Genomic DNA, 54,729 nt, shown 5'->3' on the forward strand with positions numbered 1-54,729 from the left:
GGTGCCGCGTTCGGTCGTCAGCGCGCCATACAACAGGCCGAGCGCGAGTACGGCGAGCAGCACCAGCATGATCACCGTGCCCGCGATCGTCTTCAGCAGCAGCCGACCCCAGCGCCGCTTCGGCGGCGGCGTGTCGGGCGGCTGCTGCCCGTCCGGCGGTCCTGGCGGCGTGGCGCCGGGCGGCTGCGCGGGGGGCGGGTCGGTGACGTCGGTGGTCATGCGTGAATACGATGGCAAATAAGGTGGCGGGTTGTCGTCAAACGTCAGAACGCGATGCCGAGCGTGATATACGGCCGCACCCGGTTGTCGCGGATTCCGTAAGCGACATCGAGATTGACCGGGCCGACCGGGCTGCGCCAGCGCGCGCCGACGCCGGCGCCCGGATAGAAAATTTTCTCGCCCCAGGTGTCGGTGGCGGTGCCGATGTCGAAGAACACGGCCGCGCCCCAGTTGCGCGAGAACCAGTGCTGGTATTCGGCCGCGCTCGTCACCAGGTATTTGGTCGGCAGGACCGAGCCGGCGACGTTGTTACCGATGCTCTGGAAGCCGTAGCCGCGCACCGAGTTCGAACCGCCCGCGCGGAACAGCAGCGACGCCGGAATGCCGCTCGAGCTGCCGCTCGTGAAGACGCCGCCGAGTTCGGCGCGGATCAGCACGATGTCGTTGTCGCCAATCGGGAAATACTGCTGGCCGCGCGCGTAGCCGCGGATGAACGACTGGTCGGCGAGCACTCCCTTGACCGCGAAGCCCGCCTCGACGTGGATCAGGTTGCCACGGCGCGGGAACAGCGGGTCATCGGTGTCGCGCCGCGTCCACGACCACCCCGGCACCAGCGCGTGCGCGCGGGTCGGCGGCGCGGCGTTCTGGTCGAGCTTATCGTCGTAGAACAGCAGCGAATAGCTGTAGTCGAGGAACTGCGACGTGCGCGAGCGCTGCACGCCGCCGCGGATGCTGTAGATGCGCGTGTCGGAGACGTCGGTGGTCGTGTACGACGCGAGCACGCTATTGGTCCAGCCGTGCAGGCCCGGCGGCATCGATAGCTGGACCTGGCCGTACTGCTGCGTCTGGTCGGCGCGGCCCTCGACGGCGAACGGCCACGCCGCGCCGAACGTGTTCAGGTATGTGTAGCCGCCCTGCACGAGCGGACCGTTGTCGGTCGAATAGCCTACGCCGCCGCGGAAGCTGTGATACGGAAACTCCGACACCTTCACGTGCACCGGCGTGTCGAGCGGCTTGCTGGGGTCGTTGTCGAGATCGATCGCCACGCTCGCGAAGTACGGGGTGTTCTGCAGTTGCCGCTGCAGCTCGGCGACGGTGCGCGTGTCGTAGATGTCGCCCGGCGAGATCGGATTGACGTTATGGACGATGCGTTCCGGATAGCGCCTGGTGCCCTGCACGTCGAGCTGGCCCATCGTGAAGGTCGGCCCGCTGTCGTAGATCACCGACAGCTTCGCGGTGTGCGTGCGCGGATCGATCAGCGCCTCGGAGTGGTAGATCTTCGCGGCGAGGTAGCGGCGCGATTGCAGCTCGCGCAGCGACGCGTTCTTCGCGTCGTCCCAGTCGCCCTGCGAGAACGGCTGGCCCTCGTGCAGCGAGAACGCGAAGCGCGTCGCGTTTTCGCGCGACGGGTCTTCGGTCAGCACCGCGCCGCGAAACGACAGATCGACCGACGTGACTTTGGTCTGTGGGCCCGGCTCGACGCGCACGGTGACCTGGCGCATGTTGTCGACTGTGCGCACGTCGGTGCTGACGAGCGGGGAGAAATAGCCCTGCGTCGCGGCGAGATCGCGCACCTGCTGCGGCGTCGCGGTGATCAGGAACGAGAACTGGTCGTCGGTGACGTCGGGGCGCTTCGCGAAACGCGAGATATCGAGGTTCTGTTCGAGCAGCCGGCGCAGCGCGCGCGGCTCGGCGACCACCTCGACCTTGTAGCTCGGCGCCTTGCTCGCCGCGCAGGCCTCGCCCCCGGCGAGCAGCATCATCAGGAGGCCGAAGGCGAGCGACACGCGCAGCCAGCACCGCGCGAGCGACTCGCGCTCACGCGCGCGCCCTCGCGTCTGACCGGTTGCGCCGCGCCACACACGCGGCTTGTCGATCGTACCTCCCGCCAAACAGGACCTCCGGCCTCAATGAGTGAATTCTCGTGTCCCGGCCGCGCTGCGCGATCGAGGCATGCTATTTGACCACAATGCGACCCCAATCGGCCCCTATCGTGCCCCAGGCGGCGCCCCGCGCTTCACCTCGAAAATAGACGGCTTGCGGCGATTTTCGACCGCGCGCGGCGCATGCGGTAAAATCGCTGACGACGGCGCCCCCTCGCGGCACCGCGCAGCGGCCAGCCCGAGAGCCGCCACCTTACCCACCACGGACGTCGAGCCATGTATCAATCGGACATCACCCAGTTCCTGAACCAGCTCAAGCAACAGAAGCCCAATCTGGAGGCCGAGCAACGCAAAGGCCGCGCACTGCTGTGGGACAAACAGCCGATCGATCTGGAAGAGCGCGCCGAGCAGAAAGCTTCGCGCGTGCAGCAGACGCCCTACTCGTACTACCAGAACTTCTAAGCGCTCCAGTCACGCCGACGATGAGTCACGCTGACGAGGTGCATGGTCCGCTTCACGGCCCGGTTCGCGGCCCAGCGCCGGCACCGTCCGACACCGCGCTTGCCACGCCCGCTACCGATTCGACGCCCGACACGGTCGACGGCGTCGCTTTCGCGCGTCTGTACGGCGAGCCGCTGTTCAAGCTGCCGAACGACCTGTACATCCCGCCGGACGCGCTCGAGGTGTTCCTCGAGACCTTCGAGGGGCCGCTCGACCTGTTGCTGTACCTGATCCGCAAGCAGAACTTCAACGTGCTCGACATCCCGATGGCGGATGTCACCGAGCAATATCTCGGCTACGTCGAGCAACTGCGCAAGACCAATCTCGAACTCGCGTCCGAGTATCTGCTGATGGCCGCGATGCTGATCGAGATCAAGTCGCGCATGCTGCTGCCGGTCAAGAAGGCCGACACCGGCGAGGAAGCCGAAGACCCGCGCGCCGAACTGGTGCGCCGCCTGCTCGAATACGAGCAGATCAAGCTCGCCGCGCAACGCATCGACCAATTGCCGCAGCTCGGGCGCGACTTTCTGCGCGCCGAGGTCTATATCGAGCAGAGCGTCACGCCGCGTTTTCCAGACGTGAACAGCGACGACCTGCGCGCCGCGTGGGCCGACGTGATCAAGCGTGCGAAGCTGGTCCAGCATCACAAGATTTCGCGTGAGGAACTGTCGGTGCGCGAGCACATGAGCCTGATCCTGCGGCAATTGCAGAACGCGCGCTTCATCGAGTTTTCCGATCTGTTCGACACGAGCCGCGGCGTGCCGGTGGTCGTCGTGAACTTCATCGCCGTGCTCGAGCTGTGCCGTGAATCGCTCGTCGAAATCACCCAAGCGGAGCCGTTCGCGCCGATTTACGTGCGACTGGCGTATCTGCCGGCCTGATTGCGGAAAGACAGCCGCTTAACGGCCGGATCGCGGCCGCAACCGCGGGAAAATCGCTACGAACCGTCGTAGCGAAGCCTGGCGGGCCTCAGCGGGAACTGCGCGGCAAGCGCGCGGCGCGCCGCTCGGAAGTGCCGCCGCGATTCGGTGCGCCCGCTGCCCAAATCCACTACAATCCGCGCTCCGAACCCGTCATTTGCCGGCGAGGCGATGACCCGCGCGATTCCGCCAGGCGTCGCGCCAACCGGATCGCGCGCCGCGCGAGCCTATCCCTGTCCGATCATGAAAGTCATCAGCTCGATCCATGAATTGCGCGACCAGTTGCGCGGCCAGAATCGCACGGCCTTTGTGCCGACGATGGGCAACCTCCACGAGGGCCATCTGTCGCTGATGCGCCTCGCGCGCCAGCACGGCGACCCGGTCGTGGCGAGCATTTTCGTCAATCGCCTGCAATTCGGCCCGAACGAGGATTTCGACAAATATCCGCGCACGCTCGAAGCCGACATCGAAAAGCTGCAGAAGGAAGGCGTCTACGTGCTGTTCGCGCCGACCGAAAAGGACATGTATCCGGAGCCGCAGGAGTATCGCGTCCATCCGCCGCACGATCTCGGCGACATCCTCGAGGGTGAATTCCGCCCCGGCTTCTTCCACGGCGTCTGTACCGTGGTGATGAAGCTGATGTCGTGCGTACAGCCGCGCGTCGCGGTGTTCGGCAAGAAGGATTATCAGCAGCTGATGATCGTGCGCCAGATGTGCCACCAATTCGCGCTGCCGACCGACATCGTCGCCGCCGAAACCGTGCGCGACACCGACGGCCTCGCGCTCAGCTCGCGCAACCGCTACCTTTCGGCCGCCGAGCGCGCCGAGGCGCCGATGCTGGCCGCCGAACTCAATCGGGTGCGCAACGCGGTGCTCGCGGGCGAGCGCGACTTCGCGAAGCTCGAGGAGTCGGCCAAAGCGACGCTCGCGGCGCGCGGCTGGAATCCCGATTACATCGCGATCCGCAAGCGCTCGAACCTGATCGCGCCCGGCGCGCAGGACGCCAACGCACCGCTCGTCGTGCTGGCCGCCGCGAAACTCGGCGCGACCCGGCTCATCGACAACCTCGAAATCTGACGCCGCACCCGCCCGCGCAAACACAGTTACACTGCGCTGTCACACAGGATTGGATTGATCATGCAACGCAATATGCTGAAGTCGAAGATTCACCGCGTCGCGGTCACGCACTGCGAGCTCCACTACGAGGGCTCGTGCGCGATCGACGAAGACCTGCTGGAAGCGGCGAACATCGTCGAAAACGAGCGCATCGACATCTGGAACATCAACAACGGCGAGCGCTTCTCGACCTACGCAATCAAGGGTGAGCGCGGCAGCGGCATGATTTCGCTGAACGGCTCGGCCGCGCGTCGCGCGCAGCTCGGCGATCTGGTCATCATCGCGGCGTTCGCGGTGGTCGACGAGGCGGAGCTGAAGGCGGGCTGGAAGCCTGACCTCGTGTTCGTCGATGAAAACAACAAGATCAAGGGCAGCCGCGACCACGTGCCCACGCAGGCCTGGAGCTGAGCGAGGCATCAGCTCGATGCTTCACTGATGGCGGGCAGCCCCCCCGCCTCAGCCCTTCTTTCCCGCGCCGTTCGTCCACTCGACGATCGGCTGCCACTGCTCGAGATCCTTCTCCACGCGACTTTTCGCGACATCCCACAGCGTCAGGCCGTGCGCCGCGAGCTGCACGTAGTTCTGCGTGTCGCGCAGAAAGCCGAGCACCGGCAGCTTCAATCCCTCGACGAAGCGATGCAGCTGCTCGGCCGAGCGCGTGCGTGCATCGACGCGCATGCCGACCACGCCGATCTCGATCGCGCCCTTCCTGACCGCCTTTTCCTTCGCGAGCCGCTCAAGAAATTCCTGGGTCGCGAGAATATCGAACAGCGACGGCTGGAGCGGCACGATCACCTTGTCGGCGAGATCGAGCGCAATGTTCATGCGATTGCCATGCAGGCCGGCCGGCGTGTCGACGACCGCGTGCTCGAGGCCTTTCGGCGGCTTGGCCGGCGTGTCGGGATTGACCTCCCAGGTTTCGATGGTCGGCAGCGTGGAGGGCCGCAATTCGAGCCACGCATGCGCGGAGTGCTGCTTGTCGAGGTCGGCCAGCGCGACCCATTCGCCCTCCGCGGCGAAATAGCCGGCCAGATTGGTCGATAGCGTGCTCTTGCCCACGCCGCCCTTCGGATTCGCCACCACGATCACCGACATGAAATCTCCCGGAAAGAAGGCTGGACCGCTGCCAGCCGGTTTGCCGCGCTATTGCTCCGTACCCGCCGATCCGCTGTGACCGGCGCCGGCGGGCTCCATGAACGCTGCCGTTCGAAGTTCGGCTTCCAGGTACGCCCACCGGTTCAGCCGTTGATAATATCGACAAATCCCGCGCGGCCGAAACCCCCGCATCGCGAATCGGCCGCCGCAAACCGCCGTTTTTATCGACAAGGACCTGAAATCTCATGAGCAAACTGCGCCCGGAATACACCGTCGAACGCCTGCAGGAGCGCCAGAAGGGCACGCTGCCGGACCTGCTGGGCCTGCGCGTGCTGACCGTGGACCAAGGCACGCTGATCGCCGAACTGACCGTGCGCGAAGAGCTGCTCGCGCCGAACGGCTTCCTGCACGCGGCCACCGTGATCGGCCTCGCCGACACCGCCTGCGGCTATGCGTGCATCGCGCATCTGCCCGAAAATTCGCGCAATTTCACGACGGTCGAGCTGAAGAGCAACTTCCTCGGCACCGCCACGCAGGGCACGATCCGCGCGGTCGCGAAGGGTGTGCACCTTGGGCGCAGCACGCAGGTCTGGGACGCGACGGTCACTGGTCCCGATGGTAAGACCATCGCACTGTTTCGTTGCACGCAGATGGTGTTGTACTAAGCGACCCGCCCGCGCAGCAATGGCTTTCGATCCGATCGAAAAGGTCGGTGCAAAGCGTCACCCCAGCGCCGCAAACAGCCCGCGCATATCGACGTGCTCGGCGAGCGTGTCGGCCAGTCGCTCCAGCGACGCCTCGCGCAACGCCGGATAGTCCACCGCTTCGGCATCGCTCAACCCCGCCCACGCGAGCAGCGCCGCGCACGCGGTGGGCGTGTCGAACAGGCCATGCACATAGGTCGCGAGAATCTGGCCGTCGGAGGACAACGCGCCATCGGGACGCCCGAAGTCGGCGCCGCCCTCGCGCGGACCGGCGCGGTCGAGTCGCAGCGCCGGCGTATCCAATGCCGGCCCGCGCGTCTCGCCCATATGAATCTCGTAGCCGGCGACGTCCGGTGCGCCGGGCAGCGCGAGGCGCCCGCTCACGTTCTTCAGCGTCTTGTCGCGCGTGAGCACTGTCGCATAGTCGAGCCAGCCGAAGCCCGCAAAGGTGCCGGGCGCGCCTTCGACGCCATGCGGATCGGCGATCTCGCGGCCCAGCATCTGCATGCCGCCGCAAATGCCGATCACCCGGCCGCCATAGCGCAGGTGCCGCGCGAGCACCTCGCCCCAGCCCTGCGCGCGGAGAAACGCGAGGTCGTCCGGCACGTTCTTCGAGCCCGGCAGGATGATCAGATCGGCGGCCGGCGGCGGCGTACCCGCGCGCACATAGTGAAAATCGACCTGCGGATGCGCGCGCAACGCGTCGAAGTCGGTGTGGTTGCTGATGTGCGGCAGCACCGGCACGACCACGCGCAGCAGCCGGCGCGATCCCTCGCTCGCCGCCGCGTGCAGCTCGGGCGGCAGCATGTCCTCGGCGTCGAGCGTCAGGCCATGCAGATACGGCACGACCCCGAGCACCGGCTTGCCGGTCTTCGCTTCCAGCCAGTCGAGCCCGGGCTTCAGCAAACCGATGTCGCCGCGAAAGCGGTTGATGATGAAACCGCGCACCCGCGCCTGCTCGCTGTCGGACAGACAGGCGAGCGTGCCGGTCAGGTGCGCGAATACGCCGCCGCGGTCGATGTCGGCGACCAGCACGACCGGGCAATCGACCGCCTCCGCGAAACCCATGTTCGCGATGTCGCGCTCGCGCAGATTGATCTCGGCCGGACTGCCCGCGCCTTCGACGAAAATCGTGTCGTACGCCGCGCGCAGGCGCGCATACGACTCCAGCACCGCCTCGAACGCGACCGGCTTGTAGTCGTGATAGGCGCGCGCGTCGAGATTGATGCGCGCCTTGCCGTGAATGATCACCTGCGCGCCGCGATCGCTGGTCGGCTTCAGCAGCACCGGGTTCAGATCGGTGTGCGCGTCGATGCCCGCGGCGAGCGCCTGCAATGCCTGTGCGCGGCCGATCTCGCCGCCGTCGACGGTGACCGCGCTGTTCAGCGCCATGTTCTGCGGCTTGAACGGCGCGACCCGCGCGCCCGCGCGCCGCGCGAGGCGGCACAGTCCCGCGACCAGCGTGCTCTTGCCCGCGTCGGACGTGGTGCCCTGGATCATCAGCGTGCCGCGAGGCACGGGCAGGGTGTCGGGGGAAATGGGCATTCGGATCACGGCGGTGCAGGTGGAGGGTGGACAGTGGCGTTGCAATGGAATCGAGCGGCATTATCCCATCGCGCCGGTACAATCAGGGCATGACTCCCCGCGACCTCACCTTCGTCCTCGGCGGCGCCCGCTCGGGCAAGAGCGCGCATGCCGAGCGGCTCGCCGGCGACAGCGCCCTCCCCGTCACCTACATCGCCACCGCCCGCGTCACCGACGACGCCGAATTCAACGCGCGCATCGCGCATCATCGCGCGCGGCGGCCCGCCCAATGGGGGCTCGTCGAAGCGGACGACGATCTCGCGGGCGCGCTCGCGCAACACGACGCGCCGGGCCGGTGTCTGCTGATCGATTGCCTGACGCTGTGGCTCGCCAACCTGCTGTGTCCCGCCGACGGCGCCGCGCCGCCGCTGTCGCACTACTACGAGCAGGCCTCCGCGTTCGAAGCGGCGCTCGCCGGCGCGCGGGGCAAGATCATCGTCGTCAGCAACGAGATCGGGCTCGGCGTCGTGCCGCTTGGCGAAGCCACCCGCCTTTACGTCGACGAACTCGGCCGCCTCAATCAGCGCATCGCCGCACTGAGCAGCGCGGCCACGCTGATGGTCGCGGGACTGCCGCTCGCGCTGAAAAGCGCGAGCCGCTCGTAATGCCGCCGCTGACGATGCCGCTGATCGCGACGCTCGCGGTCGCGGGCGTCGCCGTCGATCGCTGGTTCGGCGAGCCGAGCCGCCGGCATCCGCTGGTCGGCTTCGGTAACTGGGCCGCGCGCATCGAGGCGCGCTTCAATCACGACCGGCGCCTGCGGCTCAAGGGGCTGCTCGCGTGGGCGCTCGCGGTGCTGCCGCCGGTACTGATCGCGTGGTGGCTGGTCGCCGTGCTGCCGTTGTTCGCGGCCTGCGCGCTGCATGTCGCGCTGCTGTGGTTCGCGCTCGGCGCGCGCAGCCTGCGCGATCACATCGCGCCGATCTCGCGGGCGCTCGGCCAGCACGATCTCGCCACCGCACGTGAGCTGACCGCGCGGATCGTGTCGCGCGACACCAGTCAGTCCGACGAAGCCGCGCTCGCGCGCGCCGCGGTCGAATCGGCGCTCGAAAACGGCAACGACGCGATCTTCGGCGCGCTGTTCTGGTTCGCGCTCGCGGGCGGGCCTGGCGCGCTCGGCTTTCGCCTCGCCAATACGCTCGACGCGATGTGGGGTTATCGCACGCCGCGCTTTCTGCGCTTCGGCTGGGCCGCCGCGCGCATCGACGACGTGCTGAACTGGATTCCCGCGCGGCTGACCGCCACCAGCTACGCGCTGCTCGGCGACACGCTGACCGCATGGCGCTGCTGGCGCGAGCAGGCGCCCCGCTGGGACAGCCCGAACGCGGGACCGGTGATGGCGTCCGGCGCCGGCAGCCTGAACGTGCTGATCGGCGGGCCCGCCGTGTATCACGGCACGCTCGAGCATCGGCCGACGCTGGGCTTCGGGCATCGCGCCGAGGCGCGTCATGTGGGCGCCGCGTTGATGCTGGTCGAACGCACGGTGATTCTGTGGCTGGCCGTACTGATCGTGCTGGCCTTGTTGAGCGTGCCGTTTCATGGCTGAGCGAAACGACACGCGTAGCGATGGGATGAGCGCATGACCGACTGGACACAAGCGCGTGAACACGCCGCAGGCGATCCGATCGCACACGGCGGCAACCTGCACGAAGCGGCGGCGCGCTACGGCATTCCGTACGCACAGTGGCTCGATCTGTCCACCGGCATCAATCCGCACGGCTATCCGGTGCCGCCGTTGCCCGCCGACGCGTGGCGTCGTTTGCCCGACGAAGGCGACGGCTTCGCCGAGCGGGCCGCGCGCTACTACGGCGCACCCGATGCCGCGCATGTGCTGCCGGTGGCCGGCAGCCAGGCGGCGATTCGCGCGCTGCCCGCGTTGCTGCCGCGCGCGACACTCGGCATCGCGCCGCTGACCTACGGCGAGTACGGGCCCGCGTTCGCGCGCGCCGGACACGAGGTCGCGCCGCTCGACGTTCAGCTCGACACGCTGCCCGCCGCGCTCACGCATGTCGTGATCGTCAATCCCAACAATCCGACGGCTACGCATCTCGATGCCGCGAGGCTGCTGCGCTGGCACGCACAGCTGCGCGAACGCGGCGGCACGCTGCTGGTCGACGAGGCTTTCGCTGATACGCTGCCGGCCGCGCGCGTCGCGTCGCTGGCGGCGCATACAGGGCGAGACGGGCTCGTCGTGTTGCGCTCGCCCGGCAAGTTCTTCGGGCTCGCGGGTGTGCGCGCCGGCTTCGTATTGGGCGCGCCCGCCTTGCTCGCCGCGTTGCGCGACAGCTTGGGCGCGTGGACGGTCAGCGGTCCCGCGCGTCATGCGGTGAGCGCCGCGTTCGCCGATGCCGCGTGGCAAACGCGGATGCGTGAGCGGCTGATCGGCGAAAGCGCGCGGCTTGCCGGGCTGTTGCATGCGCACGGTTTCGCGACTCGCGGCACGCCGCTTTTCGCATGGACGGACGATGCGCGCGCTACCGCATTGCACGAAGCGCTCGCGCGACGCGGCGTGTGGACGCGTCTTTTTCCGCCATCTCCCCGGATGCCGTCGGCCAGCGTGCGCTTCGGGCTGCCGGGCGATGAAGCCGAATGGACCCGCTTCGAACAACTGCTTCAACAGGCGGTTGATTCGATCGATACCGCGCGCTCGGGTTAGCGTACCGTCCTTCGCACCCCAGCCGTTCAACGCTTCGTGATCCGCCCTCGCCCGATGACCCGCTTCACTCGCTCCGCTCGCTTTGCCGCGCCCGCGCGCCACTTCATCCCTTGGTTCAGCGCCGCAGCGCTCGCTCTAACTGCGCTGAGCGCGCACGCCGCGATCACCGTCACCGACGACAGCGGCGCGACCGTCACGCTCGCCGCGCCCGCGCAGCGCGTGATCAGCCTCGCCCCGCACGTGACCGAATTGCTGTACGCCGCGGGCGGCGGCCCGAAGATGGTCGGCGCGGTGTCGTACAGCGACTATCCGCCCGAAGCGAAACAACTGCCACGCGTCGGCGACAACAAGGAGCTCGACCTCGAACGCATCGTCGCGCTGAAACCGGACCTGATCGTCGTGTGGCGGCATGGCAATGCGCAGCGTCAGCTCGAGCGCTTGCGCGAGCTGCACGTGCCGCTCTTTTTCAGCGAGCCGCGCCGTCTCGACGATATCGCCGTGTCGCTGACGAAGCTCGGCCGGCTGCTAGGCACCTCCGCGAGCGCGGACGCGGCGGCGGCCGCCTATCGCGACGACATCGGCCGCCTGCGCGCGCGGTATGCGAATCGCCCCGTAGTCAGCGTGTTTTATCAGGTATGGGACCGGCCGCTGATGACGCTCAACGGCGAGCACATGATCAGCGACGTGATCACGCTATGCGGCGGCCGCAACGTGTTCGCGGACTCGCAGCCGCTCGTGCCGACCGTATCGACCGAAGCGGTGCTCGCGGCGAATCCGCAGGCAATCGTCACGGCGGCGCCCGGCGCGACGCAGCCCGACACGACGCTGCCGCAACTCGACGCATGGCGCGCGTGGCCGCGTCTCGCGGCCGTCGCGAACGACAACCTGTTTGCGATCGACGGCGATCTGATCAATCGCCCCGCGCCGCGCATCGCGCAAGGCGCGCGGCAACTGTGCGAGGACCTCGAACTGGCGCGCTCGCGCGCAAACAAACCCGCGCCATGACGCTCCGCGGGTCGCGCAAAAAATACGCTCAGTTCTCCGCATGACCACGCGGGTCACGCATTCCATCGCACCAGCGACCACTGCAGCGTCTCGTCGTTACGCCGCAACCAGACGATCCCGGCCATATCGAGCGACCACTGCAGGCAACGCGCGAGCGGCACCTCCAGCACCCAAGACGCGATCGCGCGCATCACCCCCGCGTGCGTGACCACGTACGCGGGCGAGAGCTCGCGCGTCAGCGCGAATGCATCGAACCACGCTCGCACACGCGCGACGAATTGCGCGACGCTCTCGCCGCCATGCGCGCGCGCATGCTCGAAGTTGGCGGCCCAGTCGTCGAGCTGGGCGCGATCGATCGTATCCCAGCGCTGCGCTTCCCATTCGCCGAAGTCCATCTCCTTCAGACGCTCGTCGTGGCTGACCACGCAGCCGAAGTCGTTGGCGATCTCGTTCGCGAGCGCGGCGCAGCGCGTGAGCGGACTCGTGATCAGCACGCGCGGCGCCGGCACCTGCAAGCTCGCGAGCTTGACCGCCAACGCATTGGACGTGACCTCGGCGCTTTCCGCCAACGCGACATCACTATGGCCGTAACAAACCCCCGCCTCGAGCGCGACAGCGGGATGTCGAATCAGGACGATATCCATGCAAGCCCCACCAGATAGATGCTCAATTCGAAGATCTGCTGCGCGAAGCCGAGACAGTCGCCGGTATAGCCGCCGATGCGTCTGACGAAATAACGGCCCATCGCGAAGCGCAGCGCCAACAGCACGACACACGTGAGCGCGGCGAAACGCCAGTCGGGCGCGCCGGGGCCGTTCGGCCACAGCAGCCACGGCAGCCCGAACAGCGCGGCGCACAGCAGCGCCAGCCCGCTCAGACGCTGCGCGACCGGCTTGGCTTTGCCCGCGGCGCGCACATAGTCGAGCGTGGCCAGATAACTGATCGCGCACGCGCGGCTCGCGCCATGCGCCGCAACCATCAGACTTGCGGCGCAAAGCGGCGGCAACGCGGCGAGCGTTTGCCACTTGATCGCCAACGCGATCACGAGCGCGATGGCACCGAAAGCACCGATGCGCGAGTCGTGCATGATGCGCAATGCATCGTCTCGCGTATAGGCGCCACCGAACGCATCGACGCAATCGGCCAGACCGTCCTCGTGGAACGCGCCCGTCAAGAGCAGCGACGCGGCCATCGACAGCAGCACCGCGACGCCCGCCGGAAACACGCGCAGCGCGGCCAGATAGACGAGCGCGCTGAAGCCGCCGACCAGCACGCCGACGAGCGGAAAATAGCGCGCCGCCGCGTTCAGATAATGCGGCTCGTAGCCGACCCAGCGCGGCACCGGCACACGCGTGAAGTAACCGAGCGCCGTGAAGAAATAGCGCAGTTCCGCGAGCGGGTTCATGGACGTGTCGATCGCATGTTCACAGCGATTCGGCCCGAGCTTCGCGTTGCCGCGAAGCGTGGGTTCGAGCGCGTCACGGTTCGCGATCCGCGACGCCCGCGGAATCGAAGCTGGCCATCTCGTTGACGAAAGCCGCCGCCGCGCGCAGCAGCGGCACCGCGAGCGCGGCGCCCGTGCCCTCGCCGAGCCGCATGTCGAGCGACAGCAGCGGCTGCGCGCCGAAATGATCGAGCATGCGCCGATGGCCAGCCTCGTTCGACGCATGCGCGAACACGCAGTAGTCGCGCACGGCGGGCGCCAGCGCATCGGCGACCAGCAGCGCGGACGTCGCGATGAAGCCATCCACGAGGATCGTCATGCGCGCCTCGGCGGCCGCCATAAATGCGCCCGTCATCATCGCGATTTCGAAGCCGCCGAAGGTCGCGAGCACGTCGAGCGGCGCGCAGGCGTCGGGATGATGCGCGAGCGCCGCCGCAAGCACGTTGCGCTTCTTCGCGAGCCCGGCATTGTCGAGACCGGTGCCACGGCCGACGCAGTCGTCGATCGGCACGCCGCACAGACGGCTCATCAGACACGCGGCCGCCGACGTGTTCGCGATGCCCATCTCGCCGAAGCCGATCACGTTGGTGCCGAGCGCCGCGTGATGACGCACGCGCGCGGCGCCTGCCTGCATAGAGGCGAGTGCCTCGGCGTGCGTCATCGCGGCTTCGTGCGCGAAGTTGCGCGTGCCGGGCCCGACCGGAACGTCGACGACTCCGTCGGTGGACGGCAGCGGCGTCGCGATGCCCGCGTTGACCACTTCGAGTTCGAGACCGGCGACGCGGCTGAGCGCATTGATCGCCGCGCCGCCCGCGATGAAGTTCGCGACCATCTGCGCGGTCACCGCTTGCGGATACGGGCTAACGCCTTCGGCAGCGATGCCGTGATCGCCCGCGAACACGATCATCGCGGGACGCTGCACGCTGGGACGCGTACTGCGCTGGATCAGGCCCATCTGGCGCGCGAGCGTTTCGAGCCGGCCGAGGCTGCCGGGCGGTTTGGTGCGCGTATCGATGATCCGTTGCAGCTCGGCGCGCAGCGTCTGATCGAGCGGCGCGACTTCGGGCAAACCGGCCGGGAGTGGGATGCGAGTCATAGGTGTGATCGAAACAAGGTATAGGGGATAAATGGTCAGCCTGACTGTTCGTCATGACCGGTAGGTGATTCATGACGCGCGCGCGGCGCGGGAATCAGCGCCTCGTGCTCGCCATCGCGAATCAGAATCAGCGGATAGCCGAACGCGCGGCTCGTCAACGCGGGCGTCAGCACGTCGCGCACCGGGCCCGCATATGCGCCGCCCGCGCCGTCGAGCAGCAACGCGTGCGTCGCGAAGCGGCGCGCGAGGTTCAGGTCGTGGCATGAGAACAGCACGCTGCGCGGTATCTTGCGTCCCGGTTCGCGCGTCCATGCAACAAGCGCTTCGAGGCAGTCGATCTGGTGATGCAGGTCCAGATGCGACAACGGTTCGTCGAGCAGCAACAGCGGCGCGTCCTGGCACAGCACTGCCGCGAGCGCGACGCGCTGACGCTCGCCGCCCGATAGCGACAGCACGTCGCGCGCCGCAAAGCCCGCAAGGCCGAGCGATTCGAGCGCCGCCTGCGCAGCCGCGCGATCTTCATCGCGCTCCCAGCCCCAGCCGCCCAGATGCGGGAAGCGATTCAGCAGCACGATGTCGAGCACGCTGGCATTGAACGCATCGGCCGCGCTTTGCGGCATCAGCGCGCGGCGCCGTGCGAGCGGCAGCGGCTGCCAGTCGGCCACGCGCACGCCATCGAGTTCGACATGGCCCGCCGCCGGATGCAACAGGCCCGCCAGCGTCGACAGCAAGGTGGTCTTGCCCGCGCCGTTCGGCCCGGCGATACACCAGACTTCGCCCGCATTGAAGGTGTGCGTGAACGCGTCGAGCAAGGTGCGCGCGCCGGCGCGCAGTGTCAGGCGCTGCGTGCTCAGCATCGAAGAGGTGGGGCTGGGTTCGGCTTGCATCATCGGCGGCGTTTGAGCAGCATCCACAGGAACACCGGCACGCCGACCAGCGACGTGATCACGCCGACCGGCAATTGCGCGGGCGCAATCACGGTCCGCGCAATCAGATCCGCGCCCATCACCGCGACACCGCCGCCGAGTGCAGCCGCCGGCAGCAGCATGCGCTGGTCGTTGCCGAACGCGAGCCGCAGCATATGCGGCACGACGAGACCGACGAAGCCGATCGTGCCCGCGGTCGTCACCGCCGCGGCCGCCGCCAGCGACGCGACCAGGTACACGCGCAAACGCAGTGGCATTACCGCGACGCCGAGCGCTTGCGCGGCTGCGTCGCCGCGCAGCAGCACGTTCAGACGCGGCGCGGCTGGCATGATCGCGAGCAACACGAGCGCGAGCGCGATCAGCGCGGTCCACGGCAGCGCGCCGCCATTGAGGTCGCCGGTCAGCCAGAACAGCATGCCGCGCAGACGGCTATCGGGCGCGAGATTGAGCAGCAGCGTGATCATCGCGCCCCACCCGGCCGCGATCACCGCGCCCGTCAGCAGCAAACGCGGCGACGTGTCCTGCGGCTCGCCGCGCCACAGTTCGCGACGCGCGAGTCCGAGCACCAGCAGGATCGACACGAACGCACCCGCGAACGCGCTCGCATCGACGATCCACCATGCGCCGCCCGCGATCATCGCGACCAGCGCGAAGCTGGCCGCGCCGCCCGACACGCCGAGCACGTACGGCTCGGCCAGCGGATTGCGCAGCAGCACCTGCAGCAGCGCGCCGGCGAGCGCGAGCAACGCGCCGCACGCGAAGCCCGCGAGCGCGCGCGGCAATCGCAACGTGCGCACGATTTCGCCGGTGAGATCGTCGCTGCCCGCAGCGCCGAACGTGTGCGTTGGCACGAGCGCCGCAAGCACGCGCGACGGCGCGAGCGGCACGCTGCCGAGCACCAGCGACGCGCCGAGCAGCGCGATGGCGGCGAGCGCGAGCCCAAGCCAGATCGCAGCCGCGCGTTTCGCGTTCATCGGGCGCGGCGTTGCCATCGCGGCGGACAGCGAACCGGACGCGCGACTCATCCGCGTGCCCTCACGCATGCGGCCAACCCGGCGCGCTCGTCACTGCTGCTGCCAGCCGAGCGTGACATACGCACCGCGTCGCGGCGAGTTATACGAGTAGGCCGTCTCATAGTCCTTGTTGAACAGATTGTCGATTTGCGCGCTGACGTACCACGCCTTCGTGATGTTGTAGCGCGCCGATAGATTCACGATGCCATAACCGCCGAGCTTGCCGGTGCTGTCTGGACGCGGACCGCTGACGATCCACTCGCCCCCAACCCGCCATCCACCGATGCTGCGATTCGCCGCGAACGACCCGAAGCGTCGCGCGCGTCGCACGAGGTCGGTACCGCTGTCGAGATCGACCGGGTTCTGCAGCGTCAATGTCGCGCGTACGTCGGTCTTGCCGACATGACCGCTCCACGATCCTTCGAGTCCCTGCACCTTCGCATGGCCGACGTTCTCCGCGAGATAGATGCCGGGGATCGTCTGCACGTAGTCGATCAGATTCGTATAGCGCGTCTGGAATGCGTTCAGACGCATCACGCCGAGCGCATCGGTCGCGTACTGCAAACCGGCTTCGACCGAGTGACTGCGCTCGGGCTGGATCGACGGGTTGCCGCTGATCGGATAGTACAGATCGTCGAAGCTCGGCGCGCGGAACGCATCGGAATAGCTTGCGGTTACCTTCCAGTGCGACGTAATGTCGAAACCGTAGCCGAGATAGTAACTGTTCGCTCCGCCGAAATCGGAGTACTGGTCGCGGCGTACGTTGGCCTGAATCTGGTTGCGGCCGAAGCGTGCGCTGTAGCCGGCGAAGACCGAATCGACGTGACGGTCGGGCGCGGCGAACGTGTCGGAGTCGAGAGTCTGGTCGAGATGCTCGTAGCCGAATTGCAGCTTCTGGTTCGCGGCGAGCGCGAAATCGTTCTGCCACGTGTACTGGCGATTGTCGGTATCGAAGCGGTCGTTGTAGATGCCATTGGTGTTCGATACGCTGCGGTCGTCGCCCTCGGCGAGCGTGAAGCGGGTGGTCCACCAGTCGGTCAGCTTGCCGTTCGCAAACACCGATACCTGACGCACCTTGCTATAGAGGTTGTTCAGATCGGTTGGCACGCCGTACGCATTGTCGTAGCTGTTGTTGTTGTTCGACTGGAAGTAGCTGATGCCCGCATCCCACTTGTCGGTGAACTTGTGGCGCAACGACGCGCTGATGCTCTCGTTCAGATTGCCGTTCGCGTTCGGATTCGCGCCCGGCGCCTCGAGCGGATCGAGCGACGAAAAGCCGTCGCTCTTCGTGCGAGCGAGCGAGATGTTGAAGGTCGTGCGGCCGTCCTGATCGAGCGCTCCGTTCACGCCGGCCGTTTGCGTCTGCGTGTGATAGCTGCCGTAGCCGACCGAAAAATTGAAGCGCGGCGGATGATCGCCGCCGTCTTTCGTGAACACCTGCACGACACCGCCGATCGCACCCGAGCCGTACAACGCCGACACGTTGCCGTTCACGACTTCGACGTGATCGACCTGGTCGAGCGGAATCTGTGCGAGCTGAGCGGAGCCGAGACTCACCGAATCGACGCGCACGCCGTCGATCAGCAGCAGCGATTGCGTCGACGACGCGCCGCGCAGAAAGAGGCTCGTGGTCGAACCGGGGCCACCCGTGCGCGAGATTTGCGCGCCGGGCGCGAGTCGCAGCAGGCCGGGCAGATCGGTCGCGGTCGTGTCGGCGATGTCCTGCTGATCGAACTGCGTGGTCTGCGGGATCGCATCGCGCAACGCTTGCGCTCCGCGTTGTGCGGTCACGACGATCGGCGACAGCACGTTGCCCGATGCATCGGCGGAAGCGGGATTGGCCGCATCGGCAACGTTTGGGGCATTCGCGGTGCTTGCATCCGCAGCGGACGATGAAGGCACAGGCTCGGCGCTTTGCGCATGCGCGACGAGCGGCAGGCTCGCGAACGCGAGCAGCGTCGCGCGGGCGATGGGGGACAACATGGGATGACATTCCTGTGGATGGCATGCGCGGCCTGCTTCCCCGCAGGCCGACGCGTCACGAGGCGTCCCCCATGTTTAACGTTTTCGCGGGGGACGTCCCTCTTTTCTGGCCGGTATCCGGGCTACGACACATCGATCCCGCCTTCCCACGCGTGACGCGCAGTGGCACACTCGCAGATTGAACTTCCAACCGTGCGACAAGGACCGACCTGCATGAGCACATCACATGCGGTCGTTTACCGTTGCGGGGGCAGCGCAGGTTCGCGCATCCGGTTTGGCACCGCGCGCGCCCTGCTTCCCGTTTAACTGCGCGCGCCGAAAAGCGCGCGCGGGCACCAGAGTGCGGGAAGTGTAGGAGCGGCTTCGCGGGGCGTCAAGAAAGGTCAACCGGAGCGCGATCCGTTCTGTCGAATGCAGGTTATTGTCCGATGGATTGCCGGTCTTTGATCTTATGGTCGACGACACGACTCGCAACGAACCTGCATGAAGCGATGCTGTTACGTCTCGAAACGAGACAATTGTCGGAACCTGTAATATTCCGCGCTAAAATGCGATGTCTTTAGAGGACGCAGCACATGCTCACCGAACTCGAATCACTCTCCCAGAACATCGGCAAGCTGATTGCGATCAGCAAGCGCCACAACGAAGCGCGGATCGCGCTCGAAGAGCAGCTCGCGCAAACGCGTGCCGAAGTACAAGCCACGCACACCGAACTCGCGCAATTGCGTGCCGAGCGCGATGCACTGCAAGCGGAACGCGACGCGCTTTCCGCCAAGATCGACGACGCTCAGGTGCGCCTGAATGCGATTCTCGAAAAATTGCCGCGCGCACGCGCAAGCAGCGAACCGGATAACCAGCTCGATCTGCTCGAGTCCGCCCAGCCCGAACACGAGGAAGCGGAAGGCGACGTGAGCCGACACGGAGAAAGCGCATGACCACCAAGCAGATCGAAGTATCGATTCTCGAAGTACCCTACCGTCTCGCCTGTTCGCCTGAAACGGAAGGCGCGCTGCTCGAGGCGGTCGCGCGCGTCGACGCCGAGATGAAGAAAATCCGCAGCGGCAGCAATGTGCGCGGCACCGATCGCATCGCGGTGATGGCGGCGCTGTCGCTGGCATCGGAACTGCTTAAGCTGCAAAGCAGTGTGCGACACGGAGAAGCATTTCCTGCTGAAGAAATCCGGCGTACAATGCAGCAAATGAACGAACAGCTAGGTACTGTGATTGAGCAGTACAGCATGCAGTAAGCAGTAGTTGACTCAATAGCGGGCCGGTTTCGAACCGGTCACTTGTTCAACGGTATGTGTTGTAGCTTCATCGGTTTAGCTTCCCTGCCTGGTTCGCCAAGGTCATATATTCCTTGAACCAATGCCATGTGCACGGTTGCGGAAATTTGTAGCACGGGTGTGCGCGTCACTCTGTCTGATGTACCCGAAGTGTTGCTAACTGCGACCAATTCTGAACCCTCGGTTCAGGATGCCGGCCTAGCGGCTAAGGCGGGGACCTTATCTGGAACGGCATCGGACTTCGGTTCGATGCCGTTTTTCTTTGGTCGTCGTTGTTTCGTTTGAATGCCTGTTTCAGGGGCTTTCCGCACGCGCCTGTTGTTGGCGCCTCGTTCAATCTCACACGCTCACTCCGATTCATGCGCTACTGGCTGATGAAGTCCGAACCGGACGAAGCAAGCATCGACGACCTCGCCAACGCACCGCATCGCACCTTGCCGTGGACCGGCGTGCGCAATTATCAGGCGCGCAACTTCATGCGCGACGTGATGCAGGTCGGCGACGGCGTGCTCTTCTATCATTCGAGCTGTCCGGAACCCGGCATCGCGGGCATCGCGGAAGTCTCGTCGACCGCGTATCCGGACCCGACGCAGTTCGATAAAAAGAGTCCGTACTACGACGCGAAATCGTCGCCGGAAACGCCGCGCTGGATGCTCGTCGACGTCGTGTTCAAGAAGAAAATCCCGCTGATTCCGCTTGCCGCGCTGCGCGAGCATGCCGAATTGCAGGACATGCGCGTGCTCGCCAAAGGCAACCGTCTGTCGATCACACCGGTGACCGACGCCGAATGGCGCTTCATCACTAAACAGCTGGTTTAAGGGCAAATGCGCGACGCGGCACGTGTCGTGATCGCGTCCGGGCCATCATTTCCGATGCGGCGGCGAAGTACTAATTGGGGAACCAAGCGCCAGTAAGACGCGCCTAATCGCTCGACGAAAGCGCGAGTTCGAACCAACCGTTCGACGGCATCCCGATCCATTCGCCAGCGCATCCGTCAAACCGCGCGCCACCATCGCGTCATCACGCGGCGCACGCGTCGAACGTGCACAACCTGTTCAAACAAGGATTCCAGCCATGACGACAAAAACCGCACGGGCCCTCGCACTCGCGCTCGCCTTTGGCGCGCCTGTGGCGCTCGCGCTGAACCCGGCGCCCGCTCGCGCGCAGACCATGATGCCGCAGCCCTCGGGCGTGCTGTCGCTGAATGCGCAGGCGAGCGCGGAAGTCCCGCAGGACGAAGTCGAAATCACGCTGTTTTACGAGCAGGAAGCGAGCGAGCCGTCGGCGTTGACGTCGACGCTGAACCAACGTGCCGACGCGGCATTGCAGAAGGCGCGCGCCGTCGCCGGCGTAACCGCGCGCTCGGGTGCGTTCTCGATCTTCCCGTCAACGGACCGCGACGGACGCATCTCGGCGTGGCGCGGCCGCACGGAAGTCGTGCTCGAATCGCGCGACTTCGCCGCGGCTTCGAAGCTCGCCGGACAGATGGCATCGATCATGCAGGTGGGTAACGTGCGTTTCTCGCTGTCGCCGGAAGCGCAGCGCGCCGCCGAACAGCGGCTCAGCGGCGAGGCGATCAAATCGTTTCGCGAGCAGGCCGCGGCATCGTCGCAGGCGTTCGGCTTTAGCGGCTATTCGATCCGCGAGGTCAACGTGAATCACAGCGGCGTGATGCCGCGTCCGATGATGATGAGCGCACGCGCGATGGGCGCCGATGAGAAGAGCGCGCCGATGCCGCTCGAAGGCGGCACCTCGACGGTGACGGTCAACGTGTCGGGGTCGGTGCAGATGAAGTGACGCACACGCGCGAACGCCAGCGCATCAAAGAGAAACGCCACGGCATCCATCGAAGCCGTGGCGTTTTTTCATGCAGCGTTCGCTACGCTGGCCGGGCGCAGTTCAGTTCGCGCCGACCGCCTGCGCCGGCTCGCGCCGCCCCCGGCGATACGCCCACACCATCAGGCCGATGCCCGCGAGGATCATTGGCAGCGACAGCCATTGCCCCATCGACAGCCCCATCGCGAGCAGGCCGAGGAAATCGTCCGGCTCGCGCGCGAATTCGACCGTGAAGCGCGCGAGGCCGTAGCCGATCAGGAACATCGCGGAGATCGCGCCAAGCGGCTTCGGCTTGCGCGAGAAGAAAATCAGCACGAAAAACAGCGCCACGCCTTCGAGCGCGATCTCGTACAGCTCCGACGGATGCCGCGGCAGCATGTGATATTGCGCAAACACTTCGTTCAGATGCCATTGCGCGGCCAATTGCGGATGCGCGGCGAGCCAGCTTGCGTCGTCGGGCGCGGCGCCGGGGAACAGCATCGCCCACGGCGCGGCCGGATCGGTCACGCGGCCCCACAGCTCGCCGTTGATGAAGTTGCCGAGCCGCCCCGCCGCGAGGCCCGTGGGCACCATCGGCGCGACGAAGTCGGTGACCTGCAGCCACGAGCGCTTGCGCTGATACGCGAACAGCATCATCGCAATGGTGACGCCGAGAAAGCCGCCGTGAAACGACATACCGCCTTCCCACACCTTGAAGATGTCGAGCGGATGCGCGAAATAGAAGCTGGCCTTGTAGAACAGCACATAGCCGAGCCGGCCGCCGAGGATCGTGCCCAGCACGCCGAAGAACAGCATGTCGTCGATGTCCTTCGCGGTCCAGCCTTGCGCGGCGACGTACGGCAGCCGCAGCCGCAGCCGGGCGACCACGATCGCCGCGACGAACGCGACGAGGTACATCAAGCCATACCAGCGCACGGCGAGCGGCCCCAGATGGATGGCGACAGGGTCGAAATTCGGGTGAATGAGCATCGTGTAGTTATGGGCAGTTCAGGTTCGAAAGCAGTTTTACAGGGATCGGAAGCGGGATCTAGACGCGCGACGCCACGCTCGCCGCATGCGCGCGCACGATGTCGATGAAGCCCGCCAGCACCGGGCTGACCTCGTCGGTACGCCAGACGAGCCCCGTTTCGATCGCGGGCACCGACTCGGACAACGGCCGGTACACGACGCCCGTGCGCCGCAGGTTACGCAACGATTGCGGCACCAGTGCGACGCCCATGCCGGCCGACACGAGACTCACGATGGTCTGCATCTGGATCGCCTCCTGGCCGATCCGCGGCGCGAGGCCTGCGACGCCGTAGCAATCCATAATGATGTCATAAAAGCCTGGCGCGAGACGTCTCGGGAAGATCACGAGCGGCGCGTCGCCGAGATCGCGCAAGCTGACGGGCGTGTCGAGCCATTCGGCGGCGGGGTCGTCATTTGGCTTGCCCTTACCGTTTTTGTTCACGCTGCCTTGCAAGCCTCGCGCCATCTCCGTCGACATCGCGATCACGAGCGGCTCGCGCGCGATCGGCAGCCACGACAGCTGCGAAGCATGCCGCGACGGCAGCGGCGCGATCACCAGACCCGCGTCGATACGCCCGGCCACCAGTTCCTCGACCTGCACGTCGCTGGTCGCCTCGGTCAGCTCGAGCCGCACGCGCGGATGCCGCGCGCCGAAATCGCGCAGCAGCAGCGGCAGCAGGCCGTAATCCGCGGTCGACACGAATGCGAGCGACAGCACGCCCGCCTCTCCGCGCGCGAGGCTCTGCGCGAGCGGCCTCAAACCTTCCGCCGCCGCGAGCAGCCGCTGCACCTCCGGCAGCAGATCGGCGCCGACCGCGGTCAGCTCCACCGAGCGCTTGGTGCGCGCGAACAGCTCGACGCCGAGCGTCTCTTCGAGCGCGCGGATCGCCTGCGACAGCGGCGGCTGCGTCATCGACAAACGCGCGGCTGCGCGCCCGAAGTGCTTTTCCTCGGCGACGGTGACGAAATAGCGCAACTGGCGCAGGTCGGGAATCGTCGGCAGCATGATTAATATATTTTACGACCTGAAGAGCCGCGAATAATACATGCGACGCAGGCCACGCAAAACCGCCTGTTCGCGCGGTCTGGCGGAACTACACTGAACGGATGCGCGCGCGGGCGCCGCGTGCGCACTCATCAGAACAGCCAGACATGGAGTTCCCCATGGCCTACAACCGTCGTTCGAAGAACATCACGCAAGGCATCGCGCGTTCCCCGAATCGCTCGATGTACTACGCGCTCGGGTACCAGAAGGAGGATTTCGACAAACCGATGATCGGCGTCGCCAACGGCCACTCGACGATCACGCCATGCAACGCCGGCCTGCAGCGTCTCGCCGACGCGGCCGTCACCGCGATCAAGCGCGCCGACGCGAATCCGCAGACCTTCGGCACGCCGACGATCTCGGACGGCATGTCGATGGGCACCGAAGGCATGAAGTACTCGCTGGTGTCGCGCGAGGTGATCGCCGACTGCATCGAGACCTGCGTGCAGGGCCAATGGATGGACGGCGTGGTCGTGATCGGCGGCTGCGACAAGAACATGCCGGGCGGCATGATCGGCCTCGCGCGCATGAACGTGCCGGGCATCTACGTGTATGGCGGCACGATCCGGCCGGGCAACTGGAAAGGCACCGATCTGACGATCGTGTCGTCGTTCGAGGCGGTCGGCGAATTCACGGCGGGCCGCATGTCGCAGGAGGATTTCGAGGGCATCGAGAAGAACGCGTGTCCGTCGACCGGTTCGTGCGGCGGCATGTACACGGCCAATACGATGAGCTCTTCGTTCGAGGCGCTCGGCATGTCGCTACTGTATTCGTCGACGATGGCGAATCCCGATCAGGAGAAGGTCGACTCGGCCGCCGAATCGGCGCGCGTTCTCGTCGAAGCGGTGAAAAAGGATCTGAAGCCGCGCGACATCATCACGAAGCAGTCGATCGAAAACGCGGTTGCCCTGATCATGGCGACCGGCGGCTCGACCAACGCGGTGCTGCACTATCTGGCGATCGCGCACGCGGCCGAGGTCGAATGGACGATCGAGGACTTCGAGCGCATGCGCAAGAAAGTGCCGGTGATCTGCAACCTGAAACCGTCGGGCCAGTATGTCGCCACCGATCTGCACAAGGCGGGCGGCATACCGCAGGTGCTGAAGATCCTGCTCGACGCCGGACTTCTGCACGGCGATTGCATGACGATCACCGGCAAAACGCTCGCCGAGGAGCTGAAGGACGTACCCAGCAAACCGCGCAGCGATCAGCAGGTGATCTTCCCCATCGACCACGCGCTGTACGCCGAAGGCCATCTCGCGATCCTGAAGGGCAATCTCGCCGAAGACGGCGCGGTCGCCAAGATCACCGGGCTGAAAAACCCGGTCATCACGGGTCCGGCGCGCGTATTCGACGACGAGCAGAGCGCGCTCGAAGCGATCCTCGCCGACAGGATCGTCGCCGGCGATGTCGTCGTGCTGCGCTATCTAGGCCCGAAGGGCGGTCCCGGCATGCCGGAAATGCTTGCGCCGACCTCGGCGATCATCGGCAAGGGGCTCGGCGAATCGGTCGGGCTCATCACCGACGGCCGCTTCTCGGGCGGCACGTGGGGCATGGTGGTCGGGCACGTCGCGCCGGAGGCGTTCGTCGGCGGCACGATCGCGCTCGTGCAGGAAGGCGATTCGATCACGATCGACGCGCACCGGCTGCTGCTGCAACTGAACATCGACGATGCCGAGCTGCAGCGCCGCCGCGCCGCATGGCAGGCGCCGAAACCGCGTTATACACGCGGCGTGATGGCGAAGTATTTCGCGCTCGCACTGCCGGCGAATCGGGGGGCGGTGACGGGTTAATTGCTACGGGGCGGCGCGCCCCGCTCCGCTGGACGAACCCGCCGCCACGCTACGCAAAAACGCCAAGGGCGCACGAAAATCCGTGCGCCCCTTTGCTCTTATAATGCGTGCACCACGAGCCGGGCATCTGCACTGGCGGAGACCATAATGAAATCGATGTCGTACGCAGCCGTAGCAGCTTCTGTTGCGCTCGCCGCCGCATTGAGCGCCACGAGTCCCGCAGCCCGTGCCGAAGCAGCCGGCCTCGCGCTCGCCCAGCAGAAGAACTGCATGAGTTGCCACTCGGTCAACCGCCCGTTCATGGGGCCGGCGCTGCACGACGTCGCTATCCGGTATGCGGGTCGCGACGACGCCACGGCCTATCTGAAGCACAAGATCCTCGATGGCAGCACCGGCGCATGGGGAACCATGCCGATGCCCGCGAACACGCAGCTGACGCCCGATCAGGCGGCCACGCTGGCGGCCTGGGTGCTGACGCTCAAATAACGGACCTCTCGTGTCGCCGCGGCGTCAACGCGAGCGCCGCGCGATTTCTTCTTCCACCGCTTCACGTACCCAATCGGTCATCTCGGCTTCGAGCGTCTGCGCGACTTCGCGCGTGATCTGACTGACGAGCAGGCTCGTGTGCTGCTGCACTGCGTCGCGGCAGCGCGCCTCGATGATGCCGTGCCCCTCGCCCGTCAGAAAACGCTGGAAGCGTCCGTGCAAACGTTCGGCGAGCGCGTCGGCGTCGAGTGGGGGCTGAGCGGGAGCGGCTTCGTGCGCGCCTTCATGGTCGAGATCCGGCGGCACGGTCGCGCCGGCTTCGAGCGGTATGAAGGGCTCGGTACGATCGAACACACCGGGCGACACCTCGGCCACGTCCTCATGCAGTCCTTCATGCAGGCCTTCATGCAGCTCCTCATGCCCATGTCGCGCACGAATGCCGTGATGCGGCCGGACCTGCTTTCTCGCGTGCGTGTGATCGGCCACGTGCGGCTGATGAAGTTCGGTCTGCGCCGGCTGCGGCGCGAGAACCGGCTCGGGCGAACTCAGTTGCTCGGGTGCGGGCACGGGCTGCGGCGCGAGCACGGGCTCGGGCGCCAGCGTCGGTTCGGGCGGATCCGCGGCCGGCGGCGCGGCCGGATGCGCGGCCGGATGCGCGGCCGGATGCGCGGCCGGCGGCGCGAACGCGGGCTCGGTGCGCAATCCCGGCTCGCGCGCCGCCGGTTGCGCGGCGGCTGGGGCTGCGGGCTTGGTGCCCTGGGGCGCGGGCGCGGCGCCATCGGCCGACGCCTCGCGCGTTTCGCGCGCGCGGCCCGGCACGATGACCTCGTTCAGGATCGGAATCGAATTGTCGTTGGGATCGGACACGTGCGCTCTCCGTGTTTGAGTCGAAGCCAGGGCAGGCGGTCCGCATGCCGCGCTCCTCGCGGCCATGACGCGAGAGCGGAACGAACTAGCCGCCCTGCTTGTAGTTGTTCAAAGCATAGCCGCGATCGCGATAGAAGCGATAGCGCTCGCGGCCCGCAGCGAGTTCCTCGTATGCGTTACCGACCACTTCGAGCAATCTTTCGAAGCGCGCAAATTGCGCAGGCACCGTTGCGCCCAGATTCAGCAGCACCTGATGATGCGGCACGTCGTCGAGATTCGTGGCCAGCACGACGGGTGTATCGGCGGCAAGCGGCGTGCCCGCCATGCAGTGCGGCACGAAGTCGAGCGGTGAGAAGGTCCACAGCATTTCGTCGAACGCGCGCAGACGCGCGGGCTCGGCCAGCACGACGAGCGGCTGGCCCGCCAGATACGCCTTGCGCACGAGGCGGCACGCGTACAGCAGCGAATCGCCGACGTTCGAGTGAAAGTCGATTCTCGTCATCGGCCGCTCCGCCCCACTTGCCGCGCGCCGTGCGCGCGCTTACCGCACTGCGTCATTGGCCGGCGCGGTCGATCAGGAACTGCGCGAGCAGCGGCACCGGACGACCCGTCGCACCCTTCGCCGCGCCGCTCTTCCACGCGGTGCCGGCGATGTCGAGATGCGCCCACGGGTACGAATCCGTAAAGCGCGACAGGAAGCAAGCGGCCGTCACGCTGCCGGCCGGACGCCCGCCGATGTTCGCGACGTCGGCGAAATTCGACTTCAGTTGATCCTGGTACTCGTCGTCGAGCGGCAGGCGCCAGGCCGGGTCGGCCGCTTCGCGCGAGGCGTCGAGCAGTTCGCCCGCGAGCGCATCGTCCTTCGAGAACAGGCCGCTGTTGTGATGGCCGAGCGCGATGATGCAGGCGCCCGTCAGCGTCGCGATGTCGATCACCGCGGCCGGCTTGAAGCGCTCCGCGTAGGTGAGCGCGTCGCACAGAATCAGGCGGCCCTCGGCGTCGGTGTTCAGCACCTCGATCGTGAGGCCCTTCATGCTGGTGACGATGTCGCCCGGCTTGGTCGCCGTGCCCGACGGCATGTTCTCGACGGCCGGAATGATGCCGACCACGTTGATCTTCAGACCCATTTCGGCGACCGCGCGCAGCGTGCCGAGCACCGAGCCCGCGCCGCACATGTCGTACTTCATCTCGTCCATGCCCTCGCCCGGCTTCAGCGAGATGCCGCCCGTGTCGAACGTGACGCCCTTGCCGACCAGCACGACCGGCGCGGCCTTCGCGGCGCCGCCCTGGTACTGCAGCACGATGAACTGCGCCGGCTCGACCGCGCCCGCGGTGACCGACAGAAACGAACCCATCTTCAGCGCTTCACACTGCTTCTCGCCGAGCACCTCGACCTTCAGCTTCCAGTCTTTCGCGAGCTTCTTCGCGGTGTTCGCAATGTAGGTCGGCGTGCAGACGTTGCTCGGCAGATTGCCGAGGTCGCGCGTCAGGTCCATGCCGTTCGCCAGCGCAACGCCCTGCTTGGCGGCGAGCTTGGCGGCCTTCTCGTCGCCCGTGTTGACGCTGATCACGACGCGCTTCAACGCGCGCGGCGTGTTCTCCGCCTTGCTCTTCATCTGCGTGAAGCGATAGGTCAGCTCGCGCAGCGCGAGGATCGCGGCGCGCACGCACCAGTCGGCCGTGCGTTCGAGCACCGGCAGTTGCGCCAGCGTGAACGTGACCTGCACGATCTTCGTGCCGAGCAGCGCGCGCCAGGCAGCGCGGACCGCCTCGCCGTAGGCTTTCTGACTGAAAGCATCCTGTTTGCCGAGGCCGACGAGCAGCACGCGCGACGCGCCGATGCCCGACACTTCGTGCAGGAACAGCGTGGTACCCGCCTTGCCGTCCATGTCGCCCGCCTTGATGATGCGCGTGAGCAGGCCCTTGGTGGCCGCGTCGATCTCCAGCGCGGCGCCCGACAGCGTTTGCGACTCGAACACACCGATCACGATGCAATCGGATTTCCCGGTCAGGAAACCGTTCGTCGAGCCTTTGGTCCAATCACAGGCTTTTATGCTAAAGTCCATCGCGCTTGTCCTCGGATAAAATCTGGGCTTAGGATGAAAGCCGCAATTATCCGCTATTTTTCCCGCGGCGGCTGCACCGGAGGCGTGACGGGAACGAACCCCCGCGTCGCCGTGAGCGCCCCCTCTCGTCATCAATAATGATCTTTGAACGCTCCCTCCAGCGCGAGCTCGCGTACACGGCTGGCGCCGTGTTCATGGTTCTCCTCACGCTCGTGCTGACGACGATGATGATCCGCATCGTCGGCTTCGCGGCCTCGGGTGAGATCGATCCGCGCGACGTGCTGGTCCTGATCGGCCTCACCGTGATCGGCTATCTGGCCATCATGCTCGTCGCGACGCTGTTCGTGTCGATCCTGTTCGTGCTCACGCGCTGGTACAAGGACTCCGAGATGGTCGTGTGGCTGTCTTCGGGCGTCAGTCTCACGCAATTCATCAAGCCGATCGGTATCTTCGCCACGCCGATCATCATCCTGATCATGTTCTTCGTGTTCGTCGGCTGGCCGTGGTCGAACCAGCAGAGCAAGCTGATCCGCGCGCGCTTCCAGCAGCGCGACGAGGTCTCGCTGCTGGCTCCCGGGCAGTTCCGCGAATCGCCGAGCACGCACCGCGTGTTCTTCATCGAGAAGATGTCGCCCGACCAGGGCCACGTGGAAAACGTGTTCGTGACGAGCACCGAGGGCGGCAAGGTCAACGTCGTGGTGTCGAAGAACGGCCACATCGAGACGCACAAGAATGGCGACCGCTTCGTCGTGCTGGAAAACGGCCGCCGCTACGACGGCGAGCCGGGCCACCCCGATTTCCGCATCATGGAGTTCGAGCGCTACGGCGTGAAGATCCAGAGCCAGCCGGTCGTCAATACACCGACCACCACCGGCTTGCCGACAATGACGCTGCTGCGCAATCCGACCAACGAGAACCTCGCCGAATTCGCGTGGCGCGCGGGTCTGCCGTTGATCGCGATCAACCTGATGCTGCTCGCGATTCCGCTCGCGCACCAGAACCCGCGGCGCAGCCGCACGATCAACCTCGTGATGGCCGTGTTGATCTACCTCACCTATTCGAATCTGCTGAACGTCGTGCAGGCATGGATCGAGCAGGGCAAGATGTCGTTCGGCATCGGGCTCGTGATCCTGCACGTGATCGTGCTCGGCATCGTCGCGTTCATCTTCTGGATGCGGGTGCGCAACCGGCCGCTGTTCACACGCGCCATGTTCAGCCGTTCGCAGGGAGCCTGACCGATGCGCATTTATGAAAGGTATTTCGCGCGTCAGATCTATCTCACGTTCGTCTTCATCCTGTTTGCATTTTCAGGTCTGTTCTTCTTCTTCGACCTGATCAACGAACTGAACTCGGTCGGCCACGGCAACTACAAGTTTCAGTACGCGGTGCTGCGCGTCGCACTGCAAACGCCGTCGCGCTTCTACGAAATCATTCCGGTCGCGGCGCTGATCAGCGCGATCTACGTATTCGCGCAGATGGCGGCCAACTCCGAGTACACGATCTTCCGCGTGTCCGGTCTCGCCACCAACCGGGCGCTGCGCTCGCTGCTGAAAATCGGCATTCCGCTCGTGCTCGTCACCTATCTGATCGGCGAAGTGGTCGGCCCCTACACGGATCAGCTGTCCGAGCGCGTGCGGCTCGAGGCGCTCGGCTCGTCGGTGTCGAGCAACTTCCAGTCCGGCGTGTGGGTCAAGGACACGCTGACCGAGCGCGCCGACGGCGAGCAGGTCACGCGCTTCGTCAACGTCGGCGAACTGAGACCCGACGCGACGATCAGCAACGTGCGCATCTACGAGTTCGATTCGAAGTTCCGTCTGTCGAACATCCGCATCGCGCAGAGCGGCCGTTATCAACCACCGGGCCACTGGCTGCTGACCGGCGTGACCGACACGCAACTGCTCGACGTGGCCCGAGTTCCCGGCACGCCGGACGATGCGCTCAATCCGGTGTATCGCGCGAACCAGGTCACGCTGCCCGAGTATTCGCTGCGCTCGGAGCTGACGCCGCAGATTCTGTCGGTGCTGCTGGTGTCGCCGGACCGGATGTCGATGTTCAATCTGTTCCGCTATATCCAGCATCTGACCGAAAACCATCAGGACACGCAGCGCTATGAAATCGCGCTGTGGAAAAAGGTACTGTATCCGTTCGCGGTGTTCGTGATGCTGGTGCTGTCGCTGCCGTTCGCGTATCTGCATACGCGCGCGGGCGTGGTCGGCATGAAGGTGTTCGGCGGCATCATGCTCGGCATGAGCTTCCAGCTGTTCAACACGCTGTTCTCGCACATCGGCACGCTCAATACGTGGCCCGCGCCATTGACTGCGGCGACGCCGGGGCTCATCTATCTGGTGCTCGGGCTCGTCGGGTTGAAGTGGGTCGACCGGCACTAACTCACGACGCCAGAGGGCGTTGAGGGGCATCGTCAGGAGTTGATGCGATGGCTATGCACGGACTGATTCTGTTTGGCCACGGCGCGCGCGATGCGCGCTGGCGCGAGCCGTTCGAGCGACTCGCCGACAAGCTGCGCGCCGCGCGCACGGCAACGGGCGAAGCGCAGGCGGTTACGCTCGCCTTTCTGGAACTGATGGAACCCGACCTGCCCGCGGCCGTCGCGCACCTCGTCACGCAAGGCTGCGCTGCGATCACCGTGGTGCCGGTGTTCTTCGGCCAAGGCGGACATGTCCGCACGGATTTGCCCGCGCTCGTCGATCAATGCCGCGCCGCGTATCCCGGTGTCGAGATTCGCTGCGCGGTGGCGGTCGGTGAGGATGATTCGGTGCTCGATGCGCTCGCGCAGTATTGCTTGCGGCAGCTCTGATTTTTTCGTTCTAGTTGTTCAGATTCGCCGCTCTTTCAGGCCGGCCCTGCCGGGGACATTCAGGCCGCGACCAGCATCCCGTTCGGCGAGCGCTTCGCCTCGGTCTGCCGCGCCGCGAACGCCTCGCCGATCATCAACAGACTCGGCTGCGACGCATCGACCCAGCGCTGCGCTTCGCCCGCCGCCAGATCTTCGAGTGTCAGCGTCAGCATGCGTTCGCGCGGCGTGCTGCACGCCTCGACGATCGCCACGGGCGTCGTCGCGGGCTTGCCGGCGTCGATCAGTTGCTGTGCGATCTCGACGCCGCTGTCGCGGCCCATGTAGAACACCAGCGAATCGGCGTTGACCTGCTCGCGGATCTCGTCGGAACCGGGTGCGCGGCTGAAGGTTGCGAGCGCGACGCTGCGCGACACGCCGCGCAACGTCAGCGAACGCTTCAGCGTGGCCGCGCTCGCCAGTGCGGCGGTGATGCCCGGCACCACCTCATACTCGATGCCCGCGGCTTCGAGCGCGCGCATCTCTTCGTCGGCGCGGCCGAACAGCATCGGATCGCCGCCCTTCAGACGCACGACCACGTCATGCTCCAAAGCCGCATCGACGATCTGCTTGTTGATGAACTGCTGGGCCGTCGATAGCTGGCCGCAGCGCTTGCCGACCGCAATTCGCTTCGCGCGCGCGGGCGCGTAGTCGAGCATCGCCGGCTCGACCAGCGCGTCGTGCAGCACCACGTCGGCGGCGCCGAGCAGCCGCGCGCCGCGTACCGTAATCAAGTCCGCGGCACCGGGTCCCGCACCGATCAGATAAACCTTACCCATTGACCTCAACCTGTTCGTTGGAGCGCACGCAGGCGGCGCGTTGCGCCGCCTGCGTCGCCCTTCCGTCGCCTACCGGCATATGCTGAGCTCAGGCGGAAAACGCCCGGATCATGCCGGCCGCGACGGTATGGTTCGTCGCCTCGTCGATCAGCACGAACGCGCCCGTGCCCTGATGCGCGTCGTACGCGTCGCATACGAGCGGCTTCTGCAAGGTCAGCGCGACACGACCGATGTCGTTCATGGCCAGTTCCTTGCGATCGGTCGCCTGCGAAAGCGTATGCACGTCGAGCACTTCCTTGATCGCACCGATCTTCGCGAATACCGTGTTGGTGGTCTGCTTCAGCAGATACTTGCGCTGCGTCGACAGCGGCGTGTCGTCGAACCAGCACAGGTCCGCTTCGAGCTTCTTCGCCGGTTCCGGCGCCGCTGCGCGCAGCACGAAAGTGTCGCCGCGCGACACGTCGACGTCTTCGGCGAGACGGATCGTCACCGTCTGACCGGCGAACGCGCGGTCCACCTGCGCGGTGCCGCCGACCACCGGCGCGATGATCTCGGCCACGGTCGCTTCGCGATTGGCCGGCAGCACGACGATCGTGTCGCCCAGCTTCACTTCGCCCGATTCGACGCGGCCCATGTAGCCGCGGAAATCGTCGGCCTGGCTGCCGTCCTGCCGCGCGACCCACTGCACCGGGAAGCGCAGCGCCTCACCGCTCGCGGTTTCGACCGGCAGCGCTTCGAGCACGTCGAGCAGCGGCTGGCCCGCGTACCACGGCATGCGCTCGCTCGCGGTGACGATGTTGTCGCCCTTGAGCGCCGACACCGGCACGAAGCGCACGTCCTGCAGTCCGAGGTGACGCGCGAGTTCGACATACGCGTCGCGGATCTCGTTGAAGCGCGCTTCGCTGTAGTCGACGAGGTCCATCTTGTTGATCGCGACGATCACGTGCTGCAAACCGAGCAGCTTGACGATCGCGCTATGACGCTTGGTTTGCGGCAGCAGTTGCGCGACGCCGTTTTCGAACGTCACGCGCGTCGCGTCGACGAGGATGATCGCCGCATGCGCGGTCGATGCGCCCGTCACCATGTTGCGCGTGTACTGCTCGTGGCCCGGCGTATCGGCGATGATGAACTTGCGCTTGGCGGTCGCGAAGTAGCGATACGCGACGTCGATCGTGATGCCCTGCTCGCGCTCGGCTTCGAGGCCGTCGGTCAACAGCGACAGATCGATTTCGTCGCCGACGGTGCGCTTGTTCTTCGCGCGCGACAGTGCCGACAATTGGTCGCTCAATACCGCCTTGCTGTCGTACAGCAGGCGACCGATCAGCGTGCTCTTGCCATCGTCGACGCTGCCCGCGGTGATGAAACGCAGCACGCCGAGGTCTTCTGGTTGGTGAATACTGCTCATGATTGCATTGCCCTCGTCGTGTGCTTAGAAATAGCCTTGCTTCTTGCGTTGTTCCATCGCAGCTTCAGAGACCTGATCGTCCATCCGCGTCGCGCCGCGTTCCGTGATCTCGGTAACGGCGGTCTCGGCGATGATCTTCTCGATGTCGTCCGCGTCGCTTTCGACCGGGCACGTGCAGCTGATGTCGCCCACCGTGCGGAAACGCACCAGTGCCTGTTCGCTCGTCTCGCCTTCGCGCATCGGCGTGAGCGGCGTGACCGGCACCAGCAGCCCGTTGCGGCGCACGATCTCGCGCTGGTGCGCGTAGTAGATCGACGGCAGTTCGAGCTGCTCACGCGCGATGTACTGCCACACGTCGAGCTCGGTCCAGTTCGAGATCGGGAACACGCGCATATGTTCGCCGTTGTGCAGACGCGCGTTGTACAGGCTCCAAAGTTCCGGGCGCTGCGCCTTCGGGTCCCACTGGCCGAATTCGTCGCGGAACGAGAAGATGCGCTCCTTCGCGCGGGCCTTTTCTTCGTCGCGGCGCGCGCCGCCGATCATCGCGGTATAGCCGTATTGCTCGATCGTTTCGAGCAGCGTGACCGCTTGCGCGGCATTGCGCGAATCCGTTTCGCGACGCAGACGCACGGTGCCGCGCTTGATCGAATCTTCGACATGACCGACCACCAGTTCCGCGCCGATTTCTTGCGCGCGGCGATCGCGGAAGTCGATCACTTCGTCGTAGTTGTGACCGGTGTCGATATGCACGAGCGGGAACGGCAGCTGCGTCTTGCGGTTCGCGCCGAGGCCGAACGCCTTCAGTGCAAGCGCGAGCACCACGACGGAATCCTTGCCGCCCGAAAACAGCAGCGCCGGCTTGCTGCATTCGGCGACCAGTTCGCGCAGGATATGAATCGACTCGGCTTCGAGCCAATCGAGGTGATCCATCCGGTTGACCGTGTTGGCAAGCGGAGCGTTGACAGTGGAATCGAGCGTGGTGCTCATAGCGGGTCCTTCGTTGATTCGCCCGGCAAGCGCATGCGTGCGGGCGGAAGTATTCAGATCGGTTTCGGCGGCGGTCGACCGCAAGCTCGTGCGCGGCATTCAGGCCGGCGCGTTTTCGTTGCGCTCGACCGCAATCGGGGTAATCGCCGTGATATGCAAGCCGCATTCCTTCGTATCGCGCGACTCCCACCACCAGCGCCCCGCCCGGCTGTCTTCGCCGGGGCGGATCGCACGCGTACACGGCTCGCAGCCGATGCTCGGATAACCGCGCGCATGCAGCGGATTGACCGGCACATCGAACGCCTTAAGATAATCCCAGACTTCGGCTTCGGTCCAGTCCGCGAGCGGGTTGAACTTGGCGATGTTGCGCGCGCCGTCGTGCTCTTCCTCGTGCAGCTCGGCACGCGTGACCGACTGCTCGCGACGCTGCCCGGTCACCCAGGCGCTGACGTCGGCGAGCGCGCGATTGAGCGGCTCGACCTTGCGGATCTCGCAGCAGCGCTTGCGCAGCTCGACGCTTTCGTAAAACGCGTTCAGGCCGTGTTCGCCCACGTACTGCTCGACCGCCGCCGCCTGCGGATGAAACTGCTCGATGTCGTAACCGTAGCGCTCTTTCACGCGGTCCAGCATGCCGAGCGTTTCCGCATGCAGACGGCCCGTGTTCAGCGAGAAGATGCCGATCTTCACGCCGCGCGACAGGATTGCGTGCGTGAGCAGCATGTCTTCGGCGGCGAGGCTGCTCGCGAGCTTCACGTTCGCGTGACGCGCGGCGATCGAGTCGAGCAGCGCGTCGAGTCGCTCGACCTTCGCTGCCAGCTCCGGGCTCAACGATTGGGCGGTGTTCATGCCGGCACCTTGTCGACGCCAGCCTGTGCGGCACGGCGGCGGAACAGCGGCGACGGGTCATCGACGGCGCCCTGGTACTGCACGGTGAAGTCGTCGAACGCCTTCAGCGCGTCGTTGATGTCCTTGTCCGCGCGCACCGCGAACGCGTCGAAGCCGCAGCGGAACATCAGCCTGACCTGGTCGCGCAGCACGTCGCCGATCGCGCGCAGTTCGCCCTTGTAGCCATAGCGCTCGCGCAGCAGACGGCCGATGCTGTAGCCGCGGCCGTCGCGGAACACCGGGAAGTCCACGGCGATCACAGCGAGTTTGTCGAAGTCGCCGGCGATCTCCGCCGGTTCGCTATCCGGCGCGAGCCACACGCCGATGTCGGCGGCGCCGCGCGCGGCGGCGAGCGCTTCACGCTCGGCCTGCCACAGCGCCAGCGGCACGATGACCTTGCCGGCCGGCAGTTCGCTCACCGCCGGCAAAGCGCCGTCTTCCGCGGCACGCACGACGCTCCAGTCGTCGTTGACGATGTCGCGGTTCTTGATGATAGAAGCCATCTGTTCAGTATCCTTTGCGCGGTTACGCGTGAGCCGGTTGACGCGCGGCGTACACGCGCTCCTTGAACGGCGTGATGCCGATGCGGGTATACGTATCGATGAAACGCTCGCCTTCCTGGCGGTTGTCCACGAACGTATCGATCACCTTCGTCATCACGTCGGGCATTTCCTCGGCCGAGAACGACGGGCCGATCACGCGGCCAAGGTGAGCGCCGGTCGCGCCCGTGCCCTGCTCGCCGCCGAGCGTCACCTGGTACCACTCGGAGCCGTCCTTGTCGACGCCCAGAATGCCGATGTTGCCGACATGATGGTGACCGCAAGCGTTGATGCAGCCCGAGATGTTCAGCGACACGTCGCCGAGGTCGTACACGTAGTCGAGATCGTTGAAGCGTTCCTGGATCGCGAGCGCGATCGGGATCGACTTCGCATTCGCGAGCGAGCAGAAGTCACCGCCCGGGCACGAGATGATGTCGGTCAACAAGCCGATGTTCGGCGTCGCGAAACCCTGCGCCTTGGCCTTTTCCCACAGCGCGAACAGGTCGCGCTTCTTCACGTCGGCGAGAATCAGGTTCTGCTCGTGCGACACGCGGATCTGGCCGAACGAGTACTCGTCGGCCCAGTCGGCGACCGCTTCCATTTGAACGTCCGTCGCGTCGCCCGGCGCGACCGTGCTCGGCTTCAGCGACAGCGTGACCGACGCATAGCCCGCGACCTTGTGCGGACGCACGTTGCGCTCGACCCAGCGCGCGAACGCGCGGTTTTCCAGCAGATGCTTTTCGAACGACGTATCGGTGTCCGGCAGCTTGTCGTAAGCGGGCGGCGCGAAGTACTGCGACACGCGATCCACTTCGGCCTGCGTCAGCGTCGACGGACCGTCCTTCAGGTGCTGCCACTCTTCCTCGACCTGCGCGGAGAACTTCTCCGGCGACAGCGCCTTCACCAGAATCTTGATCCGCGCCTTGTACATGTTGTCGCGGCGGCCGTAGCGGTTGTACACACGCAGCACGGCTTCGCTGTAGGTCAGCAGATGCTGCCACGGCAGATCGCGGCGGATGATCGCGCCGACGATCGGCGTCCGGCCGAGACCCCCGCCCGCCAGAATGTCGACCACCAGTTCGCCTTGCGCGTTTTTCTTCAGATACACGCCCATGTCGTGGATCTGCACGGCCGCGCGGTCTTCCTTCGAACCCGACACGGCAATCTTGAACTTACGCGGCAGCCACGCGAATTCGGGGTGGAACGTCGACCATTGACGCAGGATTTCGGCCCACGGACGCGGATCGACGACTTCGTCGGGTGCGACGCCGGCGAATTGATCGGCGGTGATGTTGCGAATGCAGTTGCCCGAGGTCTGGATGCCGTGCATCTGCACGGCGGCGAGCTTGCGCAGGATTTCCGGCGTTTCTTCGAGCTTGATCCAGTTGTACTGGATGTTCGAGCGCGTGGAGAAATGGCCGTAGCCGCGGTCGTGTTCACGCGCGATCTGCGCGAGCACGCGCATCTGGTCGCTGCGCAGATTGCCGTACGGGATCGCGATGCGGTGCATGTACGCGTGACGCTGGTAGTACAGGCCGTTTTGCAGACGCAGCGGACGGAACTCCTCTTCGCTCAATTCGCCCGACAAGCGGCGGCGAACCTGATCGGCGTACTGCGCGACCCGTTCATCGACGATGGTCTGGTCGTACTGATCGTATTGGTACATTCGGGGACCCCAATTATTCGAAACTTCGCGTGACTCGCAGCGGTCCGGTTTCCGCCGCGGCTCGAATATCCGTGTTTGTCAGCTGTCGCAAGCAAGCGTTTAGACCCATCGCTCATTTGCTTATAACAAAAACAGATATCCATATTGAAAAAGATGGACAGATCGTAATAAACTCGCCTTATATTTCAAACGACTAAAAAATTCTTTTAATATGCGGCGAGGTTATATATGAACCTGCACCAATTCCGCTTCGTCCGCGAGGCTGTGCGGCAGAACTTCAACCTCACCGAAGCGGCCAAGGCGCTGTTTACGAGCCAGCCGGGGGTCTCGAAGGCGATCATCGAGCTGGAGGACGAACTCGGCGTCGAAATCTTCACCCGCCACGGCAAGCGCGTGCGTTCGCTGACCGAGCCGGGCCGCATCATATTGCAATCGATCGAAAAAATCCTGCAGGAAGTGGAAAGCCTGAAGCGGGTCGGCAAGGACTACGCGGCGCAGGATCAGGGCAACCTGACGATCGCCGCGACCCACACGCAGGCGCGCTACTCGCTGCCGGCGGCGATCGCCGAGTTCAAGAAGCGCTTCCCGAAGGTCCACCTTTCGATTCTGCAAGGCAGCCCGACCCAGGTCGCCGAAATGGTGCTGCACGACCAGGCCGACCTCGCGATCGCGACCGAGGCGATCTCGAACTACAAGGATCTGGTGTCGCTGCCCTGCTTCCAGTGGCACCACGTCGCGGTGATGCAGCCCGACCATCCGCTGCTCGAGCGCAAGCTGCTGTCGCTCGACGACCTGACCCAGTACCCGTTGATTACGTACGACAACGCGTTCGCCGGCCGCACCAAGATCAACGAGGCGTTCCGCCTGCGCGGGCTGCATCCGGACATCGTGCTCGAGGCGATCGACGCCGACGTGATCAAGACCTACGTCGAGCTGGGCCTCGGCGTCGGCATCATGGCCGACATCGCGTTCAACGGCGAGCGCGACCGCCATTTGCGCGCGATGCCGGTCGGCCATCTGTTCGGCAGCAACGTGACGCGCGTCGCGCTGAAACAGGGCGCGTATCTGCGCAGCTACGTGTACACGCTCGTCGAGCTGCTGTCGCCGAGCCTGAACCGCAAGCTGATCGAGCAGGCGCTGAAGGGCGAACACGAAACCTATGAGCTTTGAACCGCTTTCATACCGCTTCCATACCGCCCTCTCGCTACGGAGACACTTCTGATGAAGTTGCATAACAATAATGTGCGTAACACCCTGCGCGGCCTCGCGGCCGCGGCGCTGCTCGTCGCCGGCGCGGCGCACGCCGACCTGAAAGTCGGCATCGATCTGTCGAACACCGGGCCGGCCGCCGTGATCGGCATCACCAGCAAGAACGCGATGCTGATGTGGCCGCAGACGATCGCCGGCCAGAAAGCCGACTACATCTTCCTCGACGACGCGTCCGACCCCGGCAACGCGGTGCGCAACATTCGCAAGCTGATCGACGAGGACCACGTCGATGTAGTCGTCGGCCCGAACATCACGCCGGCCGCGATGGCCGCGCTCGATCCGGTCGCCGACAGCCAGACGCCGATGATCACGCTGATCGGCTCGGCGAGCGTCGTCGAACCGCAGGAAGGCAAGAAGGTCTGGGCGTATAAGATGGCGCAGACCGACAGCGCGATGGCCGACGTGATGACGCGCTACATGTCGAATCACAACGTGAAAACGGTCGGCTTCATCGGTTTCGCGGACGGCTACGGTGAAAGCTGGCTCAACGAGTTCAGCAAGTTCGCGGCGCTGCGGCATATCCAGTTGGTCGCGACCGAGCGCTACAACCGCACCGACGCGAGCGTGACCGGCCAGATCCTGAAGCTGATGGCCGCGAAGCCCGACGCGATCCTGATCGCCGGCGCGGGCACGCCGACGGTGCTGCCGCAGCGCACGCTGATCGAGCGCGGCTACAAGGGGCCGATTTATCAGACGCATGGCATCGCGACGCCGGAGTTCATCAAGCTCGGCGGTAAAGACGTGGAAGGCACGCTGTTCCCGACGCAGCCGGTCGTCGTTGCGCGCACGCTGCCGGCCGATCATCCGTCGAAGAAGGCGGCGCTCGCGTTCGTCGACGCGTACGAAGCGAAGTACGGCCCCGGCAGCGTCACGCAGTTCGCGGGCGACGCGGCCGGCGTGTATCCGCGCCTGCAGGACGCCGTCGGGCGCGCGTTGAAGACCGCGCAGCCGGGCACGCCGGCGTTTCGCGTCGCGCTGCGCGACGAACTCGAGCATGCGCATGAGCTGGTGGTGCCGAACGGGGTCGTCAATACGAGCCCGAAAGATCACGTCGGTCTCGATCAGCGCGCGAGCGTGATGGGTACCATCAAGAATGGCAAGTTCGTTTATCTGAGCCAGTAATCCGGCAGCGGGGCGTCGATGACGCTCCCTTTCGGTAGAACTACGGGAGGCAAGATGGCCACCGCTTCGATCGCAGAGAACGCCAGCACTGGCATCGTCACCGTTCCAAGCGCCCACGCGGGCAGCGCGACGGCCGAGCGTCTGCAAACCATCATTCTGGAGCGCGGGCTGACCGTTTTCGCGTGCATCGATTTCAGCGGCGACGCTGAGCGCGCGGGACTGACGATGCCGTTCAGCCAGCTCCTGGTCTTCGGCAATCCCAAAGCCGGCACACCGTTGATGCAACTCGCGCCGACCGCCGCGCTCGATCTTCCCCTGAAGGTGCTCGTGTGGGAAGACGCGGACGGCCGCGCGTGGCTATCCTTCAACTCGACGGCCTATCTTCGCGAACGTCATGGTCTGCCGGACGACTTGATGAAGCCGGTGAGCGGTGTGGCCGCCCTCGTGGATGCGGCCGCGCGGTAAAGCGTCGAACGGTCACGAACAACCCATCGAAATCTTCGCCGTCACGCGACTCAGGTATGCTGGGCCCTTTGTAACCGCTTCCGTTCAAGGGGAGATCATGCGGCGCGTTGTATTCAATCAGAAAGGTGGCGTGGGCAAATCGACCATCGTCTGCAACCTGGCGGCCATCAGCGCGAGCGAAGGGCTGCGCACGCTGGTGATCGACCTCGATGCCCAGGCGAATTCGACCCAGTATCTGCTCGGTCCGCAGGCGAGCGAAGTCCACCCCACTGTCGCAGGCTTCTTCGAAACCGCGCTCGGCTTCAGCTTCAAGCCCGTGGAAGCGACCTCGTACATCCATCCGACGCGCTTCGAGAATCTGGACGTGATGCCCGCCCATCCCGATCTCGACACGCTGCACGGCAAGCTCGAATCGCGCTACAAGATCTACAAGCTGCGCGACGCGCTGAACGAACTCGCGATGTACGACGCGATTTACATCGACACGCCGCCCGCGCTGAACTTCTACACGCGCTCGGCGCTGATCGCCGTCGAGCGTTGTCTGATTCCGTTCGACTGCGACGACTTCTCGCGTCGCGCGCTCTACACGCTGCTCGAAAACGTCAAGGAGATCCAGCAGGATCACAACGACGCACTGCAGGTGGAAGGCATCGTCATCAACCAGTTCCAGCCGCGCGCGAGCCTGCCGCAGAAGCTCGTCGACGAACTGATCGGCGAAGGCCTGCCGGTGCTGGGGTCGCGCTTGTCATCGTCGGTGAAGATCCGTGAGTCGCATCAGTTGGCGACGCCCGTCATTCATCTCGATCCGGGGCATAAGCTCGCGCAGGAGTATCGGGCGCTGCATCGCGAATTGAGCGAGTAAGCCCGAGCGACGTCATTGCCCCAGCGATCTCAGCAGCCGCGCGAGGTTTTGCGGCTCGATATGAATGATCCCGCCTCGCGGACTGTCGATGTCCGCGATCAGCGTCAGCGACAGAGCAACCGTAACGGGCAGCACGATAATCAGGATGCCTCGTCGGACGCTGCCTCTCGCTCCATAACCCTGCACGACGCACGCAAATAGTCCGATCACGGTCATCAGCGTCCACGCGCCAAGCGGAATCCGGTTCAACAACGCCGCCTCGGAATAGTCCTGCGAATTGAGGACGTCGTTCATGCCGGTCATCACGACGGCGCCGATCGGCGTCGGCTGGTCCCTCGCGACCTGTGCCGCGAGGCGCCAAAGTGCGGCCTGAGACTTCGCCGTGTCTGCCTCGATGCGAGCGATTTCCTGCGCATCTCGTGTTTGAAAATGCGCGAGTCTCAATTGCGCGTAATGCGTCAATTCAGCCTTGATCTGCGCGCTGACGGGCGGCGCGACCACATCGGCCCGGGCGTACTCGGTTCCGATCGCGTTCGCTTCGTTTTCCTCGAGGTTCTTGCGCTGGTCGTAGCGATTGACCGCCATCGACAGATTGAAGCCGATCAGCAGCGCGAGCAACGTCAACGTCGACGTCTCCACGATCGTGAAATCTTCGCGCTCCTCGCTCTTCAATGCGAAAACGCGTCGCAGCGCCAATGCGCCAAAAGTGATCGCGCCGACGAACGCGACCAGCAGTACCACGAACAGCGTGCCAGGATGATCGACGAATGCTTGCATGCAATGCCTCCGTTGCGGACATCTGCGTGAGACGCGGTAGCTCGGGGCTGGGCGGGTCGAGGTTCATCGCGTGTTTTCGTCCGTTGGCGCCATCCGCACACCGTCAGCAAACTTGTTAAAGTAACGCTCTCGTCAATCAGCAGCCGCAGTCCCCATCATGCGCACCACCCGAGCCATCCACGCCGTCGAGCGCCTGAAAACGCGCACCGGCAACCCGCGCTTCGCCGCGATCAGCCTGTCTGGCGGCCTGTTCTATCTCGTGGACAAATCGACCGGAGTCGACCAGAAGGTATCCGACCCGCTGACGCTCGACGACTTCGTCAAGTTCGTCGACGCCTACGGCCCGCAGAAACCGCGCAAGGCCAGCAAGCTCGATATCGCGTTCGAAGCGCAGATCAAGAAAAGCAAGGGCGGTTGACGCTCCAGCTTCGCCGACCTGGCGCTTCGTTGCGATGCTTTACGCCCCTTCGATCTCCACCCACCGTCCGTCCGCCGCACTGCTTTCCAGCACCGCCTCGATAAACCGCAATCCGTCGACGCCATCATCGACCGTCGTCAACAACAGGCTTTCCGCCGGCGGTGCGCGGCCTTCGTTCAGTGCATCGATCTGCAACGCCGCATCTTTGTACAACTGCGCGAACGCTTCCAGATAGCCTTCCGGATGCCCGGCCGGCACGCGCGTCGCATGCGCAGCAACCGCACTTTTCACACGCGCGCGTGTCAATCGCTCGGCGGCGCCGCCTAGCGGCGTGAACCACAACGCGTTCGGCTCCTCCTGATCGAACGCGAGCCCCGCCTTCGTGCCATACACGCGCAAGCGCAGCGCGTTCTCCGCGCCGCTCGCCACCTGGCTCGCCCACAACATGCCGCGCGCGCCGTTCGCATAACGCAGCATCGCCTGCACGTGATCGTCGATACGACGCCCCGGCACGAACGTGTGCAGCTCGGCCGACAGCGCGCGCGGCATCATCCCCGTCACGAAAGCGGCCAGCTGATACGCGTGCGTGCCGATATCGCCGAGGCACCCGGCCGGCCCCGCCAAGGCCGGATCGGTACGCCAGCCCGCCTGCTTGTTGGCGCCGCCCGTTTCGAGCGGCTCGGCGAGCCAGTCCTGCGCATACTCGACCTGCACGACGCGTATCTCACCCAGCTCGCCCCGTTCGACCAGTTCGCGCGCATGCCGCACCAGCGGGTAGCCCGAATAGGTATGCGTCACCGCAAACAGCCGCTTTGATGACTGCGCGAGCTTCGCGAGCGCTTCGCCTTCGGCGAGCGAAACCGCGAGCGGCTTGTCGCAGATCACGTGGATGCCCGCTTCGAGAAATGCCGTCGCGACCGGCGCGTGCAGATGATTCGGCGTGACGATCGCGACCGCGTCGATGCCGTCGTCGCGCGCGGCCTCGGCGCGCGCCATCTCGCGCCAGTCCGCGTAGCTTCGCGCGATGCCCGCTTCGACGGCGCTCGCCCGCGCGCGCTCAGGATCGGACGACAAAGCGCCCGCCACCAGTTCGAAGCGATCGTCGAGCCGCGCGGCGATCCGGTGCACCGCGCCGATGAACGCGCCCTGCCCGCCGCCGACCATGCCCAGCCTAAGCCTTCTTCGCTGCATCGTTTGCGCTCCCATGTCAGATGCCCAGCACGCTCTTCAACTGCGCGATATCGACACCGCTGCCCGCGAAGTCATCGAATGCGCGCTCGGCCACGCGGATGATGTGCCGACGAATGAACTCCGCGCCTTCGCGCGCGCCGTCGTGCGGATGCTTCAACGCGCATTCCCATTCGAGCACGGCCCAGCCCGGAAAATCGAACTGCGCCATCTTCGAGAAGATCGCGCCGAAGTCGATCTGCCCATCGCCGAGCGAACGAAAGCGCCCCGCGCGTTCGACCCAGCCGCTATACCCGCCGTACACGCCCTGCTTGCCGGTGGGACGGAACTCCGCGTCCTTCACATGAAACGCCTTGATGCGCTCGTGATAGATATCGATGAACGCGAGATAGTCGAGCTGCTGCAGCACGAAATGGCTCGGGTCGTACAGGATGTTCGCGCGCGAATGCTGTTTGACCGCCGCGAGAAAGCGCTCGAACGTCACGCCGTCGTGCAGGTCTTCGCCCGGATGCAGTTCGTAGCAGACGTCGACGCCGGCCGCGTCGAACGCATCGAGAATCGGCGTCCAGCGGCGCGCGAGTTCGTCGAACGCAGTTTCGACGAGACCGGCCGGCCGCTGCGGCCAAGGATAGATATACGGCCACGCGAGCGCCCCCGAAAACGACACATGCGTGCTCAGGCCCAATCGACGCGACGCCTGCGCCGCGAGCTTCATCTGCGCGATCGCCCACTCGGTGCGCGCCGCCGGCTTGCCGCGCACGTGCGGCGCGGCGAAGCCGTCGAACAGCGTGTCGTATGCCGGATGCACGGCGACCAGTTGGCCCTGCAGATGCGTCGATAGTTCGGTGATCGCGACGCCCGCGTTGTCGACCGTCTCGCGCAGTTCGTCGCAGTACGCGTCGCTCGCGGCCGCTTTCTCGAGATCGATCAGGCGCGGGTCGCACGGCACCTGGATGCCCTTGAAGCCGAGACCCGCGGCCCATTCGGCGAGATGCGCGAGGTTATCGAACGGCACGTCGTCGCCCATGAACTGCGCGAGAAAAATCGCCGGCCCTTTGATGGTTTTCATCTTTACGGTTCCTCGAACGTTGCGCGCGAGCCGCACCCGCGCGCGTTAGACGATGCTCGGAGCGCCGCTCAGAACGGCGAGTCGGGGAAATAGAACTGCTGGGCGTTTTCCTTCGTGATCAGCACCGACGGAATGATCGTCGTGGGCGGCAGCTTGTCGCCCTTCAGCCGAGCTTCGGCCGTCAGCTTGATCGCGTCGTAGATGAATTTCGGCGAGTACGACACGTCGGCCTTGATCATCGGCGCGCCGTCCATCACGTTTTTCACCATGCCCTTCGAGCCCGCGCCGCCGAACACGATCTTGATGTCGTTGCGCTTGGCCTGATCGATCGCCTTCAGCACGCCGACCGCCATGTCGTCGTCGGCGGCCCACACGGCGTCGATGTGCTTGAAGCGCGTCAAGTAGTCTTGCATCACCTTGAACGCGTCGTCGCGATTCCAGTTCGCGTACTTCGCGTCGAGAATCTTGATGTCCGGGTAGTTCTTCAGCACGCCGGTGAAGGCGGTCCAGCGTTCGTTGTCGAGCGTGGTCGGAATGCCGCGCAGCGCGACGACGTTGCCCTTGCCGTCGAGCGCCTTCGCCAGGTACTCGGCCGGAATCTTGCCGAACGCGGTGTTGTCGCCGGCCACGTAGGCATCCTGCGCACTGGTGTTCGTCAGACCGCGATCGACCACCGTCACGTACACGCCTTTGCGCTTCACCTGCTCGACCGGCTGTGTCAGCGTCGCCGATTCGTACGGGAAGATCACGAGCGCGTTGATCTTGTTGACGGTCACCAGATCCTGCAACTGGTTCGCCTGCTCGGGCGCGTTGGCCGCCGTTTTCACGATCACTTTCAGGTCGGGATGCGCCTTCTCGAGATCCTCCTTCGCCTTGTTCGCCCACCAGACGATGCCGCCGGTAAAGCCGTGATCGGCCGTCGGAATCGCGACGCCCAGCGTGACCTTGTCGTCGGCGCGCGCCGCGCCGCTCGTGCCCAGTATCCCCAACGCCAGCACGCCGGCGCCGATCGCTCGAATGACTTGCTTCATGGTGTGTGTCTCCAATCAAGAGGCGTTCGCTCGCCCCGATTTTTCGGACCTGCCGTTGGTTTACCGCGCCTGCCTTGCTACACCTGCTTGAAACGCACGTCTACCGCCGCCCGCGCTGCACGAACGCGACGAAAATAATCACCACGCCCTGCACCGCCGCGTTCAGATACACGCTGATGATGCTGGTCAGGTTCAGGATGTTCGCGATCACCGACAGCAGGATCGCGCCGATCACGGTGCCGATCACACGTCCCTCGCCGCCCTTGAGCGCGGTGCCGCCGACCACCACCGACGCGATCGCTTCGAGCTCCCACAACAGGCCGGTGGTCGGCGTGGCGGAGCCGAGGCGCGGCACGTAAAGCACGGTAGCCACGCCTATGCAGATCCCGAGCAGCACGTACGTGACGATCTTGACCGTATCGACGCGAATCGCCGCGTAACGCGCGACCTGCTCGTTCGAACCGATCGCCTGCACGTGCCGGCCGAACGCGGTGCGATTGAGGATCAGCGCGCCGCCCGCCGCGACCACGAGGAACACCCAGATCGGCACCGGTACACCGAACAGGCTCGCGTAATAGACGGGACCATACAGATTCGAGAGAGAATCGTTGAGCGTCAGCGCGCCACCATCGGCGAGCCATGTCAGCACCGCGCGGAAAATCCCCAGCGTGCCGAGTGTGACGATGAACGGCTCGATGCGCCCTTTGGTGATCAGCAGCCCATGCGCGCAGCCGAACAGCGCGCCGAGCACGAACGCCGCGACGATGCCGATCGTCACGATCAGCAACGGCGGCAACGCATGACCGGTAGCACCGGCCGCGAGCCCGTTCATCAGCCAGATCATGATGCCGGCGATCAACGCGGCCATCGAGCCGACCGACAAATCGATGCCGCCCGAGATGATCACGAAGGTCATGCCGACCGCGATGATGCCGATGAACGACGTGCGCGTGAGCACGTTCATCAGGTTGTCGAGCGTCGCGAAGTCGCGGTTGAGCAGCGTGCCGACGATGCACAGCACGATCAGCCCGGCGAGCGGCCCGAGCGTGTAGAGCCGCTGCGCGACGCGCAGCGCGCGCCGTGATTGCACGGCTTCAGTGGGTGCCGGTCGCATGAGCGATCAACTCCTCTTCGGTCAGATGCTCGAGCGTCAGCGTCGCTTGCAGGTGTCCCGCGCGCATCACGGCGACGCGATGGCACAAGCCGATCAGCTCGATCAGTTCGGATGAAATGACGATCACCGCGCGGCCCTGCGCGGCGAGACGATGAATCAGGAAGTAGATGTCGCGTTTCGCGCCGACGTCGACGCCGCGCGTCGGTTCGTCGAGCACGATCACGTTCGGGTCGGGCTGCAGGAACTTCGCGAGCGCGAGCTTCTGCTGGTTGCCGCCCGACAGCATGCGCGCGCGGCTCGACAGGTCGCCGGTGCGTATGCCGAATTCGCCGACCGCCTTCTGCAACGCCGCGCGCCCCGCTTTCAGATCGAGCAGCGGATGCGCGTAGCGTTCGAGCGTCATCAGCGTGACGTTGTCCTGCAGGCTCATGTTGACATGAAGGCCTTTGCCCTTGCGGTCCTCGCTCAGATACGTGAGACCGTGGCGCATCGCGTCGCGCGGGTTCTTCAGATCGACTGCCCGGCCGGCGATTTCGATCGTGCCGCCGCTGCGTTTGCGCAAGCCGATGATTGCCTCGAACGCCTCGGTGCGGCCCGCGCCGACGAGACCGGCGAAGCCGAGCACTTCGCCCGCGCGCACGTCGAAGCTCAGATCCTCGACCCAGTCGGGCACTGTCAGGCCGTTCACACGCAATGCGACCGGCGTGTCGGCGGGCACCGTCTGCTTGTCGGGGAACATGTCGGACACGTCGCGTCCGACCATCAGGTTCGCCATCTGCTGACGCGCGAGCCCCGAGGTTTGACCGCGCGCGACGAAGCGGCCGTCGCGCATCACGATCACCTCGTCGGTGATGCGCTCCACTTCATCGAGCTTGTGCGAGATGTAGACGATCGTCACGCCATCGGCCTTCAGCTTCAGCATCAGCGCAAAGAGCCGCTCGGTTTCGGCGGGCGTCAGCGTCGCGGTCGGCTCGTCCATGATCAACAGACGCGCGCGGCGCGACAGCGCCTTCGCGATCTCGACCATCTGCTTTTCCGCGACGATCAGCTCGCGCACTTTCGTGTCCGGCGCGCGCTCGAGCCCGACCTGCGCGAGATAGCGCGCGGCGTCGCTGCGCATCGCGGCATCGTCGACGAACCAGCCGCGGCGCTTCTCGTGGCCGAGGTACATGTTCTGCGCGATCGTCAGATGCTCGGCGAGGTTGAACTCCTGGTGGATCAGCACGATGCCCTGCGCCTCGGCGTCGCGCGAACCGGCGAAGCGCTGCGCGTGGCCATCGACCAGCACGCTGCCCGAGGTTGCCGCTTCATAACCGGCGAGGATTTTCATCAGCGTCGATTTGCCCGCGCCGTTCTCGCCGAGCAGACCGTAGATGCGGCCGGGCGCCAGCTCGAAGCTCACGCCGTGCAGCACGCGCACCGGGCCGAAGTCCTTGCGGATGTCGTCGAAGCGGATCGCAAGGCTCATGGTTCACGCGCTCCCACGAATCACCAGACGATGCGGCAGCAGCACGCCCGGCACGTTGGCCTGCGGATTCGCGAGACGCTGCAGCAGCAAACGCGCGGCGGTCTCGCCGAGCTCGCGCATCGGCTGCGCGATCGTCGTGAGCGGCGGATCGATCTGCGCGGCGAGCGAGATGTCGTCGAAGCCGGCCACCGCGACGTCGTCGGGCACGCGCTTGCCGACGCTGCGCAAGCCGTGGATCACGCCGATCGCGAGCGTGTCCGACACCGCGAAAATCGCGCTCGGCGCATCGGACCGCTGCATCAACCCGGCTGCGGCGGACGCGCCCGCCTCGTAATCGAGGCTGTTCAGATTCATGCGCCAGCGCGGATCGGGCGCGATGCCCGCGTCCCTCAACGCGTCGAGGTAGCCTTGCTGACGCTGGCGCGCATACAGATAGTCGACGTCGGAATTGATCAGGCCGATGCGCCGGTGACCGCGCGCGAGCAGATGGCGCACCGCGTCGCCGGCCGCGCGATAGTTGTCGATGCCGACGTACGGCACGCCCATCTCCGGATCGAACTCGCAGCACGCGACCCACGGCAGCGCCTGCGACGCCTCGCCGAGCGCCTGCTGGATCGTCGCCGGATCGAGGCAGATCGCGCCGTCCGCGCGGCGACGCCGCAGCATGTCGAAGTAGCTGCGCTCGCGGCCCGGGTCCGCGCCGGTGTCACATAGCAGCATGAAGTAGCCGTGCTGACGCGCGACGCTGTCGATGCCGCGCACGATCTCCGCGTAAAACGGATTGCCGAAGTCCGGCACCATCGTCAGCAGCAGGCGGCTTTCGGCTGTGCGCAGATTGCGCGCGAGTTCGTTGACGCGGTAGCCGCTCGCGTCGATCGCGGCGAGCACCTTGTCGCGCGTGGCGGGCCGCACATTGTCGTGGCCGTTCAGCACGCGCGACACCGTCGCGACCGACACGCCCGCCTGCTCGGCCACGCCGGCGATCGACGGCTCATCGGCCGTGCGCGGCGAGTGCCTCGGCGTCTGACGTAGCGGTTGACTGCTCGCGCCGGACGACACGGCCGGCGACGATCGGGACGGCGTTCGGGACACACGACCTCGCAGCGAAAATGTAATCGATTACATTTTGTGGCGATGGCGATGCGAATCGCAAGCCCGGATCGCTAGGGATTAACACGGGGGCGGGCCGGCCTGGCACTTGCCCGCGAGCGTCCGGCGCAAGTCCGCCATTTGGTACAATCCCGCAGTTCTCCTGACGCGGCTTGCCAAGCGAACGCCTTTCGGAGGCTGCGGCCGCCGGCAATCCGCCGTGGCCGGGTCAGGACAAAAGTCAGCGGCAATCGTCGCCCGCTCGCCAAACCAAAACCGCCGAATCCACCATGAACATCGAGCAAGCGCGTTTCAACATGATCGAACAGCAGATCCGCCCCTGGGAAGTGCTCGACCAGGACGTGCTGAATCTGCTGTCGATCGTCAAACGTGAGAAATTCGTCCCCACCGCTTACCGCGACCTCGCTTTCGCCGACTTCGAAGTGCCGCTGCCGGCCGGCCAGCACATGCTGGCGCCGCGCGTCGAGGCGCGCGTGCTGCAGGAGCTGGCGGTGAAGAAGCACGAAAGCGTGCTCGAAATCGGCGCGGGTTCGGGTTACATGGCGGCGCTGCTCGCGCATCGCGCCCAACACGTGCTGAGCGTCGACATCGAACCGGAACTGGCCGAGCTTGCGAAGAGCAACCTGATCGCCAACGGCGTGCTGAACGTCGAAGTCGTGACCGGCGACGCTTCGCGCGGCTGGAGCGGCGCGGCGCCGTATGACGTGATCTGCGTGTCGGGCGGTCTGCCGGTGCTGCCGCAGGAAATCCTCGAACAGCTGAAGGTCGGCGGCCGTCTCGCGGCGTTCGTCGGCAGCGCGCCGGTGATGAAGGCGCAAATCATCACGCGCATCGACGAGAAGCAATACCGCATCTCCGACGTGTTCGAAACCTATGTCGAGCCGCTCGCCAATGCAGTGCAGCCGGCGCGGTTCAGATTCTAAGCGGCGGTTTTCGCTGCGCTTCGAGTTGTATTGTTGATCTGGACGGGCGGCGAGCAAGCCCACCGTCCCACGAACTGGATGTCTCGCTGATGCAAAACCTGACCGCTCCCGCACTCGCCGAATGGCTCGCCGATACCTCGCGTCCTGCACCCGTGCTGCTCGACGTGCGCGAGCCGTGGGAACTGCAAACCGCGTCGATGGCCGGCGTCGTGTCGATTCCGATGCGCGAGATTCCTGCGCGCAGCGAAGAACTCGATGACGACGCGCAGATCGTCTGCATTTGCCATCACGGCGCGCGCAGTGCGCAGGTCGCGATGTTCCTCGAATCGCGCGGACACACCAATGTGTTCAATCTGCAAGGTGGGATCGATGCGTGGTCGCGTCAGGTCGATCCGTCGGTTCCGACTTATTGAGGTTCGGCGCGAAGATAGCGCGTTGAAACGGCGCAAGGGCTGATGGTCCTTGCGCCGTTTTTCTTTTGTGCTGCGTCGGAAATGCTGGCAAAGACCCCGCAAGCCAAGGTTTTGGCTTGTGGGGTCTTTGTTTTTGCTGACGCGTTCTTCAGCCATATCTTTTCGGAATATGCCCATAGGTACGGTGGAGTTTCGCGCGTAGCCTTCGAGGCTTTCAAGACACGACGAGACACGTTTGTGAGCGGCCGGTATCCGCAACACGGAAGCACGGGCAAACATGCTGCTATCTATCTCGAACAGGACGCTAGTGGTATTCAGGTCATGAATCAGTGGAACAGTCAGAATCAGGTACGCCGGCGAACTATATATTGGCACCCGCATTCCGGTGGCTTGAGCAACGATGCGAATGCTTTCTCGGTGATCGAATGGTGAAATCTAATCTCTTTGCGGTAGCGGTAATCGCGTCACTTGGCGCCGCTCTCGCGAATCAGGCTTGCGCAACGGAATTGACGTGCTTGCCATCAATTTCAGTCAATGAGTCATTGAGTCAACAGATATCCCAAGAATGGACTCCCCAGCTAGATACGTCACCTCGCTTTTTGCAGGGGATAACATTCTTCGATGACGATCCTAGAAAGAACGCAAGCATCGTCCCTACTAGCGACACAGCCTTGACGGGCCACGACCGAATAGCCCGGTGGCGTTTTAGATCAAGCGGTATCCCGGTCTGGCTCGGCTGTCGATATGACGGCACTGGCATCGTGCTTACAAGGCAACTACCCGCTTCCTATAAAGAATGCCAGCTTGTTTATGGCCCGGGTCGAGTCGTCAAGAAAATTAGCTGCGACTAGTCAGGCTCACGAGCCGCGCACCGTGCAGGTCGCAATGTTCCTCGAATCCCGCGGACATGCCAACGTGTTCAATCTGCAGGCCAGCGCGATCTTCAGCGCGGTCGTCGTGCGACGTGTAGTACGCCCCTTTCGCGCTCGCGAGCAGCCTCGGCGTGCTCTCGAACTGACGGTTTGGGTCGGCTGACGGCGGCGCGTTCGATCATGTCCGGTCTCCCTGACCAGCATTCAGTCTCACTGGTGCTCCGGTGTGAGGGAGCGCCCACGCCATGCACAAAAGCGCGGCGTCCCCAAGGCACCTATGCACCGCCGACGCCCCGCCTGCGCCAGCGACGCTTCGCTGGCGTCGAAGCACGCTTCGTCGCGGCGCGACGCGCACCCGAACGAGGCGCGCCGCGCGCGACTGCACCAGTTTCGCGCCGTGCCATCGATGGACCGAGTCGCCACCCCCGCGCCCATAACCGCGCCACCACAGGCATCGCACGCGCATTGCGTCGAACGCATCACATGGCATGTGCCTTGCAGTAGACGAGCGGCAAGCCGTGCGAGCTCAGCCAGGCTGGCTGAAATCGGCGCTCATAAACAGTGACCATCAATGACAAGGGGAAAGCACATGAAACGTCGCAGTCTGTTGAAGTACGGCTCCATGTCCGGCGCGCTCGCGCTCGCGGGCCGCGTGCCGTTCGCGCACGCGCAGTCCGATAGCGGTCCGATCAAGGTGGGCATCCTGCATTCGCTGTCCGGCACGATGGCGATCTCCGAGACGTCGCTGAAAGACACCGCGTTGATGACGATCGCCGACATCAACAAGAACGGCGGTGTGATGGGCCGTCAGATCCAGCCGGTGGTCGTCGACCCGGCGTCGAACTGGCCGCTGTTCGCCGAGAAGGCGCGCCAGCTTCTCACGCAGGACAAATGCGCGGTCGTGTTCGGCTGCTGGACCTCGGTGTCGCGCAAGTCGGTGCTGCCGGTGTTCGAGGAACTGAACGGCCTGCTGTTCTATCCGGTGCAGTACGAAGGCGAGGAAATGTCGCGCAACGTGTTCTATACGGGCGCAGCTCCTAACCAGCAGGCGATTCCCGCGACCGAATACCTGATGAGCGCCGAAGGCGGCGGCGCGAAGCGCTTCTTCCTGCTCGGCACCGACTATGTGTATCCGCGCACGACCAACAAGATCCTGCGCGCGTTCCTCAAATCGAAGGGCGTGCAGGAAGCCGACATTCAGGAGGTTTATACGCCGTTCGGTCACAGCGACTATCAGACCATCGTCGCGAACATCAAGACCTTCTCGCAAGGCGGCAAGACCGCGGTGATCTCGACCGTGAACGGCGATTCGAACGTGCCGTTCTACAAGGAACTCGGCAACCAGGGGCTGAAGGCGTCGGATGTGCCGGTCGTCGCGTTCTCGGTCGGCGAAGAGGAACTGCGCGGCATCGACACGAAGCCGCTCGTCGGCAATCTCGCTGCCTGGAACTACTTCATGTCGGTGCGCAACCCGTCCAACGAGAAGTTCAAGAAGCAATGGGCCACGTGGGTCAAGGACAACAACCTGCCGGGTGGCACGAAGCGCGTGACCAACGATCCGATGGAGGCGACCTTCGTCGGCATCCATATGTGGAAGCAGGCGGTCGAGAAAGCAAAGAGCACCGACGTCGACAAGGTGCGCGTCGCGATGGTCGGGCAGACCTTCGCGGCACCGTCGGGCTTCACGCTGGAGATGGACGGCAACCACCATCTGCACAAGCCGGTGATGATCGGCGAGGTACGCGCGGATGGCCAGTTCAACGTCGTGTGGCGTACCAAGGGGCCGATCCGCGCGCAACCGTGGAGCCCGTTCATCGCCGGCAATGCGGGCAAGCCGGATGTGGTCAGCTCGATTCCGGCGTTCCTGCGGCGCTCGCGCGTTGCGTGACGGGTCGGCGTGAGTCGCATCGCGGCGCGCGGCGAACCGCGCGTGTCTCGCCGCAGCAGCCGCGTGCCGGGACGTGCGGCCTGCGTACCGGCACGCGCAGCGCAGCGCGGCGACGCCCCGCTGAAGCGGCGGCGGCACCCTCGCGCGCCCGAGCGGCTCATCGATTCAATCCAGTGCAAAAGGCCATCATGGCGTTTTCATTTCCGACTTCCGTACGACGACGCGGCGCGGCGCTCCTGCTGCGGCTCGCGGTCCTTCTCGCCGCCGCGCCGGGCGCCGCATTCGCGCTGACCCAGGCCGACGTCGCGCCGCTCGCCGGCGACGACTTCGAGGCGAAGTCCGCCGCGATCGACAAACTGATCGCCACGCACGATACCGCGTCGCTCGCGGTGCTGAAGGCCCTCGCCGACGACAGCGCGCTCGCCACCGACTCAGGCGCGGTACTGCTGCAGGACGGCGACGCCACCCGCGATGCCGTCACCGGCCAACCGGTCGCCGCGAACGACGGGCAACCCATCACGCTGAACAACCTGCTGCGCTCGAAAGTAGCGGGCGCGCTGTCGGGTCTGCAACTCGCGTCGCCCGACCAGGCGACACGCGCAGCCGCCATCGATGCGCTGCTGAAAAACCCCGATCCATCGATCAAACCGCTGGTGGACGCCGCGCGCGCCAAAGAAACCGATCCCGCGCTGAAGAAGCGTCTCGACACGCTGTGGGCGATGAGCGCATTGCACGACCCGGACCCTTCGAAGCGTCTCGAAGCCGTGCAACTGGTCGCCGCGCGCCACGACCTCGAAATGAACGAGTTGCTGCGCCCGCTAGTCGCGAAGAAAGCCGACGGCACGTTTGTCGAAACCGACGAACGCGTGCGCGCGGCCGCGCAAAGCGGCATCGACGAGCTCGACGCGATCCAGCGCCGCAGCCAGATCGCGGGCACGCTGTTCGCCGGGCTGTCGCTCGGCAGCGTGCTGCTGCTCGCCGCGCTCGGCCTGGCGATCACGTATGGCCTGATCGGCGTGATCAACATGGCTCACGGCGAATTCCTGATGATCGGCGCCTACGCGACCTACGTCGTGCAGAACCTCGTTCAGCGCTTC

At 65.3% G+C, this 54,729-nt stretch carries 58 protein-coding genes, 1 other RNA gene and 1 riboswitch (2 of these 60 running past the window's edge); of the genes, 31 read left to right on the top strand and 28 right to left on the bottom strand.

Annotated features, from left to right (window positions below; translation table 11 throughout):
• A protein-coding gene (locus AB3X95_RS34425; RefSeq protein ID WP_368623618.1) for a translocation/assembly module TamB domain-containing protein crosses the window boundary here: on the bottom strand, positions 1-219 show its 5' portion. It extends 4,122 nt beyond the left edge of the window; only the first 219 of its 4,341 coding nucleotides appear in the window; it begins with the start codon at positions 217-219; its stop codon lies off the left edge, out of view.
• 44 nt (positions 220-263) lie between these two features.
• Positions 264-2,111, bottom strand: coding sequence for an autotransporter assembly complex family protein (locus AB3X95_RS34430; RefSeq protein WP_368623619.1), 1,848 nt, complete (start codon positions 2,109-2,111; stop codon positions 264-266).
• A 267-nt stretch (positions 2,112-2,378) separates the two neighbouring features.
• Here AB3X95_RS34430 and AB3X95_RS34435 point away from each other — a divergent pair, with 267 nt between their 5' ends.
• From AB3X95_RS34435 to panD, 4 genes are all read left to right on the top strand, one after another.
• On the top strand, positions 2,379-2,564 hold the full coding sequence (locus AB3X95_RS34435) for a DUF3460 family protein (RefSeq protein WP_013088716.1): 186 nt from the start codon (positions 2,379-2,381) through the stop codon (positions 2,562-2,564).
• Positions 2,565-2,584: 20 nt separating this feature from the next.
• Complete coding sequence (locus AB3X95_RS34440) at positions 2,585-3,484, top strand: ScpA family protein (RefSeq protein WP_368623620.1); 900 nt, start codon at positions 2,585-2,587, stop codon at positions 3,482-3,484.
• Between the two features lie 282 nt (positions 3,485-3,766).
• Complete coding sequence (gene panC, locus AB3X95_RS34445; RefSeq protein WP_176367052.1) at positions 3,767-4,600, top strand: pantoate--beta-alanine ligase; 834 nt, start codon at positions 3,767-3,769, stop codon at positions 4,598-4,600.
• Positions 4,601-4,660: 60 nt separating this feature from the next.
• A complete protein-coding gene (gene panD / locus AB3X95_RS34450) occupies positions 4,661-5,047 on the top strand; it encodes an aspartate 1-decarboxylase (protein ID WP_018431692.1) in 387 nt (128 codons plus the stop codon).
• A 48-nt stretch (positions 5,048-5,095) separates the two neighbouring features.
• Here panD and AB3X95_RS34455 read toward each other — a convergent pair whose 3' ends face one another.
• Positions 5,096-5,734 carry a ParA family protein gene (locus tag AB3X95_RS34455; RefSeq protein ID WP_176367012.1) on the bottom strand — a complete coding sequence of 213 codons (639 nt, stop codon included), beginning with the start codon at positions 5,732-5,734 and terminating at the stop codon, positions 5,096-5,098.
• 245 nt (positions 5,735-5,979) lie between these two features.
• Between AB3X95_RS34455 and AB3X95_RS34460 the strand changes: the two genes are divergently transcribed.
• The gene (locus AB3X95_RS34460) at positions 5,980-6,399 is read left to right on the top strand and encodes a PaaI family thioesterase (RefSeq protein WP_176121155.1); all 420 of its coding nucleotides are present in this window, start codon (positions 5,980-5,982) and stop codon (positions 6,397-6,399) included.
• 57 nt (positions 6,400-6,456) lie between these two features.
• On the opposite strand, the gene AB3X95_RS34465 is transcribed toward AB3X95_RS34460, so the two are convergent.
• Positions 6,457-7,983: a cobyric acid synthase gene (locus AB3X95_RS34465; RefSeq protein WP_368623621.1), complete on the bottom strand. Its 1,527-nt coding sequence runs from the start codon at positions 7,981-7,983 to the stop codon at positions 6,457-6,459.
• Between the two features lie 89 nt (positions 7,984-8,072).
• On the opposite strand from AB3X95_RS34465, the gene cobU reads away from it, so the two are divergent.
• From cobU to AB3X95_RS34485, 4 genes are read left to right on the top strand one after another with little or no spacing between them, the layout of a single operon-like run.
• The gene (cobU, locus tag AB3X95_RS34470; RefSeq protein WP_184227840.1) at positions 8,073-8,627 is read left to right on the top strand and encodes a bifunctional adenosylcobinamide kinase/adenosylcobinamide-phosphate guanylyltransferase; all 555 of its coding nucleotides are present in this window, start codon (positions 8,073-8,075) and stop codon (positions 8,625-8,627) included.
• Positions 8,627-9,568, top strand: a complete 942-nt coding sequence (cbiB, locus tag AB3X95_RS34475; RefSeq protein ID WP_184227838.1) for an adenosylcobinamide-phosphate synthase CbiB — start codon at positions 8,627-8,629, stop codon at positions 9,566-9,568. The genes cobU and cbiB overlap by 1 nt, the downstream gene beginning before the upstream one ends.
• Positions 9,569-9,601: 33 nt before the next feature.
• Entirely contained in the window at positions 9,602-10,678 is a 1,077-nt protein-coding gene (gene cobD / locus AB3X95_RS34480; RefSeq protein WP_368623622.1) for a threonine-phosphate decarboxylase CobD, read from the top strand.
• A 54-nt stretch (positions 10,679-10,732) separates the two neighbouring features.
• On the top strand, positions 10,733-11,683 hold the full coding sequence (locus AB3X95_RS34485; RefSeq protein WP_368623623.1) for a cobalamin-binding protein: 951 nt from the start codon (positions 10,733-10,735) through the stop codon (positions 11,681-11,683).
• Positions 11,684-11,736: 53 nt separating this feature from the next.
• Here AB3X95_RS34485 and cobC read toward each other — a convergent pair whose 3' ends face one another.
• From cobC to AB3X95_RS34515, 6 genes are all read right to left on the bottom strand, one after another.
• Positions 11,737-12,327, bottom strand: a complete 591-nt coding sequence (gene cobC, locus AB3X95_RS34490) for an alpha-ribazole phosphatase (protein ID WP_176121149.1) — start codon at positions 12,325-12,327, stop codon at positions 11,737-11,739.
• Entirely contained in the window at positions 12,312-13,088 is a 777-nt protein-coding gene (locus tag AB3X95_RS34495; RefSeq protein ID WP_176121148.1) for an adenosylcobinamide-GDP ribazoletransferase, read from the bottom strand. The genes cobC and AB3X95_RS34495 overlap by 16 nt, the downstream gene beginning before the upstream one ends.
• A 73-nt stretch (positions 13,089-13,161) precedes the next feature.
• Positions 13,162-14,223 carry a nicotinate-nucleotide--dimethylbenzimidazole phosphoribosyltransferase gene (gene cobT, locus AB3X95_RS34500; RefSeq protein ID WP_368623624.1) on the bottom strand — a complete coding sequence of 354 codons (1,062 nt, stop codon included), beginning with the start codon at positions 14,221-14,223 and terminating at the stop codon, positions 13,162-13,164.
• A gap of 35 nt (positions 14,224-14,258) precedes the next feature.
• Positions 14,259-15,113, bottom strand: coding sequence for an ABC transporter ATP-binding protein (locus tag AB3X95_RS34505; protein WP_368623651.1), 855 nt, complete (start codon positions 15,111-15,113; stop codon positions 14,259-14,261).
• Positions 15,110-16,174 (bottom strand): iron ABC transporter permease, encoded by a 1,065-nt coding sequence (locus tag AB3X95_RS34510; RefSeq protein WP_176121146.1) that lies wholly within the window; start codon positions 16,172-16,174, stop codon positions 15,110-15,112. The genes AB3X95_RS34505 and AB3X95_RS34510 overlap by 4 nt, the downstream gene beginning before the upstream one ends.
• Before the next feature lie 39 nt (positions 16,175-16,213).
• Positions 16,214-18,145, bottom strand: a complete 1,932-nt coding sequence (locus AB3X95_RS34515; protein ID WP_368623625.1) for a TonB-dependent receptor — start codon at positions 18,143-18,145, stop codon at positions 16,214-16,216.
• A 90-nt stretch (positions 18,146-18,235) separates the two neighbouring features.
• Positions 18,236-18,500, bottom strand: a riboswitch (cobalamin riboswitch).
• Positions 18,501-18,720: 220 nt separating this feature from the next.
• On the opposite strand from AB3X95_RS34515, the gene AB3X95_RS34520 reads away from it, so the two are divergent.
• The 5 genes from AB3X95_RS34520 to AB3X95_RS34540 all read left to right on the top strand — a co-directional run bounded on the left by AB3X95_RS34520 (position 18,721) and on the right by AB3X95_RS34540 (position 21,227).
• Complete coding sequence (locus tag AB3X95_RS34520; protein WP_176109314.1) at positions 18,721-19,080, top strand: ATPase; 360 nt, start codon at positions 18,721-18,723, stop codon at positions 19,078-19,080.
• Positions 19,077-19,391, top strand: a complete 315-nt coding sequence (locus AB3X95_RS34525; RefSeq protein WP_013088698.1) for a cell division protein ZapA — start codon at positions 19,077-19,079, stop codon at positions 19,389-19,391. The genes AB3X95_RS34520 and AB3X95_RS34525 overlap by 4 nt, the downstream gene beginning before the upstream one ends.
• 78 nt (positions 19,392-19,469) lie before the next feature.
• A non-coding RNA gene (gene ssrS, locus AB3X95_RS34530) (6S RNA) lies at positions 19,470-19,651 on the top strand.
• A gap of 138 nt (positions 19,652-19,789) precedes the next feature.
• The gene (locus AB3X95_RS34535) at positions 19,790-20,248 is read left to right on the top strand and encodes an EVE domain-containing protein (RefSeq protein WP_176121144.1); all 459 of its coding nucleotides are present in this window, start codon (positions 19,790-19,792) and stop codon (positions 20,246-20,248) included.
• Positions 20,249-20,504: 256 nt separating this feature from the next.
• Entirely contained in the window at positions 20,505-21,227 is a 723-nt protein-coding gene (locus AB3X95_RS34540) for an SIMPL domain-containing protein (RefSeq protein ID WP_368623626.1), read from the top strand.
• A 102-nt stretch (positions 21,228-21,329) separates the two neighbouring features.
• Here the strand turns inward: AB3X95_RS34540 and lgt are convergent, their stop codons facing one another.
• Together lgt and AB3X95_RS34550 are read right to left on the bottom strand one after the other, a co-directional pair.
• The gene (gene lgt, locus AB3X95_RS34545) at positions 21,330-22,235 is read right to left on the bottom strand and encodes a prolipoprotein diacylglyceryl transferase (protein WP_176109317.1); all 906 of its coding nucleotides are present in this window, start codon (positions 22,233-22,235) and stop codon (positions 21,330-21,332) included.
• 58 nt (positions 22,236-22,293) lie between these two features.
• On the bottom strand, positions 22,294-23,280 hold the full coding sequence (locus AB3X95_RS34550; protein WP_176367001.1) for a LysR family transcriptional regulator: 987 nt from the start codon (positions 23,278-23,280) through the stop codon (positions 22,294-22,296).
• A gap of 158 nt (positions 23,281-23,438) precedes the next feature.
• Here AB3X95_RS34550 and ilvD point away from each other — a divergent pair, with 158 nt between their 5' ends.
• Positions 23,439-25,112 carry a dihydroxy-acid dehydratase gene (ilvD, locus tag AB3X95_RS34555; protein ID WP_176121141.1) on the top strand — a complete coding sequence of 558 codons (1,674 nt, stop codon included), beginning with the start codon at positions 23,439-23,441 and terminating at the stop codon, positions 25,110-25,112.
• A gap of 147 nt (positions 25,113-25,259) precedes the next feature.
• The gene (locus AB3X95_RS34560; protein WP_176121140.1) at positions 25,260-25,598 is read left to right on the top strand and encodes a c-type cytochrome; all 339 of its coding nucleotides are present in this window, start codon (positions 25,260-25,262) and stop codon (positions 25,596-25,598) included.
• Between the two features lie 24 nt (positions 25,599-25,622).
• Here AB3X95_RS34560 and AB3X95_RS34565 read toward each other — a convergent pair whose 3' ends face one another.
• The 3 genes from AB3X95_RS34565 to AB3X95_RS34575 all read right to left on the bottom strand — a co-directional run bounded on the left by AB3X95_RS34565 (position 25,623) and on the right by AB3X95_RS34575 (position 28,531).
• Positions 25,623-26,465: a DUF2486 family protein gene (locus AB3X95_RS34565; protein ID WP_368623627.1), complete on the bottom strand. Its 843-nt coding sequence runs from the start codon at positions 26,463-26,465 to the stop codon at positions 25,623-25,625.
• A gap of 85 nt (positions 26,466-26,550) precedes the next feature.
• A complete protein-coding gene (locus tag AB3X95_RS34570; RefSeq protein WP_368623628.1) occupies positions 26,551-26,967 on the bottom strand; it encodes a DNA polymerase III subunit chi in 417 nt (138 codons plus the stop codon).
• Between the two features lie 52 nt (positions 26,968-27,019).
• Positions 27,020-28,531: a leucyl aminopeptidase gene (locus AB3X95_RS34575; protein WP_184227826.1), complete on the bottom strand. Its 1,512-nt coding sequence runs from the start codon at positions 28,529-28,531 to the stop codon at positions 27,020-27,022.
• Positions 28,532-28,668: 137 nt separating this feature from the next.
• Between AB3X95_RS34575 and lptF the strand changes: the two genes are divergently transcribed.
• The 3 genes from lptF to AB3X95_RS34590 are packed head-to-tail and all read left to right on the top strand — an operon-like array spanning position 28,669 to position 31,346.
• On the top strand, positions 28,669-29,766 hold the full coding sequence (gene lptF / locus AB3X95_RS34580) for an LPS export ABC transporter permease LptF (RefSeq protein ID WP_176109324.1): 1,098 nt from the start codon (positions 28,669-28,671) through the stop codon (positions 29,764-29,766).
• A 3-nt stretch (positions 29,767-29,769) separates the two neighbouring features.
• Positions 29,770-30,918, top strand: a complete 1,149-nt coding sequence (gene lptG, locus AB3X95_RS34585) for an LPS export ABC transporter permease LptG (protein WP_176121137.1) — start codon at positions 29,770-29,772, stop codon at positions 30,916-30,918.
• Between the two features lie 47 nt (positions 30,919-30,965).
• Positions 30,966-31,346, top strand: a complete 381-nt coding sequence (locus AB3X95_RS34590) for a sirohydrochlorin chelatase (protein ID WP_368623629.1) — start codon at positions 30,966-30,968, stop codon at positions 31,344-31,346.
• Positions 31,347-31,405: 59 nt separating this feature from the next.
• Here the strand turns inward: AB3X95_RS34590 and cobA are convergent, their stop codons facing one another.
• The 6 genes from cobA to AB3X95_RS34620 all read right to left on the bottom strand — a co-directional run bounded on the left by cobA (position 31,406) and on the right by AB3X95_RS34620 (position 37,643).
• Positions 31,406-32,161 (bottom strand): uroporphyrinogen-III C-methyltransferase, encoded by a 756-nt coding sequence (cobA, locus tag AB3X95_RS34595; protein WP_184227824.1) that lies wholly within the window; start codon positions 32,159-32,161, stop codon positions 31,406-31,408.
• 88 nt (positions 32,162-32,249) lie between these two features.
• Entirely contained in the window at positions 32,250-33,566 is a 1,317-nt protein-coding gene (locus tag AB3X95_RS34600) for a sulfate adenylyltransferase subunit 1 (protein ID WP_018431719.1), read from the bottom strand.
• Positions 33,567-33,590: 24 nt separating this feature from the next.
• Positions 33,591-34,553 carry a sulfate adenylyltransferase subunit CysD gene (gene cysD, locus AB3X95_RS34605; protein WP_176366993.1) on the bottom strand — a complete coding sequence of 321 codons (963 nt, stop codon included), beginning with the start codon at positions 34,551-34,553 and terminating at the stop codon, positions 33,591-33,593.
• Positions 34,554-34,652: 99 nt separating this feature from the next.
• Positions 34,653-35,399, bottom strand: coding sequence for a phosphoadenylyl-sulfate reductase (locus tag AB3X95_RS34610; protein WP_176366992.1), 747 nt, complete (start codon positions 35,397-35,399; stop codon positions 34,653-34,655).
• Positions 35,396-35,941 (bottom strand): DUF934 domain-containing protein, encoded by a 546-nt coding sequence (locus AB3X95_RS34615; protein ID WP_368623630.1) that lies wholly within the window; start codon positions 35,939-35,941, stop codon positions 35,396-35,398. The genes AB3X95_RS34610 and AB3X95_RS34615 overlap by 4 nt, the downstream gene beginning before the upstream one ends.
• 22 nt (positions 35,942-35,963) lie before the next feature.
• Positions 35,964-37,643 (bottom strand): nitrite/sulfite reductase, encoded by a 1,680-nt coding sequence (locus AB3X95_RS34620; protein ID WP_184227823.1) that lies wholly within the window; start codon positions 37,641-37,643, stop codon positions 35,964-35,966.
• Between the two features lie 228 nt (positions 37,644-37,871).
• Between AB3X95_RS34620 and AB3X95_RS34625 the strand changes: the two genes are divergently transcribed.
• From AB3X95_RS34625 to AB3X95_RS34640, 4 genes are all read left to right on the top strand, one after another.
• Positions 37,872-38,813: a CysB family HTH-type transcriptional regulator gene (locus AB3X95_RS34625; RefSeq protein ID WP_176109331.1), complete on the top strand. Its 942-nt coding sequence runs from the start codon at positions 37,872-37,874 to the stop codon at positions 38,811-38,813.
• Between the two features lie 51 nt (positions 38,814-38,864).
• Complete coding sequence (locus AB3X95_RS34630; protein ID WP_368623631.1) at positions 38,865-40,034, top strand: ABC transporter substrate-binding protein; 1,170 nt, start codon at positions 38,865-38,867, stop codon at positions 40,032-40,034.
• Between the two features lie 54 nt (positions 40,035-40,088).
• Entirely contained in the window at positions 40,089-40,499 is a 411-nt protein-coding gene (locus tag AB3X95_RS34635) for a DUF302 domain-containing protein (protein WP_176121129.1), read from the top strand.
• A 97-nt stretch (positions 40,500-40,596) separates the two neighbouring features.
• The gene (locus tag AB3X95_RS34640) at positions 40,597-41,361 is read left to right on the top strand and encodes a ParA family protein (RefSeq protein WP_176109334.1); all 765 of its coding nucleotides are present in this window, start codon (positions 40,597-40,599) and stop codon (positions 41,359-41,361) included.
• 12 nt (positions 41,362-41,373) lie between these two features.
• Here AB3X95_RS34640 and AB3X95_RS34645 read toward each other — a convergent pair whose 3' ends face one another.
• Positions 41,374-42,138 carry a hypothetical protein gene (locus AB3X95_RS34645; protein WP_368623632.1) on the bottom strand — a complete coding sequence of 255 codons (765 nt, stop codon included), beginning with the start codon at positions 42,136-42,138 and terminating at the stop codon, positions 41,374-41,376.
• 157 nt (positions 42,139-42,295) lie between these two features.
• Between AB3X95_RS34645 and AB3X95_RS34650 the strand changes: the two genes are divergently transcribed.
• Positions 42,296-42,556 carry a hypothetical protein gene (locus AB3X95_RS34650; protein WP_176109336.1) on the top strand — a complete coding sequence of 87 codons (261 nt, stop codon included), beginning with the start codon at positions 42,296-42,298 and terminating at the stop codon, positions 42,554-42,556.
• Between the two features lie 39 nt (positions 42,557-42,595).
• On the opposite strand, the gene AB3X95_RS34655 is transcribed toward AB3X95_RS34650, so the two are convergent.
• The 6 genes from AB3X95_RS34655 to AB3X95_RS34680 all read right to left on the bottom strand — a co-directional run bounded on the left by AB3X95_RS34655 (position 42,596) and on the right by AB3X95_RS34680 (position 49,518).
• Entirely contained in the window at positions 42,596-43,747 is a 1,152-nt protein-coding gene (locus tag AB3X95_RS34655) for a Gfo/Idh/MocA family protein (protein WP_176121127.1), read from the bottom strand.
• Positions 43,748-43,763: 16 nt separating this feature from the next.
• Positions 43,764-44,813 (bottom strand): sugar phosphate isomerase/epimerase, encoded by a 1,050-nt coding sequence (locus AB3X95_RS34660; RefSeq protein ID WP_176121126.1) that lies wholly within the window; start codon positions 44,811-44,813, stop codon positions 43,764-43,766.
• 68 nt (positions 44,814-44,881) lie between these two features.
• Positions 44,882-45,844 (bottom strand): substrate-binding domain-containing protein, encoded by a 963-nt coding sequence (locus AB3X95_RS34665; RefSeq protein WP_176121125.1) that lies wholly within the window; start codon positions 45,842-45,844, stop codon positions 44,882-44,884.
• Positions 45,845-45,944: 100 nt separating this feature from the next.
• Positions 45,945-46,958, bottom strand: coding sequence for an ABC transporter permease (locus AB3X95_RS34670; protein WP_368623633.1), 1,014 nt, complete (start codon positions 46,956-46,958; stop codon positions 45,945-45,947).
• Entirely contained in the window at positions 46,939-48,426 is a 1,488-nt protein-coding gene (locus AB3X95_RS34675; protein WP_368623634.1) for a sugar ABC transporter ATP-binding protein, read from the bottom strand. The genes AB3X95_RS34670 and AB3X95_RS34675 overlap by 20 nt, the downstream gene beginning before the upstream one ends.
• 3 nt (positions 48,427-48,429) lie before the next feature.
• Positions 48,430-49,518, bottom strand: a complete 1,089-nt coding sequence (locus tag AB3X95_RS34680) for a LacI family DNA-binding transcriptional regulator (protein ID WP_368623635.1) — start codon at positions 49,516-49,518, stop codon at positions 48,430-48,432.
• Positions 49,519-49,805: 287 nt separating this feature from the next.
• Here AB3X95_RS34680 and AB3X95_RS34685 point away from each other — a divergent pair, with 287 nt between their 5' ends.
• From AB3X95_RS34685 to urtB, 7 genes are all read left to right on the top strand, one after another.
• Entirely contained in the window at positions 49,806-50,459 is a 654-nt protein-coding gene (locus tag AB3X95_RS34685; RefSeq protein ID WP_184227818.1) for a protein-L-isoaspartate O-methyltransferase, read from the top strand.
• Between the two features lie 89 nt (positions 50,460-50,548).
• Positions 50,549-50,872: a rhodanese-like domain-containing protein gene (locus AB3X95_RS34690; protein ID WP_018431735.1), complete on the top strand. Its 324-nt coding sequence runs from the start codon at positions 50,549-50,551 to the stop codon at positions 50,870-50,872.
• A gap of 42 nt (positions 50,873-50,914) precedes the next feature.
• The gene (locus AB3X95_RS34695; protein ID WP_368623636.1) at positions 50,915-51,304 is read left to right on the top strand and encodes a BPSL0067 family protein; all 390 of its coding nucleotides are present in this window, start codon (positions 50,915-50,917) and stop codon (positions 51,302-51,304) included.
• On the top strand, positions 51,298-51,723 hold the full coding sequence (locus AB3X95_RS34700; RefSeq protein ID WP_368623637.1) for an STY0301 family protein: 426 nt from the start codon (positions 51,298-51,300) through the stop codon (positions 51,721-51,723). Before AB3X95_RS34695 ends, AB3X95_RS34700 begins: the two co-directional genes overlap by 7 nt.
• A 34-nt stretch (positions 51,724-51,757) precedes the next feature.
• The gene (locus AB3X95_RS34705) at positions 51,758-51,907 is read left to right on the top strand and encodes a hypothetical protein (RefSeq protein ID WP_368623638.1); all 150 of its coding nucleotides are present in this window, start codon (positions 51,758-51,760) and stop codon (positions 51,905-51,907) included.
• A 426-nt stretch (positions 51,908-52,333) separates the two neighbouring features.
• On the top strand, positions 52,334-53,632 hold the full coding sequence (gene urtA / locus AB3X95_RS34710) for an urea ABC transporter substrate-binding protein (RefSeq protein ID WP_176109344.1): 1,299 nt from the start codon (positions 52,334-52,336) through the stop codon (positions 53,630-53,632).
• Positions 53,633-53,820: 188 nt separating this feature from the next.
• A protein-coding gene (gene urtB, locus AB3X95_RS34715) for an urea ABC transporter permease subunit UrtB (protein ID WP_368623639.1) crosses the window boundary here: on the top strand, positions 53,821-54,729 show its 5' portion. It continues 726 nt past the right edge of the window; 909 of the gene's 1,635 nt are visible here — the first part of the coding sequence; the start codon lies at positions 53,821-53,823; the stop codon falls past the right edge of the window.

Origin of the sequence: Paraburkholderia sp. BR13444, from assembly GCF_040948755.1 — a bacterium.
In the GTDB taxonomy this organism is placed as follows: domain Bacteria; phylum Pseudomonadota; class Gammaproteobacteria; order Burkholderiales; family Burkholderiaceae; genus Paraburkholderia; species Paraburkholderia youngii.

Coding starts and splice junctions, on each gene's coding strand:
- AB3X95_RS34650 (WP_176109336.1), top strand. CDS start 42,296: ATGCGCACCACCCGAGCCATCCACGCCGTCGAGCGCCTGAAAACGCGC.
- AB3X95_RS34590 (WP_368623629.1), top strand. CDS start 30,966: ATGGCTATGCACGGACTGATTCTGTTTGGCCACGGCGCGCGCGATGCG.
- AB3X95_RS34670 (WP_368623633.1), bottom strand. CDS start 46,958: ATGCGACCGGCACCCACTGAAGCCGTGCAATCACGGCGCGCGCTGCGC.
- panD (WP_018431692.1), top strand. CDS start 4,661: ATGCAACGCAATATGCTGAAGTCGAAGATTCACCGCGTCGCGGTCACG.
- AB3X95_RS34610 (WP_176366992.1), bottom strand. CDS start 35,399: ATGAACACCGCCCAATCGTTGAGCCCGGAGCTGGCAGCGAAGGTCGAG.
- cobC (WP_176121149.1), bottom strand. CDS start 12,327: ATGGATATCGTCCTGATTCGACATCCCGCTGTCGCGCTCGAGGCGGGG.
- AB3X95_RS34675 (WP_368623634.1), bottom strand. CDS start 48,426: ATGAGCCTTGCGATCCGCTTCGACGACATCCGCAAGGACTTCGGCCCG.
- AB3X95_RS34645 (WP_368623632.1), bottom strand. CDS start 42,138: ATGCAAGCATTCGTCGATCATCCTGGCACGCTGTTCGTGGTACTGCTG.
- ilvD (WP_176121141.1), top strand. CDS start 23,439: ATGGCCTACAACCGTCGTTCGAAGAACATCACGCAAGGCATCGCGCGT.
- AB3X95_RS34455 (WP_176367012.1), bottom strand. CDS start 5,734: ATGTCGGTGATCGTGGTGGCGAATCCGAAGGGCGGCGTGGGCAAGAGC.
- AB3X95_RS34570 (WP_368623628.1), bottom strand. CDS start 26,967: ATGACGAGAATCGACTTTCACTCGAACGTCGGCGATTCGCTGCTGTAC.
- lptG (WP_176121137.1), top strand. CDS start 29,770: ATGCGCATTTATGAAAGGTATTTCGCGCGTCAGATCTATCTCACGTTC.
- lptF (WP_176109324.1), top strand. CDS start 28,669: ATGATCTTTGAACGCTCCCTCCAGCGCGAGCTCGCGTACACGGCTGGC.
- AB3X95_RS34660 (WP_176121126.1), bottom strand. CDS start 44,813: ATGAAAACCATCAAAGGGCCGGCGATTTTTCTCGCGCAGTTCATGGGC.
- AB3X95_RS34700 (WP_368623637.1), top strand. CDS start 51,298: ATGGTGAAATCTAATCTCTTTGCGGTAGCGGTAATCGCGTCACTTGGC.
- AB3X95_RS34620 (WP_184227823.1), bottom strand. CDS start 37,643: ATGTACCAATACGATCAGTACGACCAGACCATCGTCGATGAACGGGTC.
- AB3X95_RS34560 (WP_176121140.1), top strand. CDS start 25,260: ATGAAATCGATGTCGTACGCAGCCGTAGCAGCTTCTGTTGCGCTCGCC.
- cobD (WP_368623622.1), top strand. CDS start 9,602: ATGACCGACTGGACACAAGCGCGTGAACACGCCGCAGGCGATCCGATC.
- AB3X95_RS34535 (WP_176121144.1), top strand. CDS start 19,790: ATGCGCTACTGGCTGATGAAGTCCGAACCGGACGAAGCAAGCATCGAC.
- urtA (WP_176109344.1), top strand. CDS start 52,334: ATGAAACGTCGCAGTCTGTTGAAGTACGGCTCCATGTCCGGCGCGCTC.
- AB3X95_RS34575 (WP_184227826.1), bottom strand. CDS start 28,531: ATGGACTTTAGCATAAAAGCCTGTGATTGGACCAAAGGCTCGACGAAC.
- cobT (WP_368623624.1), bottom strand. CDS start 14,223: ATGACTCGCATCCCACTCCCGGCCGGTTTGCCCGAAGTCGCGCCGCTC.
- AB3X95_RS34485 (WP_368623623.1), top strand. CDS start 10,733: ATGACCCGCTTCACTCGCTCCGCTCGCTTTGCCGCGCCCGCGCGCCAC.
- AB3X95_RS34435 (WP_013088716.1), top strand. CDS start 2,379: ATGTATCAATCGGACATCACCCAGTTCCTGAACCAGCTCAAGCAACAG.
- AB3X95_RS34520 (WP_176109314.1), top strand. CDS start 18,721: ATGCTCACCGAACTCGAATCACTCTCCCAGAACATCGGCAAGCTGATT.
- AB3X95_RS34640 (WP_176109334.1), top strand. CDS start 40,597: ATGCGGCGCGTTGTATTCAATCAGAAAGGTGGCGTGGGCAAATCGACC.
- AB3X95_RS34630 (WP_368623631.1), top strand. CDS start 38,865: ATGAAGTTGCATAACAATAATGTGCGTAACACCCTGCGCGGCCTCGCG.
- AB3X95_RS34510 (WP_176121146.1), bottom strand. CDS start 16,174: ATGAGTCGCGCGTCCGGTTCGCTGTCCGCCGCGATGGCAACGCCGCGC.
- AB3X95_RS34635 (WP_176121129.1), top strand. CDS start 40,089: ATGGCCACCGCTTCGATCGCAGAGAACGCCAGCACTGGCATCGTCACC.
- AB3X95_RS34625 (WP_176109331.1), top strand. CDS start 37,872: ATGAACCTGCACCAATTCCGCTTCGTCCGCGAGGCTGTGCGGCAGAAC.
- AB3X95_RS34440 (WP_368623620.1), top strand. CDS start 2,585: ATGAGTCACGCTGACGAGGTGCATGGTCCGCTTCACGGCCCGGTTCGC.
- AB3X95_RS34525 (WP_013088698.1), top strand. CDS start 19,077: ATGACCACCAAGCAGATCGAAGTATCGATTCTCGAAGTACCCTACCGT.
- AB3X95_RS34460 (WP_176121155.1), top strand. CDS start 5,980: ATGAGCAAACTGCGCCCGGAATACACCGTCGAACGCCTGCAGGAGCGC.
- AB3X95_RS34665 (WP_176121125.1), bottom strand. CDS start 45,844: ATGAAGCAAGTCATTCGAGCGATCGGCGCCGGCGTGCTGGCGTTGGGG.
- panC (WP_176367052.1), top strand. CDS start 3,767: ATGAAAGTCATCAGCTCGATCCATGAATTGCGCGACCAGTTGCGCGGC.
- AB3X95_RS34690 (WP_018431735.1), top strand. CDS start 50,549: ATGCAAAACCTGACCGCTCCCGCACTCGCCGAATGGCTCGCCGATACC.
- AB3X95_RS34615 (WP_368623630.1), bottom strand. CDS start 35,941: ATGGCTTCTATCATCAAGAACCGCGACATCGTCAACGACGACTGGAGC.
- AB3X95_RS34515 (WP_368623625.1), bottom strand. CDS start 18,145: ATGTTGTCCCCCATCGCCCGCGCGACGCTGCTCGCGTTCGCGAGCCTG.
- AB3X95_RS34705 (WP_368623638.1), top strand. CDS start 51,758: ATGTTCCTCGAATCCCGCGGACATGCCAACGTGTTCAATCTGCAGGCC.
- AB3X95_RS34695 (WP_368623636.1), top strand. CDS start 50,915: ATGGTCCTTGCGCCGTTTTTCTTTTGTGCTGCGTCGGAAATGCTGGCA.
- AB3X95_RS34540 (WP_368623626.1), top strand. CDS start 20,505: ATGACGACAAAAACCGCACGGGCCCTCGCACTCGCGCTCGCCTTTGGC.
- cbiB (WP_184227838.1), top strand. CDS start 8,627: ATGCCGCCGCTGACGATGCCGCTGATCGCGACGCTCGCGGTCGCGGGC.
- cobU (WP_184227840.1), top strand. CDS start 8,073: ATGACTCCCCGCGACCTCACCTTCGTCCTCGGCGGCGCCCGCTCGGGC.
- AB3X95_RS34600 (WP_018431719.1), bottom strand. CDS start 33,566: ATGAGCAGTATTCACCAACCAGAAGACCTCGGCGTGCTGCGTTTCATC.
- lgt (WP_176109317.1), bottom strand. CDS start 22,235: ATGCTCATTCACCCGAATTTCGACCCTGTCGCCATCCATCTGGGGCCG.
- AB3X95_RS34505 (WP_368623651.1), bottom strand. CDS start 15,113: ATGATGCAAGCCGAACCCAGCCCCACCTCTTCGATGCTGAGCACGCAG.
- AB3X95_RS34550 (WP_176367001.1), bottom strand. CDS start 23,280: ATGCTGCCGACGATTCCCGACCTGCGCCAGTTGCGCTATTTCGTCACC.
- AB3X95_RS34495 (WP_176121148.1), bottom strand. CDS start 13,088: ATGAACCCGCTCGCGGAACTGCGCTATTTCTTCACGGCGCTCGGTTAC.
- AB3X95_RS34655 (WP_176121127.1), bottom strand. CDS start 43,747: ATGCAGCGAAGAAGGCTTAGGCTGGGCATGGTCGGCGGCGGGCAGGGC.
- AB3X95_RS34685 (WP_184227818.1), top strand. CDS start 49,806: ATGAACATCGAGCAAGCGCGTTTCAACATGATCGAACAGCAGATCCGC.
- AB3X95_RS34465 (WP_368623621.1), bottom strand. CDS start 7,983: ATGCCCATTTCCCCCGACACCCTGCCCGTGCCTCGCGGCACGCTGATG.
- cobA (WP_184227824.1), bottom strand. CDS start 32,161: ATGGGTAAGGTTTATCTGATCGGTGCGGGACCCGGTGCCGCGGACTTG.
- cysD (WP_176366993.1), bottom strand. CDS start 34,553: ATGAGCACCACGCTCGATTCCACTGTCAACGCTCCGCTTGCCAACACG.